The organism is Myxococcus sp. CA056 (assembly GCF_013336715.1).
In the GTDB taxonomy this organism is placed as follows: Bacteria; Myxococcota; Myxococcia; order Myxococcales; family Myxococcaceae; genus Myxococcus; species Myxococcus llanfairpwllgwyngyllgogerychwyrndrobwllllantysiliogogogochensis.
Window position 1 is genome coordinate 114,864 of sequence record NZ_JABUMT010000016.1, and the last position, 57,671, is coordinate 172,534.

General features: G+C 69.0%; 38 protein-coding genes (1 of these 38 only partly in view). 20 read left to right on the forward strand and 18 right to left on the reverse strand.

The window, feature by feature from the left end:
- The 3 genes from HUA76_RS38150 to HUA76_RS38160 all read left to right on the forward strand — a co-directional run.
- Positions 1 to 1,607, forward strand: the end of a protein-coding gene (locus HUA76_RS38150) for a non-ribosomal peptide synthase/polyketide synthase (RefSeq protein WP_174463659.1). The gene continues 16,549 nt to the left of window position 1, outside the view; only the last 1,607 of its 18,156 coding nucleotides appear in the window; the start codon falls outside the window, past its left edge; the stop codon is at positions 1,605 to 1,607.
- A 39-nt stretch (positions 1,608 to 1,646) separates the two neighbouring features.
- Positions 1,647 to 2,435, forward strand: coding sequence for a DUF4336 domain-containing protein (locus HUA76_RS38155; RefSeq protein ID WP_174456587.1), 789 nt, complete (start codon positions 1,647 to 1,649; stop codon positions 2,433 to 2,435).
- Between the two features lie 96 nt (positions 2,436 to 2,531).
- Positions 2,532 to 3,461, forward strand: coding sequence for a hypothetical protein (locus tag HUA76_RS38160; RefSeq protein ID WP_174463660.1), 930 nt, complete (start codon positions 2,532 to 2,534; stop codon positions 3,459 to 3,461).
- Here HUA76_RS38160 and HUA76_RS38165 read toward each other — a convergent pair.
- A complete protein-coding gene (locus tag HUA76_RS38165; protein WP_174463661.1) occupies positions 3,458 to 4,459 on the reverse strand; it encodes an N-acetylmuramoyl-L-alanine amidase in 1,002 nt (333 codons plus the stop codon). The two genes, HUA76_RS38160 and HUA76_RS38165, sit on opposite strands and share 4 nt — an antisense overlap.
- A 149-nt stretch (positions 4,460 to 4,608) precedes the next feature.
- Between HUA76_RS38165 and HUA76_RS38170 the strand changes: the two genes are divergently transcribed.
- On the forward strand, positions 4,609 to 8,178 hold the full coding sequence (locus HUA76_RS38170) for a DEAD/DEAH box helicase (protein WP_174463662.1): 3,570 nt from the start codon (positions 4,609 to 4,611) through the stop codon (positions 8,176 to 8,178).
- A gap of 93 nt (positions 8,179 to 8,271) precedes the next feature.
- On the opposite strand, the gene lon is transcribed toward HUA76_RS38170, so the two are convergent.
- On the reverse strand, positions 8,272 to 10,761 hold the full coding sequence (gene lon / locus HUA76_RS38175; protein ID WP_141647087.1) for an endopeptidase La: 2,490 nt from the start codon (positions 10,759 to 10,761) through the stop codon (positions 8,272 to 8,274).
- A gap of 259 nt (positions 10,762 to 11,020) precedes the next feature.
- Here lon and HUA76_RS38180 point away from each other — a divergent pair, with 259 nt between their 5' ends.
- The 3 genes from HUA76_RS38180 to HUA76_RS38190 all read left to right on the forward strand — a co-directional run bounded on the left by HUA76_RS38180 (position 11,021) and on the right by HUA76_RS38190 (position 14,797).
- Positions 11,021 to 12,235: a vWA domain-containing protein gene (locus HUA76_RS38180; protein ID WP_174463663.1), complete on the forward strand. Its 1,215-nt coding sequence runs from the start codon at positions 11,021 to 11,023 to the stop codon at positions 12,233 to 12,235.
- A gap of 171 nt (positions 12,236 to 12,406) precedes the next feature.
- Positions 12,407 to 13,282, forward strand: a complete 876-nt coding sequence (locus HUA76_RS38185; RefSeq protein WP_174463664.1) for an ImuA family protein — start codon at positions 12,407 to 12,409, stop codon at positions 13,280 to 13,282.
- A 6-nt stretch (positions 13,283 to 13,288) separates the two neighbouring features.
- Positions 13,289 to 14,797 carry a DNA polymerase Y family protein gene (locus tag HUA76_RS38190; RefSeq protein ID WP_174463665.1) on the forward strand — a complete coding sequence of 503 codons (1,509 nt, stop codon included), beginning with the start codon at positions 13,289 to 13,291 and terminating at the stop codon, positions 14,795 to 14,797.
- A gap of 43 nt (positions 14,798 to 14,840) precedes the next feature.
- Here the strand turns inward: HUA76_RS38190 and HUA76_RS38195 are convergent, their stop codons facing one another.
- Positions 14,841 to 15,563 (reverse strand): double-CXXCG motif protein, encoded by a 723-nt coding sequence (locus HUA76_RS38195; RefSeq protein ID WP_174459318.1) that lies wholly within the window; start codon positions 15,561 to 15,563, stop codon positions 14,841 to 14,843.
- Positions 15,564 to 15,578: 15 nt separating this feature from the next.
- Positions 15,579 to 16,244, reverse strand: a complete 666-nt coding sequence (locus tag HUA76_RS38200; RefSeq protein WP_174463713.1) for a TIGR02269 family lipoprotein — start codon at positions 16,242 to 16,244, stop codon at positions 15,579 to 15,581.
- A 99-nt stretch (positions 16,245 to 16,343) separates the two neighbouring features.
- Here HUA76_RS38200 and HUA76_RS38205 point away from each other — a divergent pair, with 99 nt between their 5' ends.
- Positions 16,344 to 16,868: a hypothetical protein gene (locus HUA76_RS38205; protein ID WP_141648776.1), complete on the forward strand. Its 525-nt coding sequence runs from the start codon at positions 16,344 to 16,346 to the stop codon at positions 16,866 to 16,868.
- A gap of 12 nt (positions 16,869 to 16,880) precedes the next feature.
- Here the strand turns inward: HUA76_RS38205 and HUA76_RS38210 are convergent, their stop codons facing one another.
- On the reverse strand, positions 16,881 to 17,414 hold the full coding sequence (locus HUA76_RS38210) for an FHA domain-containing protein (RefSeq protein ID WP_141648775.1): 534 nt from the start codon (positions 17,412 to 17,414) through the stop codon (positions 16,881 to 16,883).
- Between the two features lie 130 nt (positions 17,415 to 17,544).
- Between HUA76_RS38210 and HUA76_RS38215 the strand changes: the two genes are divergently transcribed.
- Complete coding sequence (locus HUA76_RS38215; RefSeq protein ID WP_174463666.1) at positions 17,545 to 18,525, forward strand: NAD-dependent epimerase/dehydratase family protein; 981 nt, start codon at positions 17,545 to 17,547, stop codon at positions 18,523 to 18,525.
- Positions 18,526 to 18,592: 67 nt separating this feature from the next.
- On the opposite strand, the gene HUA76_RS38220 is transcribed toward HUA76_RS38215, so the two are convergent.
- From HUA76_RS38220 to HUA76_RS38235, 4 genes are all read right to left on the reverse strand, one after another.
- Entirely contained in the window at positions 18,593 to 20,095 is a 1,503-nt protein-coding gene (locus HUA76_RS38220) for an ATP-binding cassette domain-containing protein (protein ID WP_174463667.1), read from the reverse strand.
- A 242-nt stretch (positions 20,096 to 20,337) separates the two neighbouring features.
- Positions 20,338 to 21,462, reverse strand: a complete 1,125-nt coding sequence (locus HUA76_RS38225) for an SPFH domain-containing protein (RefSeq protein WP_174463668.1) — start codon at positions 21,460 to 21,462, stop codon at positions 20,338 to 20,340.
- Entirely contained in the window at positions 21,462 to 21,950 is a 489-nt protein-coding gene (locus HUA76_RS38230) for an NfeD family protein (protein WP_141648771.1), read from the reverse strand. The genes HUA76_RS38225 and HUA76_RS38230 overlap by 1 nt, the downstream gene beginning before the upstream one ends.
- 104 nt (positions 21,951 to 22,054) lie before the next feature.
- Positions 22,055 to 22,720 carry a hypothetical protein gene (locus HUA76_RS38235; protein ID WP_174463669.1) on the reverse strand — a complete coding sequence of 222 codons (666 nt, stop codon included), beginning with the start codon at positions 22,718 to 22,720 and terminating at the stop codon, positions 22,055 to 22,057.
- A 412-nt stretch (positions 22,721 to 23,132) separates the two neighbouring features.
- On the opposite strand from HUA76_RS38235, the gene HUA76_RS38240 reads away from it, so the two are divergent.
- From HUA76_RS38240 to HUA76_RS44995, 3 genes are all read left to right on the forward strand, one after another.
- Positions 23,133 to 26,156, forward strand: coding sequence for an error-prone DNA polymerase (locus HUA76_RS38240; protein WP_174463670.1), 3,024 nt, complete (start codon positions 23,133 to 23,135; stop codon positions 26,154 to 26,156).
- Positions 26,157 to 26,285: 129 nt separating this feature from the next.
- Positions 26,286 to 27,431 carry a right-handed parallel beta-helix repeat-containing protein gene (locus HUA76_RS38245; RefSeq protein ID WP_174459313.1) on the forward strand — a complete coding sequence of 382 codons (1,146 nt, stop codon included), beginning with the start codon at positions 26,286 to 26,288 and terminating at the stop codon, positions 27,429 to 27,431.
- Positions 27,432 to 28,089: 658 nt separating this feature from the next.
- Entirely contained in the window at positions 28,090 to 28,905 is an 816-nt protein-coding gene (locus tag HUA76_RS44995; protein WP_371823580.1) for a hypothetical protein, read from the forward strand.
- A gap of 51 nt (positions 28,906 to 28,956) precedes the next feature.
- On the opposite strand, the gene HUA76_RS38255 is transcribed toward HUA76_RS44995, so the two are convergent.
- Together HUA76_RS38255 and HUA76_RS38260 are read right to left on the reverse strand one after the other, a co-directional pair.
- Entirely contained in the window at positions 28,957 to 30,063 is a 1,107-nt protein-coding gene (locus tag HUA76_RS38255) for a class I SAM-dependent methyltransferase (protein ID WP_174463671.1), read from the reverse strand.
- Between the two features lie 246 nt (positions 30,064 to 30,309).
- Positions 30,310 to 31,074 carry a DUF6209 family protein gene (locus HUA76_RS38260; RefSeq protein WP_141649266.1) on the reverse strand — a complete coding sequence of 255 codons (765 nt, stop codon included), beginning with the start codon at positions 31,072 to 31,074 and terminating at the stop codon, positions 30,310 to 30,312.
- 186 nt (positions 31,075 to 31,260) lie between these two features.
- Here HUA76_RS38260 and HUA76_RS38265 point away from each other — a divergent pair, with 186 nt between their 5' ends.
- Positions 31,261 to 33,045 (forward strand): ATPase, encoded by a 1,785-nt coding sequence (locus HUA76_RS38265; protein WP_174463672.1) that lies wholly within the window; start codon positions 31,261 to 31,263, stop codon positions 33,043 to 33,045.
- Positions 33,046 to 33,049: 4 nt separating this feature from the next.
- Here HUA76_RS38265 and HUA76_RS38270 read toward each other — a convergent pair whose 3' ends face one another.
- Positions 33,050 to 33,838, reverse strand: coding sequence for a WbqC family protein (locus HUA76_RS38270; protein ID WP_174463673.1), 789 nt, complete (start codon positions 33,836 to 33,838; stop codon positions 33,050 to 33,052).
- A gap of 137 nt (positions 33,839 to 33,975) precedes the next feature.
- Here HUA76_RS38270 and HUA76_RS38275 point away from each other — a divergent pair, with 137 nt between their 5' ends.
- A complete protein-coding gene (locus HUA76_RS38275) occupies positions 33,976 to 36,039 on the forward strand; it encodes an ATP-binding protein (protein WP_174463674.1) in 2,064 nt (687 codons plus the stop codon).
- A 21-nt stretch (positions 36,040 to 36,060) separates the two neighbouring features.
- On the opposite strand, the gene HUA76_RS38280 is transcribed toward HUA76_RS38275, so the two are convergent.
- Entirely contained in the window at positions 36,061 to 36,852 is a 792-nt protein-coding gene (locus tag HUA76_RS38280) for a phytanoyl-CoA dioxygenase family protein (RefSeq protein WP_141645148.1), read from the reverse strand.
- A gap of 118 nt (positions 36,853 to 36,970) precedes the next feature.
- Between HUA76_RS38280 and HUA76_RS38285 the strand changes: the two genes are divergently transcribed.
- The 3 genes from HUA76_RS38285 to HUA76_RS38295 all read left to right on the forward strand — a co-directional run bounded on the left by HUA76_RS38285 (position 36,971) and on the right by HUA76_RS38295 (position 40,113).
- A complete protein-coding gene (locus HUA76_RS38285; protein WP_174463675.1) occupies positions 36,971 to 37,945 on the forward strand; it encodes an alpha/beta fold hydrolase in 975 nt (324 codons plus the stop codon).
- An 84-nt stretch (positions 37,946 to 38,029) separates the two neighbouring features.
- Positions 38,030 to 38,719: a response regulator transcription factor gene (locus HUA76_RS38290; RefSeq protein ID WP_141645150.1), complete on the forward strand. Its 690-nt coding sequence runs from the start codon at positions 38,030 to 38,032 to the stop codon at positions 38,717 to 38,719.
- Positions 38,716 to 40,113, forward strand: a complete 1,398-nt coding sequence (locus HUA76_RS38295) for a HAMP domain-containing sensor histidine kinase (RefSeq protein WP_174463676.1) — start codon at positions 38,716 to 38,718, stop codon at positions 40,111 to 40,113. The genes HUA76_RS38290 and HUA76_RS38295 overlap by 4 nt, the downstream gene beginning before the upstream one ends.
- Positions 40,114 to 40,179: 66 nt before the next feature.
- Here the strand turns inward: HUA76_RS38295 and HUA76_RS38300 are convergent, their stop codons facing one another.
- From HUA76_RS38300 to HUA76_RS38315, 4 genes are all read right to left on the reverse strand, one after another.
- Positions 40,180 to 41,688: an ABC transporter substrate-binding protein gene (locus HUA76_RS38300; RefSeq protein WP_254614757.1), complete on the reverse strand. Its 1,509-nt coding sequence runs from the start codon at positions 41,686 to 41,688 to the stop codon at positions 40,180 to 40,182.
- Positions 41,689 to 41,893: 205 nt separating this feature from the next.
- Positions 41,894 to 43,012: an SCO family protein gene (locus HUA76_RS38305; RefSeq protein WP_371823581.1), complete on the reverse strand. Its 1,119-nt coding sequence runs from the start codon at positions 43,010 to 43,012 to the stop codon at positions 41,894 to 41,896.
- An 11-nt stretch (positions 43,013 to 43,023) separates the two neighbouring features.
- Positions 43,024 to 45,012 (reverse strand): YncE family protein, encoded by a 1,989-nt coding sequence (locus HUA76_RS38310; protein WP_174463679.1) that lies wholly within the window; start codon positions 45,010 to 45,012, stop codon positions 43,024 to 43,026.
- A 93-nt stretch (positions 45,013 to 45,105) separates the two neighbouring features.
- Positions 45,106 to 50,274 (reverse strand): multicopper oxidase domain-containing protein, encoded by a 5,169-nt coding sequence (locus tag HUA76_RS38315; protein ID WP_174463680.1) that lies wholly within the window; start codon positions 50,272 to 50,274, stop codon positions 45,106 to 45,108.
- Between the two features lie 576 nt (positions 50,275 to 50,850).
- Between HUA76_RS38315 and HUA76_RS45860 the strand changes: the two genes are divergently transcribed.
- From HUA76_RS45860 to HUA76_RS38340, 3 genes are all read left to right on the forward strand, one after another.
- The gene (locus HUA76_RS45860; RefSeq protein WP_254614758.1) at positions 50,851 to 55,134 is read left to right on the forward strand and encodes a lamin tail domain-containing protein; all 4,284 of its coding nucleotides are present in this window, start codon (positions 50,851 to 50,853) and stop codon (positions 55,132 to 55,134) included.
- A gap of 81 nt (positions 55,135 to 55,215) precedes the next feature.
- A complete protein-coding gene (locus HUA76_RS38335; RefSeq protein ID WP_174459300.1) occupies positions 55,216 to 55,998 on the forward strand; it encodes an exodeoxyribonuclease III in 783 nt (260 codons plus the stop codon).
- A gap of 20 nt (positions 55,999 to 56,018) precedes the next feature.
- On the forward strand, positions 56,019 to 56,792 hold the full coding sequence (locus HUA76_RS38340) for a 1-acyl-sn-glycerol-3-phosphate acyltransferase (RefSeq protein WP_174463681.1): 774 nt from the start codon (positions 56,019 to 56,021) through the stop codon (positions 56,790 to 56,792).
- Positions 56,793 to 56,822: 30 nt separating this feature from the next.
- On the opposite strand, the gene HUA76_RS38345 is transcribed toward HUA76_RS38340, so the two are convergent.
- Positions 56,823 to 57,374 carry a hypothetical protein gene (locus tag HUA76_RS38345; RefSeq protein ID WP_174463682.1) on the reverse strand — a complete coding sequence of 184 codons (552 nt, stop codon included), beginning with the start codon at positions 57,372 to 57,374 and terminating at the stop codon, positions 56,823 to 56,825.
- Positions 57,375 to 57,671: the final 297 nt, after the last annotated feature.

Sequence of the window (57,671 nt, forward strand, 5' to 3'; positions counted from 1 at the left end):
TGGGCCTGCCCGGTGAGCTGTTCATCGGCGGGGTGCAGCTCGCGCGCGGCTACCTCGGCCGTCCGGAGCTGACGGCGGAGAGCTTCATCCCGCACCCGTTCAGCACCGAGCCCGGCGCGCGTCTCTACCGCACCGGCGACGTGGTGCGCTGGCGGGCGGATGGGCAGCTCGCCTTCGTCGGCCGCGCCGACGACCAGGTGAAGCTCCGAGGCCTGCGCATTGAGCTGGGCGAGGTGGAGTCCGCGCTGCACCAGAACCCGGAGGTGCGCGAGGCCGTGGCCCTGGTGCGCGAGGATGTCCCCGGCGACAAGCGACTGGTGGCCTACGTCGTGCCACGCCAGGGGGCGGGGCCCGAGCCCCTCGCCCTGCGTGGTTTCCTCCAGGAGCGCATCCCCAAGTACATGGTCCCTTCCGCGTTCGTGGTGATGGCAGCCCTGCCGCTCACCGCCAACGGCAAGGTGGATCGCCGTGCGCTGCCCGTGCCGGATACCACCCGAGCCGTGCAGGACCGGTACGAGGCGCCGCGCAATGACACGGAGCAGCAGCTCGCCGCCCTCTGGAGCGAGGTCCTCGGCGTCGAGAAGGTCGGCATCCACGACGACTTCTTCGAACTGGGCGGGCACTCACTGCTGGCGACGCAGGTGGTCGCGAGGGTGCGCGCGCGGACCGGTGTGGACGTCCCATTGCGCGCGCTCTTCGAGGCACCCACGGTGGAACAGCTCGCGTCCTGGGTGGAAGGGACTCGCGCGGGTGGCTCGGTCAGAGACTGCGTGACGTTGCAGGCGGATGGCTCGGGCACGCCGGTGTTCTTCGTTCACGCGGTGGGGGGCGCGGTGGGCCCCTACCGGCTGTTCGCGCGCACGCTGGGAACGGAGCGGCCCTTCTACGGGCTCCAGGCGCCTGGGCTGGACGGAGACGAGGCGCCGTTGGAGCAGGTGGAAGCGTTGGCTCGTCGCTACATCGCATCCATGCGCGCTGTGCAGCCGGAGGGTCCCTACATCCTGGGCGGCTGGTCCATGGGTGGCGTCGTCGCTTTCGAGATGGCGCGTGAACTGGAGCGACAGGGGCAGCGGGTGGAACAACTCGTGCTCCTCGACAGCTTCGCTCCAGGGGACGAATCCCTCATGACCGTGCCCGAGGACGCGCTGTTGCTCACGGGCATGGCGATGGATCTGGCGCGTGCGGCGGGGTCGGAATCGACGCTGCGTCCGGAGTTGCTCATGGGCCTTACGGAAGACGGGCAGCTCGCCCGATTCGCCGAACATGCACGTGTCGCCGTCTGGCTGCCTCCCGAGGTCCGGGACACCGACCTTCGAGCCTGGCGAGACGTGACGCGAGCAAACCTCCGAGCACTGTCCACGTATCGTCCAGGACCCTACGCCGGGCCCATGCTGCTTCTCCGCGCGAAGGACGCGAGGCGCGAGCGGGCCGTGGACGCGAGCCATGGGTGGTCGCGCTGGGTCCCACCGGGACAGCTCAAGCTGGAGGACGTCGCCGGTGACCATTACAGCATGCTGCGAGCGCCGTACGTCCATGCACTGGCCTCGCGACTGGCGCGCATCCTCGGGGACGAAGAGGCTGACGAGGACCGGGACGCGGGCACATAGTCGAAGTGCACGTCGTCCCGGAGTTGTTATGACAGGGCCATGACGACTGGAAACCGCGAGAGCGCCCACGAACTCAGCGAGTGGACCGATGGGATACGTCCCTATGGTCCACTCTCGACGCTCAAGCCGCTCGCCGAGGGCCTCTGGTGGGTGGACGGGCCCGTCGCGAAGATGAGTGTTGGCCCGGTGACGCTGCCATTCCCCACGCGCATGGTCATCATCCGGCTGCGCTCGGGGGGCTTGTGGCTCTGGTCTCCCACGGCGCCCACGCCCGAGCTGTTCGCGGAGGTCGATGCGCTCGGCCGTGTCGAGCACCTCGTGTCGCCGAACCGGTTCCACTACGCGGCCATCCCAGCCTGGAAGGCGCGCTACCCGCACGCGACGGTCTGGGCCTCGCCGGGAGTTCGTGAGCGTGCACGCTCGCAGAAGCTCGATGTTCCGTTCGACGCCGACCTCCAGGATGGCGCCCCCGAGGTCTGGGCGAATGACTTCGAACAGCTCATCTTCCGAGGGAGTCGCTTCGTCGAAGAGGTCGTGTTCTTCCACAAGGACTCAGCGACGTTGATCCTCGCGGACATGGTCATGGCGCTCGAACCCGAGCGCGTCCAGGCGCGTTTCCGGTGGGTGCTGAGCCTCGGAGGCACGATGTGGCCGGGACAGACGCCTCGCGAGGTGCAGGCGACCTCCTTCGGCCGAAAGCCTCAAGCACGAGCCTGCTATCAGCGGATGCTTGGATGGCAGCCGCAGCGGGTGCTCTTCGCGCACGGTCTCTGCTACCTCGACGACGCGGTGGCCCAGCTCGAGCGTGCCTTCGCCTGGCTGCGCTGACCCCCCATCGTGACCGGCGAGTGAACCATGCGACCTGAATCAGGAGATACGAGAGCCTGCGCCATCTGCGGGAGCACGGACCCGGATCGTCTTTCAGTGAAGATCGATGGCTCCGTCTGCCCATTCCCTGAAGACGATGAACTCTCGCGCTTCAGTGACGCGCGGCTGCACCTCGACTGCCTTGCCCGCTGGGAACATCGGATTCGCTTCTCTCGGGGCTACTACGACCTCGCCAGAGATGAAGCACCAACGGGGAGGACTCTGCAAAGACTGCTTCTGGCGGAGGGCGACAACTGGGTCTTCATGACCTCCACTATCGGCCGACGTGAAGTGAGGCGAGAGCCCACCTCGCTGACCATTCAGCTCGCTGACTGGCCGGTCCAACTCTACTTCTTGGCCTCGATGTGGCCAGCCCCGCTCACCCGGAGGCTGCGAAGCAAGCGCGTGGGTGACGTGTGGGAAGTGGCCAATGAGGCCATGAACCAAATCATCCAGCTCGCGCCCGACATGGCCGCGCTGCGGGAGATGTACCGACAAGCCATCGAGCGTCGGGCTGTATCTCCGTTCAGCCCGCCCACGCGAGCGGGCATTGTGCGGAGATATCGCAAGACGAGAAGTTATCTCCCCCCCTTCACCCCCGAAGAACAGGCTGTCCTGGATGACCTGACGGCCAGGCATCACGCCAGGGGGAAGCGCCTTTCGTTCGAAATCCTCCTGGCGAGCTGGTTGCGATTCGCGGAGGACGTGGACGACACCAAGAGCCTGGCGGAGGAGTTCGCGGAGTATCTGTATCGGCGCGATGCCGTGGAGCAACTGCTGGGCGAATGCTCTGCTCCTCTCGTGGAGAAGCTCAGGTCCCTGGTCGCCGCTGCCGATGAGAAGTACCGGGCAGCGACGGTCGATGATGCGGGGCGCGCTCTCTCCAGGTGGTGGTCGGTCGAAGCGGGAAGTGACTGGTGGTGGCAGCGTCGTCCCACCACCGGGCCACTCAGTGACCTCCTCGACAGTCGAAGGGACAGAACCTAGCGGCTGTTCGCCTGGGGCGCGGCGACGAGAGATGGCGTGAAGGCGTCCACGAGCCCTTGCGTCACCGCGGAGCCAAAGGCCTCCAGCGTGCGCTCCTCACGCCACCGCGCGGCTTCCTCGAAGTCGAGCGCATGGTGCGTCTCGATGATGACGGAAGGGATGGTCGGCTTGCGCAGCACGAAGATTCGTCGGTGCGTGGGCTCTCTCGCCACGAAGACCCCGGCCTGCGCGGAGTCAGCGGCATAAAGCCCCGTGTAGTCCACGCCGTCGTAGTGCAGGAATCCCACCTGGGACAGGTTCCGGGCGAGTGCCCGCGCCAGCGTGGCCCGTCGTGCCTGGAGGGGAGGCTCGGCCTCCTCGGACCAGAGCACGCTGAACCCTGGCGTCTCATCTTGCCGGTTGCACTCCTGGCCCGCCGTGGGTGACCACGGGTGCGCCGTCCCCCGGGAGTCCGAGTGCAGACTTACCAGCACGTGCGCGCCCCAACGCTCGGCCTCCGCGAGCCGGTCCGCGTAGGCGACTCGCTGCCCCGACTTGCGGCTGATGCGCACGTCGAAGCGCCCCGTGGCCTCCAGGCGTCGAGCCAGGTCCTCCGCCACGCGCAACGTGAAGACCTCTTCGTCCTCACAGGTGACGGACCGCGTGCCGGTGTTCCCCTCCGCCCCATGTCCCGCGTCCAGGTACACGCGCTGCTTGCCGAAGCCCTGGGGAAAGCGTGCCGACACCAGCGTCAGGGGCGCCCCGGAGGCAGGCCATTTCGGTGACGAGCGAAGGGCCTCGGGCTCTCCGGACGGTGGCTTCGTGGGAGGTTCGACGACCACGCCCTTGGGTTCGGCCGGCGCGGTGGGAAGGGAGGTGCGGTTGCCCTCCACCGACTCCTTCACCGCGGCCGGGTCGACGGGCAGGGGGGCCGGTTTTGCCTCCGTCGAGGCTCGCAGGCACGCGGGCCCGGCGAGCAGGATGAAGCCCAGTCCCCACACTCCAGCGGATTTGGTCATGGCAGGTGCGACGCCTGGCAAGGGAGCGTCGTTCCGCAGTGTGCCGTGGAAGGGCAGGAAAGCGGAAGTCGTGGAAGGAGGGTTGCCTGCCCGTCCGCCTCGCCGTGGCGCTTGCGTTTCCCCGCCGCTTCGCGAAGAAGCGAAGGGCCATGTCCGTGGAGCGCCCGCAGCCTGTTCCCTCGTCTGTCCCACACTTCGCCACGGAGGGCGCACTGCGGTCCTGGTTGCGGGAGCAGGGCATCGAGCATCTGTCCCGCTTGAGCCTCACGGTGTTGACGCCCCTGGTGGACGCCGCGCTGTTGCCCCAGGCCCGTCCAGCGACCGCGCGCCGCCGCCTGGTGGAGATGCTCAGCGAGGAGGCGCGGACCCGCTGGAGCCAGGAGTCCCTCCCATCTCCGAAGATGAAGGAGCTGCTCCCGCTGCTCGCATGGCGCTTCGTGGAAGAGGAGCGGCGGAACGCGGAGCAGACCCGGGCCTCGCTCCCCGAGCGCCTCGCGCCGCCCCAGGATGTTCGCACGCACCGGGTCCACGGCCTGCTGCTGGACCTCCGCTCCCGCGCGCCCGGCACCGTCGCTCCGCGGCCCACGAGCGCGCTGAGTCGCGACGCGCTCCAGCTCGACCCCGAGCTCCCGGGCTTCCGCTTCCGTGAGACGCGCTGCTCGGAGCTGCCCTACGGCGCGCAGATGGGGTTCATCCTCCCCGAGGCGAGCCTGACCTTCACGCCCACCTCCGTGCAGGCCGACTGCACCTGTGGCGCGCCGCCCTGTGTCCATCTGCTCGCGGCCATCGACACGGTGCTGCTGTGGCTGCGCCAACCCTGGACGGAGAGTTTCGGCGAGACGCTCGATGAGCTGGTGCGGCCGGGGTGGGACCGCACGCTCCGGGCGCTGGAGCGCGCGCTCGATGAGGGGCTCGGAAGCGGCTCGGGCGTGGAGGTCTCCTGGCGCGTCGACGTCATCGAGGGCTACGGCGTGGAGGTGCATCCGTACGTGCACCGGCGAACCAAGAAGGGCCAGCGCTCGACGGGGGCGAAGGTGAGCCGGCGCAAGCTGCTACAAGAGCACGGCGCGCAGTTGTCCTCCCTCGACGCGCGCCTTGCGTCCTTGCTCCCGGACAACGACGGGCCCGCCTCGCGCGCGCTGCTCGTCGAGTTGGTGGAGCATCCCCGGCTCTACCAGGAGGGGACGCAGGACCTGCTGGTCCAGGTCGAGCGCGCCAAGGTGGGCATCGTCGCGGTGGAGCGGGGTGGGGCGGTCGTCGTCACCGCGGGCGTGGAGGGCGCGACGTTGTCCGCGTCGATGGTGGACCGCGTGCGCAAGTCGAAGCCCGAGGAGGCCCTCTTCCTCTGGGACGAGGGCGCGCGTCGGCTCACGCTCCTGGACGTGGGCCCGGAGGTCCGCGCGCTCGTCACGGTGCTCCAGCGCCACGGCAACGTCTTCCCGCCGGAGAGCCATGGCGTGCTGCTGGAGAAGCTGGCGAAGCTGGCCGTGCGCCTGCCCGTGGCCCTGCCTCGCGGAGTCATGGGTGAGCGCGTTCCCGTGCTCCAGCTCCCGGTGCTGCGGCTCGAAATCGAGCCGGGCGGCGCGGTGCGCGTGGACCTGCGCGTGCGTGCCCTCCCGGACAGCGCCTCCTTCATCCCTGGCGAGGGACCCCGGGATGTCTACGTGCGCCGTGGCAACGACGCGGTCCACACGGTGCGCGACTTCGTGAAGGAACTCGCGCTGGCCGAGTCGCTCCAGACGCGCCTGCCCTTCGGCCTCGCGGAGCCGCAGGTGATGCCCTTCTCCTATTCGTTCTCGGGAGTGCAGGGCGCGCTCGCACTGCTCGCCGCGTGTCAGGAGATGGAGCCTGCTCCGGAGCTGGAGTGGTTGGGCTCGCCGCTGCGAATCGCGGCCCACCGTGGAGCCAGCGCGCTCCAGATTTCCGTCGAGCGCAAGCGGGACTGGTTCGGAATGCTCGGCGGGCTCGCTGTGCAGGGGGAGCGCGTGGAGCTGGCGCGGCTGCTCGATGCCGCGCGCCGCAAGGAGCGCTTCGTCCTGGTGAAGGACCAGACCTATGTGGAGGTCGAAGAGGCGCTGCGCCAGCACCTGGAGCGACTGGCGGACCATGCCCACCAGTCGCGGCACGGACTGGAAGTGGGCCCGGCCGCCGCGGAGTCCCTGTCCGCCCTGAGTGGCGCGGGGGCCGAGCTGGAGGCGGACAAGACCTGGCAGGGCCTTGTCCAGCGCATCTTCGCCGCGAAGGAGTTGAAGCCGAAGGTGCCCGCGACGCTGAAGACGGAGCTGCGCGACTATCAGGCGGAGGGGTTCCGTTGGCTCACGCGGCTGGCGTCATGGGGCGCGGGCGCGGTGCTGGCGGATGACATGGGCCTGGGCAAGACGGTGCAGGCCCTGGCCGTCCTGCTGGAGCGCGGCAAGCTGGGGCCCGCGCTGGTGCTGGCGCCCACCTCCGTGGCCTTCAACTGGATGGACGAGGCGAAGCGCTTCGCGCCCTCGCTGCGGATGCGGCTCTTCTCCGAGGCGGCGGACCGGGGCGGTCTGCTCGAACGGCTGGGGCCTCGGGACGTGCTCGTCATCAGCTATGGCCTGCTGACGCGCGACATCGGCCGGCTGTCCGAGCTGCGCTTCGCCACCATCGTCTTCGACGAGGCCCAGGCACTGAAGAACGCCGGCACGCATCGCTTCCGCGCCGCCAGGGCGCTCCAGGGAGACTTCAAGTTCGCCCTCTCCGGCACCCCGCTGGAGAACCACCTGGGAGAGCTGTGGAGCGTGTTCTCGCTCGTCTTCCCGGGGCTGCTCGGCAGTCACGAGGCGTTCCGCACCCGGTTCGCGATTCCCATCGAGCGACGGGTGGACCCGACGGCGGCCCCCGCGCTGGCTCGCGTGCTGCAACCCTTCCTGCTTCGCCGCACCAAGGCCCAGGTGGAGGCGCAGCTTCCCCCGCGCACCGACGTGCGTGTGCCCGTCGTGTTGTCCTCGGCGGAGTGGACGCTGTACGAGGACGCGCGACTGGCGGCCATCTCCTCGCTGGAGTCTCGTCCGGAGGTCATGCGCGAGCGGCGTGAGCGCGAGCACGAGCAGCGCTTCGAGGTGCTCGCGGCCCTCACCCGGCTGCGGCTGTTGGCCTCGCACCCGCGCCTCTATGACGCCGCGTCACGCGTGGAGTCCTCCAAGCTGGAGCGCTTCCTGGAGCTCGTCGAGGAGCTGCGCTCCGAGGGCCACCGCGCGCTGGTCTTCAGCCAGTTCACCTCGCACCTGGCGCTGGTGAGAGAGGTGCTGGACGCGCGGGGCATCACCTACGAATACCTGGATGGGCAGACGGCCCCCAGGGCCCGCGCGGAGGCGGTGAAGGCCTTCCAGGAGGGCACCGCGCCGCTGTTCCTCATCTCCCTCAAGGCTGGTGGCTTCGGCCTCAACCTCACCGCCGCGAACAGCGTCATCCACCTGGACCCCTGGTGGAACCCGGCCGTGGAGGACCAGGCCTCGGACCGCGCGCACCGCATCGGTCAGGAGCGTCCCGTCACCGTCTACCGACTGGTGGCGCGCGGCACGATTGAAGAGCAGATGCTCTCCCTGCACGAGCACAAGCGCGCGCTCGTCGCGGACGTGCTCGAGGGCAAGGATGGCGCGGGCCGGCTCTCCACCCAGGAGCTGCTCGGCCTGCTCGCCCAGCGGCTCTCCGGGCCCGACGCGCAGGACACGCCTCCGACGCGGCACTGACGTCGCCGAGCGTCACGTCGGTCCCCGCAAAGACAACGGGCAGGTCCCTCGGAAGAGGAACCTGCCCGTGTCACATCTCAGCGGCCTGCGCGCTTAAGCGCGGACCTCGGGAGAGCTGGCATCCGCGGCCTGGGGAGGCAGCGGCTCCTTGCCCGGCTCGCCACCCGGCGTTCCCGCCGACGACTTGAACGGCGACGTCTCCAGCGCGGCCTTGAGCACTTCGTCCATCTGCGTGACGAAGATGAACTCCAGCTCGTTCTTGGCCTGATCCGGCACGTCCACCAGGTCCTTGCGGCATCGCTCGGGCAGGATGACCCGCTTGATGCCCGCCCGGTGCGCCGCCAGCACCTTCTCCTTGATGCCACCCACCGGCAGGACCAGACCACGCAGCGTGGCCTCGCCCGTCATCGCCGTGTCGTGCCGCACCCGGATGCCCGTCAGGAGGCTGGTGAGCGCGGTGAGGATGGTGACGCCCGCGGAAGGACCATCCTTGGGGATGGAGCCCGCCGGGAAGTGCAGGTGCAGGTCCGTCTTCTCGAGGAAGTTGGAGCTGATGCCCAACTGCTCGGACTTGCTGCGCAGGTAGCTCAGCGCCGCCGTCGCGCTCTCCTTCATCACGTCGCCCAACTGGCCGGTGAGCGTCATGCCGCCCTTGCCCGCCATCTTGGTCGCCTCGATGAAGAGCAGGTCGCCACCCGCCGCCGTCCAGGCCAGGCCCGTGGCCACGCCCGGAACCTCCGTGCGCTCCGCGACCTCCGAGTAGAACATCTCGGGCCCGAGGACCTCCTTCACGCGCTCGGAGTCGATGGTCTGCTTGTCCATCTTCCCGCCAGCGACCTCCACCGCCACCGCGCGGCAGATGTCCGCGATGCGCCGCTCGAGGTTACGCACGCCCGCCTCGCGGGTGTACGAGGTGGTCAGCGTCAGCAACGCCTCGTCGGTGATCTCGATGTGATCCGCGCTGAGGCCGTGCTCCCTGAGCTGCTTGGGCACCAGGTGGATGCGCGCGATGCTCTGCTTCTCCTCGAACGTGTAGCCGGACAGCTCGATGATCTCCATGCGGTCGCGGAGCGGACCGGGGATGGGGTCGAGCTGGTTCGCCGTGGCGACGAACATCACCTTCGACAGGTCGAACGGCACGTCGAGGTAGTGGTCGCTGAACGTGTTGTTCTGCTCCGGATCCAGCACCTCGAGCAGCGCCGCGCTCGGGTCGCCGCGGAAGTCCGCGCCGAGCTTGTCGATTTCGTCGAGCATCATGACCGGGTTCTTGGTGCCGGCCTTCTTCATGCTCTGGATGAAGCGGCCGGGCAGCGCGCCGACGTAGGTGCGCCGGTGGCCGCGGATCTCCGCCTCGTCACGCACGCCGCCCAGGGACAGGCGCACGAACTTGCGGCCCGTGGCCTTGGCCACGCTCTGACCCAGCGACGTCTTGCCGACGCCCGGAGGACCGACGAGGCACAGGATGGGCCCGCGCATGTCGTTCTTCAGCTTGCGCACCGCCAGGTACTCCAGGATGCGCTTCTTGACCTTCTTGATGCCGAAGTGGTCCTTGTCCAGCTGCTGCCGGGCGTTCTCGATGTCGAGGTTGTCCTCGGACATCTTCGACCACGGCAGGTCGGCGATCCAATCCAGGTAGGTGCGCGCGACGGTGTACTCGCTGGAGGCCGCCGGAATGGTCTTCAGGCGGTTGAGCTCCTTGTTCGCCACCTTCTCCACGTCGGGAGGCAGGGCCGCCTTCTTCAGGCGCTCCTGGAGCTCGTCGAGCTCCTCTTCCTCCTCACCCATCTCCCCGAGCTCTTCCTTGATCGCCTTGAGCTGCTGGCGCAGGTAGTACTCGCGCTGGGTCTTCGACATCTCGCCCTTCACGGCGGAGTCGATCTTGTTGGAGAGCTTGAGGATCTCCCGCTTGCGGTTGAGCAGCTCGAGCACGAGCTTCATCCGCGCCTTGAGATCAACCGTCTCGAGGACGGCCTGCTTCTCCTCGATAGGCACGTCCACGTTGGCGGCGATCAGGTCCGCCAGGTGGCCGGGGTGGGTGATGCTCTCCACCAGTTCGGTGGCGGCGGCCGGCAGCTCGGGCATCAGCTCGATGACCTCGCGCGCCAGCTTCTTGAGGTTGATGCCCAGGGCCTCCACCTCGACGTTTTCAGCGGAGGTCTTGTCCTCCACCGCGTCGACGCGGGCCTTGAGGTAGGGGGCTTCCTGGACCAGCTCCACCACCCGGAAACGGGCGAGTCCCTGCACCACGAGCGAGTAGTTGTCCTCGCCCATCTTGAGCAGCTTCACGATGCGGGCGACGGTGCCCATGGTGTAGAGGTCGGCGGCGCCCGGATCCTCTTCTTCGGCGCGGCGCTGCGTGACGACACCGATGACCTGGTCGTCGCGTACCGCGTCCTTGATCAGGGCAATGGTCTTCTGACGGCCGACGGCCAGCGGGAGCACGCCGCCGGGGAAGAAGACGCTGTTGCGCAGGGGCAGGATGGGGAGCACCTGCGGGATGTCTTCCTTGTTGATGAGCCCGGGAGGGGCCATCGCGGTGGGCATGGCGCTCGCGGCGGTGCCCTTCTTCTTCTCATCGGACATGAAGTTCGGCCTCTTCCTTCGTCTTCAAGCCCGGCCGTGCGAGCGGCCGAGCCGGTGAACATCTGTCGGTTTCTTGCGGCAGATGAACCAACGTAACAACCAAAACGCCCATGGCAAACGCCGTGTGCGATTTTCCACGTCCAAGTCGGATGCCAGACGCTGCACCTTGTCTCGCGTCCGGGCCTGGGGTGGGGCATGCTCGCCCCCCCAGCCCTGATGCGTCGCGCCGCCTGGGCGCGCCGCCTCCTAGGAGGCCGCCATGAAGTTGAAGCCCTGTGCCCCCCTGCTCCTCTTGCCGGCCCTCTGGGTGGCGTCCTGTACGTCGCCTGTCGACGAGGCGGGATCCACCCTTCCGGGCAAGTGTCAGAGCGAGTCCCCGGTGGTGGCTCCGCAGAAGACGGACATCCTCTTCGTCATCGACAACTCGGCCTCCATGGCCGAGGAGCAGGCCGGCATCGCCACCGAGCTGCCCGCGTTCATCAAGGCCCTCCAGGAGGGCGGCGGCGTGACGCAGGACTTCCGCGTGGGGGTGATCACCACGTCCGTCTACCGGCGGATCCTCTTCCAGGGTGTGGAGCAATACCGCGAATACCCCGCCGAGTCGGGACATCTCCAGGCTGTTCCGGAGGCGGATGGACAGCCCTCGGACGCGCGCTACATCGAGAGCACGGACGAGCACCTGCTGGAGCGCTTCCGTCGGCTGGTGCAGCAGGGCACGGCGGGCAGCGGGCAGGAGTCCCCCTTCGAGGCCGTGCGCCTGGCGGTCTCCGAGCCCCTGGCCAACACCTCCATCGGCGAGGGAGGCAACGGCGGCTTCCTTCGGGACGGGGCTCGGCTGCTGGTGGTCGTGGTGACGGACGAGGAGGACTGCAGCTCCAAGTTGCGTCCGCCTCCGGTCACCGTCCCGGATGACACGTCGGTGGACAAGTGCAGCGAGAACGCGGCGCTGCTGACGTCGGTGGACGAGTACTTCGAGTTCTTCAGCTCCCTGCGGGACTCGAAGGGAGGGCGCCGCGAGGTGCTCTGGGCCACGGTGGGACCGGTGGCGTTGAGCGACAAGCGGGCGGAGCTGGTGCTCGACGTCACGCCGCAGGGCACGTACGTGCGCAACGTGGACTGCCCCACGTCGTACGGGCCCGGGCATCGGCACCGGGCGATGTCGGAGAAGTTCGACACGAAGTTCGACAACCTGGATTCCATCTGCCGGGCGAGCTACCGGGACACGCTGCTGGGCATCGCCGAGCTGGCCGCGGTGGCGCAGAGCCTGGACGTGGTGAACCTGCCGGATCCGCGGCTGGCGCAGGTGGAGCTGACGCGCGCCGGGGGCACGGTGGAGCGGTGCTCGGTGGCCGCGGGCGACCTGACGTACGAGCCGTCCGGCGAGGAGCGCCCCGCGCGCATCTACTTCGGCGGCAGCTGCCTGCGCCGGGCGGATGACGAGAAGGTGGAAGTGAAGGTCATCTGCGCCGGCTAGGACGTGCAGGGGCTTGAGATCCCTGGCCTCGGGCCAGTGGATCCGAGCCGGTGCGTCGTGTCGCCTCACCCATCGCCGTGCGTCCTGGGCGGGCGCACGTCAGACCCGTGAGCATACTGAACTGCCGTCCAGTCGGACGTTCGGTGTGCCGGGTTCCGGCGAGGAGGCGAGATGGGCGCGGCTTTGGAGCAGCGGGTGGGCCCGGCGGGCTCGGCGGGCTCGGTCGTGGACCAGCTCCGGGAGCGGATCCGCCAGTTGCAGGCGGCGCCCCGGCGTTACCTGTCCGTCCTTCGCACGGGGATGGAGGCGGTGGACGCGCTGCTGCCCTCGGGCGGCTTCCCGCTGGGACAGGCGGTGGAGCTGTGCGGAGAGGCGGCCTCCGGGCGGACCAGTCTGGCGCTGAGCGCGGTGGCGGCGGCGCACCGGGAGGAGCGGCTGTGCGCGTGGGTGGATGGGCCGCGTGAGCTCTATCCCCCGGCGGCCGCGGCGCAGGGCGTGGACCTGGAGCGGCTGCTCATCGTTCGTCCCAAGGCGCCCGAGCAGCGGGTATGGGCGGCGGTGCAGCTCGCCCGGAGTGGGGCCTTCGCCTGCGTGGTGCTGGACCTGACGCGAGGGGTGGGGATGGTGGGGCGGTCTCCTCGGGTGGGGCTCGCGGAGGCGCGCAAGCTGGCGGACGCGGCGGAGCGGGGGGGCGGGCTGTTGTTGCTGCTCACCTCGCCGGACGCGCCGGCGGATGGAATGACTCGGCTGCGGACGGAGTCGGGGGATGGGGAGGGGTGGTCGGTGGAGGTGGTGCGCAGCCGGCGCGGTGGGACGGGGGCGCGGGCGGTGGTGCCGTGGAGCGCGCTGTATCCGGAGCTGGGGCTGGAGGGGGGCGGACGGTTGCTGGAGGTGGGGCCCTTGGATGCGGATGCCACGCCGGACTTCCTGAAGGAGGGGGCGTGGGTGGCGCGCAACGGCCTGGGGATCCAGGGCCAGCGGCCCGGGCGGGATGGCGCCATGCCGTCGCTGCGAGCCGGGCTGAGCGCGGCCTCGTCGACGCACTGAGGCCCCATGCGCAGGGCGTATCTTCACTTCACGCGCTTCCCGGTGCAGCGCAAGGTCATCGAGTGCCCGGAGCTGACGGGGCGGCCCTTCGTGCTGGTGGAGGAGTCGCGCGGCCAGCGGCGGGTGGCGGCGGCGTCGACGTCCGCGCTGAAGGCGGGGGTTCGGCCCGGGACGACGCTCACGGCGGCGACGGCGCTGGATCCGGAACTGCGGCACTTTCCCTATCGGCCGGAGGAGGAGGCGCGGGCGCTGGTGGCGTTGGGGGAGGCGCTCTTGTGCCTGGGGCCGGGCTTCCAGCTCTCCGCGCCGGATGGACTGTGGTTGGACGCGGGGGCGGCGCACCTGTCCGGAGGCGAGGAGGGGCTGTGCTCGCGGGCGTTGGCGCTGTGCTCGGAGCTGGGGTACCGGGCGCACGTGGCGGTGGCCTCGGAGGCGTTCACCTCGCGAGCGCTGGCGCGGTACGGGGCGCGGCGGGTGGAGGTGATTCCGCTGGGTGATTCGGCTCGGGCGCTGGCGCCGTTGCCGTTGGCCGCGCTGGAGGGGCGGGAGGGGGCGTCCTTCTCCGCGCTGGGGCTCACCACGCTGGGGGAGGTGGCGGCGTTGCCGGCGGGAGCGGTGGCCGCGCGCGGCGGGGCGAACGGGGCGCGGGTGCATGCGCGGTGCGGGGGCGCGGACGACACGCCCTTCGTGGCGGAGGTGCTGGAGGAGGTGCTGGAGGAGCGGCGGGTGCTGGAGTGGCCCGCGGAGTCGTTCGAGCCGCTGCGCTTCGCGCTGAAGACGTTGTTGGACAGGCTGGGGGCGCGGCTGGCGGGGCGGCGGCGGGCGGCGGTGCGCATCACCTTCACGCTGAAGTTGGATCCGTCGGGGCTGCAGCAGGTGACGCTGGCGCTGGCGAGGCCCACGGCGGAGGCGAAGCTGCTGCTGGATCTGGCGCGGCACCGGCTGGAGGAGTTGCGACTGGAGAACCCGGTGGCGGAGGTGTCCGCGCGGGTGGACGAGTGCTCGGAGGACCGGGAGCAGCAGCTCTCGCTGGGGGATGAACCGGAGGGGGATGCGGCGCTGGAGGTGGTGTTGTCGCGACTGGTGACGACGCTGGGGGAGGAGTCGCTCTGCGCGGCGGGACTGGCGGAGGTGCACCGACCGGAGGGAGCGCATGGGGCGAAGGGCTTCCATCCTCCGGAGGCGCGGAAGGGGTGGGCGGGGGAGCTGGGCGGGGCTCGCGTGGAGCGCGCGGAGGGAGGAGGGCTCCGGGAGCGGCCCTCGCGGTTGTTGGTGGAGCCCGCGTGGCTGGACGCGGAGGTGGCGGAGACGGGCAGGTTGCTGGCCGCGAGGGTAGGCGGGCGGCGGCACCGGGTGACGGCGGTGACAGGGCCGGAGCGGCTGGGAGGGGAGTGGTGGTCCGAGTCTCCCTTCCAGCGCGACTACTACCGGGTGCACTTCGAGGGACTGGGCCCGGCGTGGGTGTTCCGGGACATGCGAGATGGCCGCTTCTATCTGCAGGGCTTGTTTGACTGACGTGCCACGCGCGGCGTGTGCTTTCGTGCAATCAATTGCAGAATCAGCGGGTCGGAAGCTCGCGGGAACTGATGCCTGTGAGCCCCAGGCGTCGCACTGCCTCTATGAACCGCTCTGTTCCAATGATCATCGTGGCGAAGTTACCCACCCGAAACAGGTCCAGGTCGACGGGGAGAGAACGCGCGTCGAGGATCGGGTGGTCAGGCCTTTGGAACGCGAGCCGGCCACATGTCTTACAGGCTGGCGCCAGATCTGAAGGGAGGCAGTCTGGATGCAAACGCCCCTTCAGTTCGATTTGAAGCTCCAGCATCTCTGGTGGGCTCTTTTGCCTCCAGCGCAGCTCCGTCTCACAGCCGACGAGACCCTGGACATGCAGTGACCGGAGTTGCTCCAGCGTGTCCCGGCGCAACATCAACAAGTAGTCCCCTTGCCAGGTGAGTGGACCCAAATCGCCACGGGCCGTCCCCACCATGGGGCCGAACGCCGTTCCTGGTGGAAGCTCCGCTCCTGGGGGGGCCAGGGGGCTCGCGAGCGTACGCAGGCGTTGGTACTCGGGCACGGACGTAGGCCATGGCCTCACGAAACGGGCCTGTTCCGGCAGCGATGAGAGGTCCACGCAAGGGTAGTTATGTCCCGAGCCACCCCAGGTCGCGCCACAGTCGGAGCACTCGACTCCAGGCAGCGACCACTTGTGCGCGGCGTTGAAGTCGCCTCGGTATCGAGAGGTCTCTGCACTGTCCTCACCCAGTTCGAAGAATCGAGTCATCTGTCCAGGACGTGGTTATTCCAGATGGGTGTAGTAGGGCTTGACGGGACCGCCCAGGAGTTGGAAGCGGTAGATGAGTTCCCCTGCATGTTTGAAAATTTCTTCCTTGGAGGGGAAGGGATTCTGTCTCTGATACTCACGCCATGCCTTGTTCCAGGCGCCTCCACGGTCTCCGCCTCGGTGAATCCGTTGGTGGACGTCCCGTGGAAGAGGGAGCGTGTAGTCGTGGATGTTGAGTCCTCTGCTGCGGAACCATAACGCCAGGTCTTCGGCCTGCGGGAAGATGTGGTGCTTCTCGAAGCGGCCCGGAGGGAGCTGAAATCTCGGCGGTGTGGGACGAGGACTCCCATGCCAGGGGATGACGAAGACGGGCTCATGGCCTCCAGGTGTTTTCAGCCCGCTTCCCCAGTTTCTGCGAGGACCTCCTCCGGGCGCAGCGGATGCCGCGGGAGGACGCGCGGGTGGAAAGCGCGCCAACGTCAGTTCGTCGAGCATGTGCTCGCAGCGGAAGAAGGCGCACGTGTCCTCTTCGCAGAGGGGAGCGAGGCAGACATCCTCATGCGGCTCGGAGCACTCTCCCTGCGCGTCTTCCCAGAAGGGGACCGCTGACGCAGCCGATGTCGCGCAGCCCTGCCATCCGGTGGCGAGCAGGACGACGCAGAAAACATGCAATGCGCGCATAGTCTGTGGATAGCACGCCGCCGCCCCCAGCTTCACCGGTTTGCCCACCGCCGCCTCGGGTGGTTATGCAGAGCGACCACCTTTTCCCCCAGGGCCCCCATGCGCGTCTCCGCTCTCCTCCTGCTGTCCCTGCTTGTCACCGCATGCGCCGCGCCGCAGGTCCGTCCCGCGGGGGCCATCCGCAAGGTCGTCGTGGTCGTCGGCTCGCGGGTGGACTCACTGCCCTCGGCGTCCTACCGCGAGGACCTGATGGGTGAGGGCAACCCTCGCACCGTCCTCTCCGGTTCGACGGAAGCCGTCCTCCGAGAGCGGGGCTTCGAGGTCGCCGGGACGCGCATCTCCGCGGCGCCTTCGCCCTCCACGGACGAAGTCGTGTCCGTCATCCGTGAGAACGACGCGGAGGCCGCCGTCGTCGTCGTGCTGTCCTGGGTCGACGTCTCCGCCGTCCAGACCATGGGCCGCGCCGACGTGGTGCTGGAGGCCGGCGTCGTCTCTCCCGACGGCCAGTTGATCTGGCGCAAGGAGAGCCGCACCGTCGCGATGATTGGCCTGTACCAGTCGCAGACGGACTACAGCTCCTATCTGCGCAAGGCCGTCATCCAGGCCGTCAAGGAAGTGCCCTGAGCCTCCACGCCCTCAGGGCTTCGGCCGAGGGCTCGCCAGTCGCAGGTGCTCGTGCACCGTCTCCGCGCGCAGGTAGAGGAACTGCGCGTCGCCGAACGCCAGCGTGTCGCCGTCGTTGAGCGTCACCTGCGCCCGAAACCCCAGGGGCGCGCCGTTGATCCACGTGCCATTCATCGACTGCGCATCGCGCACGAGGAAGCCGCCCGTCGCCGCATTCCACCGCAGCGTGGCGTGGTGCTGGGAGACAGACGGGTCCGGCACCACCAGGTCACACTCCGAGCGGCCGACGGTGAGCTCCTCGCCATCCACCTTGGGGTTGAGGAAGTGCACCTCCAGGTTGTCGAAGTCGCGAAGCATGGCGAGCAGCCGCTCCGTCATGCGCGAGCGATGCGCCATGCCCACCGTGCGCGCCCCCGTCAGCTGCTGGGCGACGCTTCGGAACACCGGGTCCACGGGCTGCTGGATGAGCGCCACCGGGCCTGACGCGGCCCGGAAGGCTTCGAGCGAGGCTTCGGCGAAGGGTCGGAGCTGGTTCACGGACACCATGTCGCCCACCCTACGTCCAAGCAGGGGCCACGGGAAGCAGGCTGTCGAGCCCTCCTGGACGCTCGGCGAGGGAGTCCGTCACACCGTGAACGTGGCATCCCCCAAGAGGGCATGGGAGCGTGCGCCCTGCATGCGGGTACTCGTCACGGGAGCGGCGGGCTTCATCGGTCACCACGTCAGCGCGCGACTGCTGGCGCGAGGGGACACCGTCCTCGGCGTGGACAACCTGGACCCCTCCGGAGATGTGCCACTCAAGCAGGCCCGCCTGGCCCGACTTCGCACCACTCCCGGCGCCGAGCACTTCACCTGTCATCCGGTCGACATCACCGATGCCGCCGCGCTCGCGAGAATCTTTCAGCAAGAGCGCCCCGAGCGGGTCGTGCATCTGGCGGCGAGGGTCGGCGTCCGGACGGCGAGCGCCTCCGCGCGGTCCTATCTGGACGCGAACGTGACGGGGTTCCTCCACGTCCTCGAGCAGTCACATGCCGCGCAGGTGGAGCACCTCGTCTACGCCTCCTCCAGCTCCGTGTACGGCGCTGACACGCCGCCCCCTTTCGCGGAGAGCGCCTCGGCCGACCACCCGCTGAATGTCTACTCCGCGACCAAACGCGCCGGAGAGCTGCTGGCCCACACGTACGGCCACCTGCACGCGCTGCCCACCAGCGGGCTGCGCTTCTTCACCGTGTACGGTCCCTGGGGGCGTCCGGACATGGCGCCGTTGCGCTTCCTTCGCGCCCTGCGCGAGGGGCGTCCCATCGACCTCTACGGCGAGGGCCGCATGCGGCGCGACTTCACCCACGTGGACGACGTGGCGGAGGCGGTGCTGCGCGTGCTGGACCGCCCGCCCTCCAGTACACCGCCGTATCGACTGCTCAACGTGGGCCGCGGCGAGCCCGTCTCGCTCCGCGACTTCGTGGCCGTCCTGGAGCGACACGTGGGGACGCGGGCCGTGCTGCGCCCACTGCCAGCCCAGCCAGGGGAGATGGACGGCACGTGGGCGGACCCCTCCGCGCTGGAGCGCGAGACGGGCTTCCGTCCTCGCGTCTCCGTGGAAGAGGGGCTCGCGCAACTGGAGGCGTGGGAGCGGGAGCACCCCCAGTTCAGGACGTGAGCCAGTCCCGCGACAGTCCAGGGGGACGGGTCGCATCATCGCGCTGGAGTCGCGCTCCCGCCCGGCCTCACCCGGCCGTCACCTCCACCCGGCCATGCTCCACGCGCCAGGCCTCGGAGGTGCACGCGCGAGCGAACGCGGTGTCGTGCGTCACCAGCAGCAGCGCGCCGGGATACTCACGCAGGGCCGCCTCCAGTCGCTCGATGGAGGGCAGGTCCAGGTGATTGGTGGGCTCGTCGAGCACCAGCGCCCAGGCGTGCTGTCCCAGTCCCCGAGCGATGAGCAGCTTGCGCACCTCTCCCGGTGAAGGTTGCTCCGAGCCCAGCAGCCGCTCGGGGTCCACGCCGAGCGCGGCCACCAGGGACAGCACGCGCCCCTTCTCCTCGGGAGGCAGGGCGCGCACCTCGTCGAGCGTGGTCCGCGCATCCTCCGCGCCCACGTCCTGCGGCAGATACAGCACGCGCTCCATGGGCACGCGAGCGCGCTCCAGCAGCGCGCGCACCAGGGTGCTCTTGCCCGCGCCGTTGGGACCCTCGATGCGCACGCGCGCCTCGCGGCCGACGGACAGATTCACGGGCCCCAGCAGCGGCACGTCCCCGGCGCGCAGCTCCGGCACGTCGAGGGTGAAGAGCCACGGGTTGGGCGAGCGCACGTAGTCGACGAAGACGGAGCGACCCACGGTCTTGTCCGCGGTGAACTCACCCACGGCCTCGGTGGCGCGCTCCAGCTCGCGACGCTGGATGCCCACGCGGCGGCCCGCGTGATTCTCCGCCCAGCCCGCCACGACGGACGCGCCCATGGAGCGCGCGTCGTTGTCGTTCTTGTCCTTCAGCCGCTTGCGTGTGCTCCGGGCCGCGTCGGCGGACTGTTGCTCGCGTCGGGCCTGGTCGAGCAGTCGCGCCGCGCGCCGCTGCTCCGCGCGGGCCTGTTGATAGACGCCCACCTCCGCCTCGCGCTCGGCCTCCCAGTGCTGCTTCGCCGCGGAGTAGGCCCCGGGCCACAGCCGCGCATCGCCGCCATGGACGCGCAGCGTGGCGGTGGTGAGCGTCTCCAGCAGCGGCCGGTCATGTGACACGACGACGCCCACGCCCTTGAAGCGCTTCAGCGCCGAGACGAGCCACGTCCGCGCCTCCGCGTCCAGGTGGTTGGTGGGCTCGTCGAGCAGCAGCACGTGCGGCTCGGCGGCCAGCGCCGCGCCCACCTGCCACCGCTTGCGCTCGCCCGGGGACAGCGTGGACCAGCGCTCCAGCGCGGAGACGTCCAGCCCCAGTTGCCCGTGCAGCCTGCGCGCGAGCGAGTCCCATGACTCGGCGAAGGCGGTGATGTCCGGCGTCAGCGCCTCCACTTCCTGGCGGCACAGCCGCAGGGTGGGCGAGGGGGGCTCGGACTGGATGTGCCCCTCGGTGGGCGCAAGCTCCCCCGAGAGGAGCCGGAGCAGGGTGGACTTGCCGGCGCCATTGGCGCCCACGAGCCCCGTCCAGCCGGACGCCAGGTGGAAGTCGACTTCAGAGAGGACGGCGACAGCGTCGGAATAGGCGAACGACACGCGATGCGCGCGAAGGGAAGACATGAAGCGAACTCCTGAATCCAGGCGCGAGCCAGCCCAAAGGGCGGCCCTGCGCGGTGAGGCCAAAAGACCTGGGACTCAGCGGCTCAGCTTCAAGGGTACGTCGACCTCGCGTAGGGAGGGGGTGTCAGGCCCTCCGGTGGATGCGTGCGCCAAAATCTATGACGCGCGCCGGGGCGGAATGCAACCCCGTCTCGCTCGCCGGCCAGCCTGGACGGCGAGCAAGACGGATTCCGGACAGCGGTCTACTCGTCCTGCTCGGAGGGAGGACGGGGACGACGCGCCTGCGGAGCGCTGGCGCCGGTGAGGGTGGCGGGCTCCGCGATGACGTTGCTCCGGGCGATGCTCTGGGCGCTCAGGGAGGCGGCGGTGGGCGCGGGACGCGTCCCCGGGGCCTGGGGCGCGGGGCGTCTGGCCGCGTCGTCCTTGGCGAAGAAGACGTCCTTGATGACGGAGATGGCACCCAGGGTGGCTGTGGCCTCGTAGGGGATGAACATCTTGTTGTCACCCTTGCCAATCTCCTGGAGGGTCTCCATGTAGCGCAGCGCGAGCACCTCCGGGGTGGCGTGGCCGCTGTGGATGGCCTCGAAGGTGAGGCGCGTGGCCTCGGCCTTGCCTTCGGCCTCCAGCATGGTGGCGCGCTTGTGGCCCTCGGCGCGGGCGACCTCCGCGTCACGCTCGCCCTCGGCCTGGAGGATGCGGGAGATCTTCTGGCCTTCGGCCTGAAGGATGGCGGCGGCCTTGTCGCCCTCGGCCTTCGTCACTTCGGCGCGGCGCTCACGCTCGGCGGTCATCTGCTTGGCCATGGCGGACTTGATGGCCTGGGGCGGCTCGATTTCGCGCAGCTCCACGCGCGTCACCTTCACGCCCCACTTCTCCGTGGCCTCGTCCAGCACCATGCGCAGCCGGGTGTTCACCGTCTCGCGGCTGGTGAGCGTCTGGTCCAACGTCAGGCTGCCCATGACGTTGCGCAGGTTCGTCATCGTGAGCTGTTCAATCGCCAGCGCCAGGTTCTCCACCTGGTACAGCGCCTTCGCGGCGTCGACGATCTGGTAGTAGATGACCGAGCCGACCTCCATGTTGACGTTGTCGTGGGTGATGACCTGCACCGTCTCGAAGCCCATGACCTGCTCGCGCAGGTCCACCATGGTGCTGCGCATGTAGCGGTTGCCCGTGCGCATCTCGATGGGGCGGGGGCTGTCGAGGAAAGGGATGAGGAGGTTGAGGCCGCTGGTGGCGACGCCATGGAACTTGCCCAGCCGCTCCACCACCATGACCTTGGCCTGGGGAACGATGCGGACGCAGGTGTACAGCACGAAGCCCGCGAGCCCCACGAGAGCGGCAAGGATTACAAAGGTCAGCGCGTCCATCAGACTTTCTCCTGTTTCTGTTCCGCCTCGGGAACCGACAACGTCGCCGAAGGGCGGCGCACCCAAAGCTTGAGTCCCTCGACCTGCTCCACGGTGACGAGTTCCCCCTGGGGGATGGCGCCGGACAGCGAGCGGGCCGTCCACAGCTCGCCGTTGATGCGCACCGTGCCCCCGTGGGGGCCTTCAATGGACTCCATCACCACCGCCTCCTGCCCCACCATGGCCTCGACGCCCGTCTTCAAGTGCGAAGCGTTCCGCATGAAAACGTTTTTGAACAGGGTGCGCGAGGCGGCGAACAGGCCGATGGAGACGGTGGCGAAGAGCGCCAGTTGGAGGAAGAAGGTCAGCCCGAGGCCCGCGGCGAGCGAGGAGACGAGCGCCCCCACCGCGAACCACACGAGCCCGAAGCCGGACAGCTTGATTTCCAGCCCACCGCAGGCGAGGGCGGCGACGATCCAGAGCTGCCAGGCGGCGGGGGTCAGGTCCATGAAGATCTCTTTGTCAGTCGGTTCCCCGTCCTGTCAAACGCGGGCGGGCGGGGACGAAAGGACTGAACGCCTTCATGGGGCCCCGTGAGGGGGCTTGGGCGCGCCTACTTCGTACGGAACAGCTCCCGCGTCTCGACGATGGGCTGCTGGCCGCCGATGGTCCGGGTGAAGAGCAGGCGCTGGGGGACGCCGCCGCTGTCGCAGTCCAGGGCGTCCAGGGCGAGGGTCTCCTTGAAGACGAGGGTGTGGGAGGTGGGCTTGGGCCGCGAGGTGGTCTTCTCGATGCCTCCGGTGCGGGGTGGCTCCTGGGGGCGGGTGGCGTAGGTCTTCGCGGGGCGCCGCGTCACGACGAACTCCACCTTGGCGGGCTCCCGGTCCAGGTTGAGCAGGTAGCTGCTGGTGTCCTTGTGGCTGGGGCCGACGGTGTCGGGGGTGAGGCTGTCGAACTGCACCAGCGTCTCCGCCTGATAGGTGCCCCGCGCGTCGCGCTGGAAGCGGACCGTCAGCGTGTAGTTGTTCTTGAGCAGGGCGTCATTGGCCATGCGGGTCAACGGGTCCTTGAGCTGCTCATCGGTGAGCGGTGTCTGCCATTCCTTGAACACGCGGCCCTTGTAGGTGCCCAGATACAGCTCGCGATTCACCCCACAGGGGGCGCTCTTGCGAGAAGCGGCCTGCGTCTCGCCGACGAGCCCGAGTGCCGGGAAGAGCAGGGCGGACGCGAGGACCAGGGTGAAGGGAAGGGCGAAGCGGTTGAGGCCGTGCAGGGACATGAGTCCTCCTCGTCGAGAGGTGTCGTGGCGACATGGGCCGATGCCGTCCGTGGCAACGGGCGCCTTTCCGGGAGAGGGCGGCGCCGGGCGGACAGCGACGGTAGGCACCGGGGACTCGCGTGACAGTGATTCTCAGGAGTTGAGCGTTGCTGCGCGGACAGGGGGGCGAGGCTCGGAGATGACATGTCTGGGTTTGGACGAGGGGCTCGGCCCAAGGGCTGTCTGGAAACGTCGTGGCGCGGCGGCGGGTGGCGGACGGGAGGCGCCGGAGTCGCGGAACGAGGCCCTGGAGGCCCGAAGAGGACGTGGTGCGTCGGGGCGCGTGCGGCGTGCCTCAACCCGGCGAGTCTCTCGGTCGCTGAACGAAGATCCGACCTAGCGCCTGAACGGCTGGTCAGTGTCTTGATCGGGTGTGGACTACGCCGAGCTCGTCTGTCGCTCCAACTTCTCGTTTCTGCGCGGTGCCTCGCATCCGGAGGAGCTGGTGCTCACCGCCTCGCGGCTGGGGCTGAGTGCGCTGGCGCTGACGGACGCGGATGGGTTGTACGGGGCGGTGAAGGCCCACCTCGCGGCGAAGGAGCACGGCCTGCGGCTCATCCTCGGGGCCGAGCTGACGCTCGAGGACGGGCCTCCGGTGGTGGTGTACGCGGCGGACTCGGGGGGCTACTCGAACCTGTGCGCGCTGGTGTCGCGCAGTCGGATGACGCACCCCAAGGGGGAGGCGGGGCTGCCGTGGCGGGCGCTGGCGGAGCGCTCCAGCGGGCTGCTCGCGTTGTTGCCGGAGCCGGCGGCGCTGGAGCGGGTGGCGCCGTTGGCGGAGGCGTTCCCGGAGCGCTTCCATGTCGGGCTGTGCCGGACGTTGTCGGCGGGGGACTCGGCCCGGGAGGCGCGAGCGGAGGTGCTGGCGCGGGAGCTGGGGGTGCCGCTGGTGGTGCACAACGACGTGCACACGCACCACCGGAGACGTCAGCCGCTCCAGGACGTGCTGAGCGCGGTGCGGCACGGGACGACGGTGGACCAGGCGGGGACGCGGCTGTGGCCCAACGGGGAGCGGACGCTGAAGGGGCCCGGGGAGATGGCGCGGCTGTTCGCGGACCGGCCGGAGGCGCTGGCGCGGACGGTGGAGCTGGCGTCGCGGTGTCGGGCGTCGCTGGATGACCTGCGCTACCGCTTCCCGGAGGAGGACCTGCCAGGAGGGCGGACGGCGGACGAGCACCTGAGGGTGTTGACGTACGAGGGGCTCGGGGTGCGCTACCCGGCGGGTGTGCCGCCGGAGGTGGTGAAGCAGATAGAGCACGAGCTGCGGTTGATCGCCGCGCTGGACTTCGCGGGGTACTTCCTCTCGCTGTGGGACATCGTCGGCTTCGCGCGGCGGCAGGGGATTCTGTGTCAGGGGCGAGGGAGCGCGGCGAACTCGGCGGTCTGCTACGCGCTGCAGATCACCGCCATCGACCCGGTGCGGATGGGCTTGTTGTTCGAGCGTTTCCTGAGCATGGCGCGCAAGGAGCCGCCGGACATCGACGTGGACTTCGAGCACGAGCGGCGCGAGGAGGTGCTCCAGTACGTGTATGAGAAGCACGGGCGCCACCGGGCGGGGATGGTGTGCGAGGTCATCTGCTATCGCGGGCGGCTGGCGCTGCGGGAGGCGGGGAAGGCGATGGGGTTGTCATTGGACCAGGTGGACCGGCTGTCGAAGGTCTCCGCGGCGCACGGGTTCGAGGTGACGCCGGAGGTCCTGCTGGAGGCGGGGCTGTCCGCGTTCGACCGGCGGGTGCAGCGGACGTTGTCCCTGGCGGCGGAGCTGGAGGGCTTTCCCAGACATCTGTCCATCCACGTGGGCGGGTTCGTGATGACGCGAGAGCCGCTGACGGAGCTGGTGCCGGTGGAGAACGCGGCCATGGCGGGGCGGACGGTCATCCAGTGGGAGAAGGATGACATCAACTCGATTGGACTGTTGAAGGTGGACCTGCTGGCGCTGGGGATGTTGACGGCGCTGTCGAAGTGCTTCGCGCTGATTCGAGAGCACCACGGGCGGGAGCTGTCGCTGGCGACGATTCCGGCGGAGGACCCGAAGGTCTACGACATGTTGTGCGAAGCGGACACGGTGGGGGTGTTCCAGATCGAGAGCCGGGCGCAGATGAACATGCTGCCGAGGCTGAAGCCGAGGACGTTCTACGACCTGGTTGTGGAGATTGCCCTCATCCGCCCGGGGCCGATTGTCGGGAAGATGGTGCACCCGTTCCTGCGCAGGAGGAACGGCGAGGAGACGGTGGTGTACCCGAGCGAGGCGGTGCGGGAGATATTGGGCAAGACGCTGGGGGTGCCGCTCTTCCAGGAGCAGGCGATGAAGCTGGCGATGGTGGCGGCGGGCTTCTCCGCGGAGGAGGCGGATGGGCTGCGGCGGGTGCTGAGCCACAAGCGCGCGGAGTCGATGCTGTTGCAGTACCGGGGACGCTTCGTGGAGGGGTGTCTGTCGCGAGGGTACTCGCGGGTGCAGGCGGAGGAGTGGTTCGACAACTTCCGGGGCTTCGCGCACTACGGCTTTCCGGAGAGTCACTCGGCGAGCTTCGCGTTGATTGCGTATGCGTCCAGCTGGCTGAAGTGTCATTACCCGGCGGCCTTCACGACGGCGTTGCTGAACTCGCAGCCCATGGGCTTCTACGCGCCGCACACGCTGGTGGCGGACGTGCAGCGGCACGGCGTGGAGGTGCGGCCGGTGGACGTGCGGTGCTCTCGGTGGGACTGCACGCTGGAGGACGGGGGGAAGGCGCTGCGGCTGGGGTTGCGGATGGTGAAGGGGCTGGGGGAGTCCGCGGGGCGGCGGGTGGAGGCGGGGCGAGGGGAGGGCTACACGGACGTGGGGAGCCTGGCGCGCCGGGCTCGGATTCCCCGGCACGAGCTGACGCGCCTGGCGCTGGCGGGGGCCCTGGGGTCGCTCTGTGGCTCACGCCGCAAGGCGCTGTGGGATATCCAGGCGCTGGGGCCGCTGGACTCGGATGACCTGTTCTTCGGGATGTCGATGGACGGCACGGAGGTGGAGCTGCCGTCGATGGATGTGTTTGCCCGCGTCTGCGCGGACTACGACACGGTGGGGCTGTCGTTGGAGAAGCACCCGCTGGAGCTGCTGCGGCCCACGCTGAGGAAGCTGGGGGCGGTGACGGCGGAGGGGCTGAAGCAGGTGTCCTCCGGGCGGACGGTGTCCGTGGGCGGGATGATGATCTGCCGACAGCGGCCTCCGACGGCGAGGGGGATGTGCTTCATCTCGCTGGAGGACGAGACAGGGATTGCGAACCTGGTGGTGCCTCCGGATGTGTATGAGCGGTGCCGCAAGGAGATCCACGGCGCCCTGTTCATCGTGGGGCAGGGCGTGTTGGAGCGCTCGGGAAAGGTGACGAACGTGAAGACGAAGTTCGTCCAATCCCTGTCCCGCACCTGAGAGGACCTGTCGGGGAGCCGACTCCGAGCCCAGGGCCTCACTGCACAAAGGTCCCAGGCGACTCCATCATCCTTCGCGCCATTCAATGGCGCTTGTTGGCCCATGGCGGGAAGTGGGCAGGAGGTTGGCATGTTCAGGCAGATGCTCGGAATGGTCACCGTGGTGGGGACCCTGTGGTTGCCTTCGCCATCCATGGCGGAGCCGACGAGGACGCTCCACGTCGCCAACAACGCGTTGGACAGCGCGACGTGTGGCGCGAAGGCGAACCCCTGTCGCTCCATCAGTCGGGCCATCGCCCATGCTCGCGATGGAGATCGCATCCTCGTCCACCCCGGCCGCTACGGGGACTTGAACGCCGACGGAGACTTCAGCGACCCCGGTGACGAAGCGGCCGAAGTGCAGACGGGGTGTCGCTGCATGATCCTGATCAACAAGCGGCTCAAGGTCGAGTCGACGGGGGGCGCGCAAGTCACGGTGCTCGCCGCCGCCGGGGCCGTGCTGGATGTCGTCAACATCACCGCGAGCAACGTCTCCTTCGGCGACTATGGGAAGGGGTTTACCCTCACGGGGGCCGGGAAGGTCACGGATGATGATGGGATTGGGCTGGATGTCCTGGGCGGGCGCGACGTTCGGGTGATTGGGAACATCGCGCAGGGCAACCGGGACGCGGGATTCGCCATCCGGGGGGACAACCACACGGTCAGGGACAATGTCTCCACGGGCAATGGGATGGGGTTCTCTCTTGGCTCGGACACGGAGGGGCACACCGTGAAGGAGAACCTCGCCACGAACAACGGCAATGACGAGGTGTTCGGCCACGGCTTCGCGGTGGGCGGGCAGAAGGGCACGTACGAGGGGAACAAGGCCATTGGCAACAGGGGTATCGGCTTCTACCTCGTCCTCTTCTCGGGGACCTCGGACTTCGAGTTCGAGGACAACGAGGCCATTGGAAACCGGGGCGCCGGAATGTGGGTGCGGTTTGGCGCGCAGCTCAAGGTGCGTAGCAGCAATTTCTTTGGAAACCTGGGTGAGAGCGTGGGGGGCTCCTTCCCGGCGGCGCCCAATTGCGGCCTCGTGAATGACATGGGCGGCCCCATCGACGCGGCACGCAACTACTGGGGCGCGGCGACCGGGCCCGGTCCGGACCCCGCGGATGATGCGGGCCCCGGGTCCATCTGTGATGTGAATGGCACCACCGTGGTCGTGCCCTTCGACTCCACGCCCAACTCGTTGCTCGAGTCCCTGGAGGAACGGCAGACCCCCGTGGCTGAGTGAAGTCAGGCCTCGCCGCACCCCGTGAGAGTGGGTGGGCATCCCGGACATGAGGGCCGGGATGCCCACTTCCTGGCGGATGGGGCCTCAGCAGCCGCAGATGCGCGTGTTGGTGTTGGTGTTGGTGTTGGTGCACTCACCCAGACACAGGTGCAAGGTGGGCTGTCTTTCCCACGACGCTCAACAGGACGTGCACTCCATGAGGAAGAACGGCGTGACGTCCTCGGTCTCGGAACACGACGACTCACCGCACGCTCACCGAGCAGTAACTTTTTCATGATCCCTTCCAGTCCTTGGGCTTCGGGCAAGCAGGTCAGCTGACCGCCCCATTGAGCCGGAGCATGATCCACCAGCCGAGCACCTCGCGCTCAGCCCTCGCCGGCTCTCACACCCTCACTGGAAGTATGAGACATCGTGGGATTTCTCCTTCCCATCCGCGTGGATCTCTGCGATGGGTCAGGGCTGTTCGGGCTGGGGCCGCTTGAACCCAGCTCACGTGGTATCCGCGAATATTGCAGCCGGGTTGCGATATTTCGGGGGCGCTGGATATAGTTGCCTGGAATTGGATATGAAAATCAGCACACCTGGTGCGTCCCGGACCCACTCCATGGAACGAGCATCCCGAACGGTGACCCAGGTTGTACGCCCCGTCCTTCGCTCCGTGCTTCACGAAGCGTTGGAGAGCGAGACGGGCGGTGAGGTGGTGGTGAAGTCGTCCACCGTCTCCGGCCGCATCTTCATCGTGGAGCAGAAGGTGGCCTGGGCGGTCCTGAACGGGCCCGGGGTCCAGAACTTCTCGTCGGTGCTGATCCAGCGGCAGCTGGTCAGCCGAGACGACGTCGAGCAGGTCATGACGGAGTGCCGCAAGAACGGGGGCAACTTCTGTGAGGTGCTGGTGGCGTGGGGGCTGGTTCCCCGCGACATGCTCCGGGACGTGCTTCGTGGCCACATGGCGAACCACCTGCAGGTCTTGCTGTCACTCCAGGACGCCCAGGCGCTCTTCGTTCCCCAGCCGCGCACCTACTCCAGTCAGCTGACGTTCAGCCTGGAGGAGCTGACCCTTCCCGTCGAACAACTCTCCACCCACCCCCCAGCCGAAAGAGAAGTCATGCCGAACGTGAAGCAGTCCCTGGAAGAGACGCTGAAGATCGAAGGGGCCTTCGCGGCCTGTCTGGTGGATGCGAAGAGCGGAATGTGTCTGGGCAGCCAGGGTGGCACCGCGACGTTCAACATCGAGACGGCCGCCGCGGCCAACACCGAGGTCGTCCGCGCCAAGCTCAAGGCGATGACCGTGCTGGGTATCAAGGACCGCATCGAGGACATCCTCATCACCCTGGGCGAGCAGTACCACGTCATCCGCCCGCTGGCGGCGCGCGAGGGACTGTTCTTCTACGTGGCCCTGAGCCGCGCCACCTCGAACCTGGCCATGGCGCGCTTCCGCCTGGCGGAGATCGAGAAGGGTCTGCAGCTGACCTGAGCCGTGCGACTCGGCGCCCGCCGCTTCAGGCGGGCGCCGGATTCGACAGTCCTAGGCGCGCCGGACCAGCACGACGCCGTCCTGATAGGTGCCGTGGGCGTGCTGGAGGAACTCGCGAACCTCGAAGAACCGCCCCCATTTCTCCCGGATGTACTCGGTCGTATAGAACGTGTGCATGTTGTGGAAGGGCGAGGGCATGTAGCGCAGCACCAGGCGCTCGGCGGGCATCGGCTGATCGAACCACGCGGAGGGCACGGGGTTCGTCTCTGACTCCAAGCACCGGTACGGATGGTTCGTGAGGTGCTTGCGGATGGGATGCTCGGGGTTCCTCATGCCCTCCCAGGTCCGCTCCGTGTGCAGGGAGATGAACGCGATGCCTCCCGGCCTGAGGACGCGGCGGAACTCCAGCAGCCAGGACTCCTCGAACTCATCCATGTGGGTGAAGACCGAGCCACAGAAGACCAGGTCGATGGATGCGTCGGGGATGGGCAGCGTCGGGACGACGCTGTTCTGGAAGTAGAAGCCGCGCGGGGGCAGGAACTTGTTCATCCACCGGACGGCGTTGGAATAGATGTCCGTGCCGAAGACCTCCGCCTTGGGCGAATGGGCGATGAAGTGACGCAGCACCCGGCCCGACGAGCAGGCGAAGTCGAGGAAGCGGAAGTGCGACTCCGGGTCGATGCCCGAGGACTTCAGCAGCCCCTTCAGGAAGAGGTAGTCGCTCAGGCCGTTGAGCCAGTAGCTGACATGCTGCTCGCCGAAATACTCGGCGCGGTCCTCGGTGCGCGGCACGGGAGCGGTGTCCGACGCGACATAGGCGCGGAGCTGCTCCTCCGAGAGCGCTTGGAGCAGCCGGGTCTGGAGCGTCCCGTCGTCCGCGCCGAAGAGGCCCCGGATGACGTCATGGAGGGGCTGCCCGGCGTGGTGCGTGCGCAAGAGCTCGGCCACGGGAGGGAGCGCGTTTCGCAAGGGGCGATCCGGCAGGGTCCACACGGCACTGGTGAGGTCCGGCGCGGCCTGGGGCGCGGGAGGAGGAGGGGCACTGGAGGTCTCCGGGGTCTCCATCCAGGGCGCCAGCCGGTGGACGACCTTGCGTGCCACGGACTTCACCAGCGGCTTGAGATGCTCGGACAGCGCCTTCTCGGTCTGATTGGACATGGGAGTCTGGGTGTTTTTCGCTGATTGAAAGGGCGCGCAGTAAAGGGGGTCTCCCTCTGGAAAGCAACGACTCTCACGGCGGATACCGCCCCCCGCGTACGGGCCGAATCCTCGTGACTCACAGTGTTGATACAAAATAAGACATCCGCGGGACGGCCTGTCTCCACGGATGCCAATGATTGTCATGGGCGGAGGCCCGCCCCGCCGGGGAGGTGGTGCTTGCCGGCGAGGCGGGAGCGCGCCGGATTAGGGCTGCACGACGAAGCGGTAGTTCTGGCCGTAGTTCGAGTCCCAGCGGCGGCAGTAGCCCCGGTCCCAGTTCTCGAACCAGAGCGCGACGGAGCGAGCCCCGGCGGGCGCGGTGAGGGTGACGGGGACGCCGTAACGCGAGTAGCCCGAGACCTGCGTGACGCTCAGGTCGCCGGTGACGCCGTTGTCGAAGCGGTAGTGGACCCAGACCTCCCAGGTGGGCGCGCCGTTGTAGAGCAGGCGGCACTCGGGCAGCCGGTCGATGTCGTAATCCACCACGAACGTCTGCCCCGCCTTCACGGTTCCCACGGGGTACTCCACCCAGCCCTCCTGGAAGACCAGGGTCGGGACGTGGGCGGTGCCGGCGGGGCGCACGGTGAAGCGGAAGTTCGAGCCGTAATTGGAGTCGTACTGCTCGCAGCCCGCGCTGGAGACGCGGAACCACAGCTCCAGCGTGCCCGCGGCGGGCAGGGAGAGCACCGGCGGCGCGCCCGCGGTGGGCTGGCCCGCGACGTCGAAGCTGCTCTCCGCCCCGCCGTCGAGGCGGTAGTGGCCGGTGAGGCTCCAGCCCGGGCTGCCGTCGGGCAGGGTGGCGCGGCACTGCGGCAGGCGGCTGGCGTCATACGCCACCTGGACCTGTCCACCGGCGAGCAGCGTCTGCGACTGGGCAAGCGACCAGTTGGCGCCGAAGGTGATGACGGGCGGGGTCTGCGCCGCCGCGCCGCCGCCGAGCAGCAGCAGGGGGACCACGAGGAGGGACATGAGTCGGTTCAAGGGTGTGGCTCCAGGGTGAGAGTCAGGCCCGCTGGTGTCGACCGCAAGGGGGTTCGGGCCGCCTCCTGGACGGAGGCGGGCGCATCATGGCCGACGCCACCGACGCCCAGCTGCCTCGTTGATACCGGGTATTTAGAGTAGGCTCCGCGCTGAACACCCTGGAGCGAGCACCGAATGACCCTGTTCAGGAGGCCGTCCCCGGCCGGCGGGCCGAGCGACGATTCGAGCCGCAGCGCTACTCCCACCGAGACGCCTTCCGTCCCAGATACACCCAACCCGGTGCTCAGCTCCCCCCCGCGTCCCCGCCCCGGGATGACGGGCTCCGCCCCCTCGCTCCCCGAGCGCCGGCCCGCGGCCCCCCAACGTCCCTCCGCCCCGCAGTCCGAGGAGCCGGAGTACCCCACCGAACGCCGACCCGGGCCTCCCGCGGCGCCCCGCTCGCCCCTGCAGTCCGGCCCGCTGCCGTCCGTCATCGTCTCCAACCAGGAGCGCCGCCCTCCCGCCGCGCCCGGCGCCGAGCGTCGCCCCCAGGCCGCAGCCCCCGCGGCGCCGCCCCCCAGCGGACAGGAACGGCGGACCATTCCGCCTCCAGCGTCCTATGCGGGCCCCGAGCGGCGCACCCCTGGCACCAGCTCCCGGCGAGCGTTGGACCCGAACGCGGGGTCCCAGGAGCGCTTCTGGCCCAGCCAGCCTCGCACCCTGGAGGAGACCGGCCTCACGGCGACCTTCGTGGAGGAGCTCATCCTCAAGGCGCTCTTCTTCGCCGGTGAGATGCGCGGCATGGACCTGGCCAGCCGTATCCAGCTCCCCTCGTCCGTCATCGACGACATCATCGAGGGCCTGCGCCGCCAGAAGTACGTGGACATCCGAGGCGGCGGTGCGTCCGGTGTCGGCAAGTCCACGATGATCTACCAGCTGACGACCTTCGTGACGGACATGCTGCGGCAGATCACCGACCGCAACCGTTACAACGGCCCCGCGCCCGTCTCCTTCCAGGAGTACGTCGCGGCGGTGAAGAAGCAGACGGTGCGCGGCAATCGCATCACCCGCGCGCGGATGCAGGACAAGTTCGGCGACCTGGTCATCCGCGACTACATCTACGACGGCATCGGCCCGGCGATGAACTCCGGCCGCGCCATCTTCTTCTACGGCCCCCCCGGCAATGGCAAGACAGCCATCTGCCAGGGCATGGTGAACTGCTTCGAGGGGGACATCTTCATCCCCCACGCCATCCTCATCGACGACTTCGTCGTGAAGGTCTTCGACGCCAACATCCACAAGCCCGTGGAGGATGAAGGGGGCGCCTCGTATGACCGGCGCTGGGTGCGCTGCCGTCGGCCGCTCGTCGTCGTGGGCGGTGAGCTGACGCTGGACATGCTCGACCTCGTCTACTCGCCGGAGGTGAAGTACTACGAGGCCCCGTTCCAGATGAAGGCCAGCAACGGGATGCTCCTCATCGACGACTTCGGCCGGCAGAAGGTGTCGCCGAAAGATCTGCTCAACCGGTGGATCGTCCCGCTGGAGAGCGACATCGACATGCTCACCCTGCACACGGGCAAGAAGCTGCAGGTGCCCTTCGACGTGTTCGCCGCCTTCTCCACCAACCTGGACCCCAGCGCCCTCGTGGACGACGCCTTCCTGCGCCGCGTCCGCTACAAGCTGGAGGTGCAACGGCCGGACGAAGAGCAGTTCCACCAGATCTTCGAAATCATGTGCCGCAAGCGGGGCGTGGCCTACAACGCCAACGCCATCGACTACCTCATCGACTCGCACTACCGGCCGACGGAACGCCCCTTCGCGGCCTGCCAGCCTCGAGACCTCCTGGACCAGGTCATCGACATGTCCCACTACCTGGGACAGGAGCCGAAGCTGGACCCCGCCTTGCTGGACGCCGCCGTGCGCAGCTACTTCGTGCGCTTCGACAAGCCCTCGGGGACCACCGCGGCCTCCGCGACCTGAGCCGTCAGCTTCCGGTCGGCGCCGGTGCGAAGGGGCCCCACGGCGAGGGCTCCAACCACCGGCGCACCTCCTCCACCGGGACGTTGGACAGCACGTCGACAATCGACAGGCCCTGCACGAATCTCCCCTCGCGTCCCTGCGCGTAGGGCGGGTGCCGGAAGCGCTGCCACAACACGCGCACGTCCGCGTCCCGGAACAGGCTCACCTGGAGGTACAGCGAGGAGCCCAGCCCGGAGTAGTACGTGTGGGCCTTCAGTTGCCGGCAGTACTCCACCAGTCGCGCGGACTTCTCGTCGCCCTGGCGCTCCAGCGTGGACGCCAGGAGGATGTCTGGCTTCAGCCCCAGCGCTTCGTGGAAGAGCGCGGTGCTCCCCAGGAGCACCCGCAGCAGCGAGCCCGGCCCGGCTTCACGTGCCACACTGTCGTAGAAGGGCTCCAGCAACGGAAGTACCTGGGTGGCGAAATGGGGCCTTTGCCCATACAGCGTCACCAGCCTGCTCAGGTGCTTGCGTGCCCAGGGCTGTCGGGTGTCCACGGCCAGCTCGCCGATGAGCGTGTCGCGGTGTGGGTCCTCCAGCGGAATGGACAGCCATTGGAAGCCCGGCTCGGTGGGCGGAGGTGTGGGCACATTCGCTGGCAAGGCCACACGCGTCCTGCGTTGCCAACCACGCCGCAGCCATTGCACATTGTCGAGCACCAACATCGTGCCCGCGCGCGCCACCTGCTCGTAGAAATCCACCCAGGGCAGGTAGTGGGGTTGCTCGGCGACGACGACTCCTGGACTGCCCGACACTCACGGCCTCTCTTCTGCTGAGACGTCCTGGGTTGGGTCGGCCCCTCACTCTGGACCGGCGCGGTGGATTCAGCCTGCTGCTAGACTGTAACATTCCAAAGACGGCCAGGGACCTTCGCCGCGGCGGGAAGGAACGGATGAAGTACCTGTGCATCAGCGCTGACCCGAGGCACCCCGTGGCGGAGGAGCTTCAGCGCCAGGGGCAGGAGGTGCTCGTTCGCGCGGACGCCTCGGAGGCCGGCGCGGAGCTGGTGCACGGCCGGGTGGACGTGCTCATCGTCGAGGCCGAGTCGCTCGCGGAGGACGCGCGCTGGCTGGACGCGCTGCGAGCGCGGGCGCGGCCCGAGGAGCCCCTGGTGCTGGGCGTGTCCCGCTCCGCGACGGAGGAGGTCCTGGCGCCCCTGCTGGCGGCGGGCGTGGACGAGCTGCTCGTCGTGCCCGTCTCTTCGGTGGAGGTGCGCGCGCGCAGGCACCTGCTGGAGCGTCGCGCGGCGAAGCGCCGACACCACCAGAGCACGGAGGCGGCGGCGCGCGGTGAGATGGAGCGGCTGGCCTCCATCATCCAGACGCAGGCGGACGTGGCGCTGGCGGGGCTGGACCTGTCCGGGGTGATGCGCCTCTTGTGCGAGCGCGCGCGTGAGCTCTGCGGTGCGGACGGCGCGGCGGTGGCCCTGCTGGAGGATGGGTACGCGCAGTACCGCGTGGCCACGGGCAGTCTGTTGGCGCATATGGGCTTCCGCCTCCCGGTGGAGGGGAGCCTCACCGGCACCAGCCTGCTGCGTGGCGAGGTGATGCGCACCGACGACACCGAGGACGACGTGCGCGTCAACGTGCGCGCCACGCGACAGGTGGGCGCTCGCTCCATGGTGTGTGTCCCGCTGTGGCGCGAGGCACGGCCGGTGGGCGCGTTGAACCTCATCTCCCGTCATCCGAACGCCTTCGATGACCGGGACGTGCGCACGCTGGAGTTGATGGCGGGTCTGTTGGGCGCGGCCATGGGCAACGCGGCCGAGGCCGAGGCGCGTCATGCCTTGATGGAGGAGCGCGCCGCGGCGCTCGCGGCCCTGCAGGAGTCGCAGGCGCTGTTCGCGGCCTTCATGAATCACAGTCCGGCGGTGGCCTACATGAAGGACGAGCAGGGCCGCCGCATCTGGGTGAACGAGCCGTACCGTCGCTTCTTCGGCCTGTCGGAGACCGCGAGCCTGGATCGCCTGGATGACATGAACCTGATGCCGCCCGCGTCGGCGGAGCATGTGCGCCGCGAGGACCAGGCGGTGCTCGAGTCGGGGCAGCCCAGCGCGACGGAAGGCATGGTGCCCTCGCCGGACGGGTCCGAGCGGTTCTGGCTCACGTATCGCTTCATCGTGAAGGAGCACTCGGGGCGCAGGCTCCTGGGTGGCGTGGCGCTGGACGTGACGGACCGCAAGGCGATGCAGGCGCAGCTCGTGGTGTCGGACCGGCTGGCGGCGGTGGGCACGCTGGCGGCGGGGGTGGCGCACGAAATCAACAACCCGCTCGCCTTCGTGCTCTCCAACCTGTCCTTCCTGTCCGTGGAGCTCCAGTCCGTGGCGCGCGAGCTGCCGCTGGGGCGCACGTCCGAGATGGAGGAGGTGCTGCGCGAGGCGGTGGATGGCGCGCACCGGGTGCGGCAGATCGTCCGCGACTTGAGGACCTTCTCGCGCGGGGACGACGAGGTGGCCACCGCCGTCAACCTCCAGGCGGTGCTGGAGTCCGCCATCACCATGGCGCGCGGCGAGCTGAAGATGCGCGCGCAGATCATCCGCGACTACCGCGACGTGCCTTCGGTGGAGGGCAACGAGGGGCGCTTCGGGCAGGTGTTCCTCAACCTGCTCATCAACGCCGCGCAATCCATTCCCGAAGGCAAGCCGGAGCACAACGAGGTGCGCGTCATCCTGCGTCCGTTGGGAGATCGGGTCATCGTCGAGGTGCACGACACCGGCGTGGGCATGACGCCGGAGGTGTGCGCGCGCATCTTCGACCCGTTCTTCACCACCAAGCCCGTGGGTGAGGGCACCGGCCTGGGCCTGTCCATCTGCCACGGCATCGTCACCGGCTTCGGCGGGGACATCTCGGTGGAGAGCGAGGTGGGCCGGGGCAGCATCTTCCGGGTATCGCTGCCCGTGGGCCAGCGGGCGCGGGAGCTCACGTCACCGACGCCCCGCCTGCACCTGGTGGGCTGAGCCGTCGCGCGGCCCGCGCCGTCACGGGGCCTGGTGACGGAACATGGGCGGGAAGACGCGCGGGGCCTTCTTCTTGCGCAAACAACGGGTGTCCGCGCTCATGTAGCAGGCGGAGAAGGCGCGGCGGCGCAGGCCGGGGCGGCCTCTGCCGGAGCGGTGCCACAGGTGGTTGTGGATGAGGATGACCTCGCCCGCGAGCGCGGGGAGGGGCAGGGCGCGGCGCTCCGCGTCCCGGGCGGCCACGGCGTCCGGAGGAATGACTCCGCCGAGCTCCGTCACCAGTCCGGTCTGGTGGCTGCCGGGCACCACTTCCAGACAGCCGCCGTCCTCGGGGGCGTCATCCAGGGCCGTCCAGAGCTGGAGCTCCGGCTCTCGGGTGAGGCCCCACAGCCGACCGCCATCCTGGTGCCAGGGCAGGTTGCTGCCGCCGGCCTGACCCTTGTGAAAGAGGATGGCGCGATAGAGGACGATATCGCCGGGGATGCGCGCGCGGACGACGCGCTCGAACAGCGGGTTCTCCATCCACGCGAGGAAGCGCGGGTCCTTCTCCAGCTTCTCCAGCTTGCGGTAGTCCAGCGAGGGGCCCTGCCAGCCCAGGCCCAGGGGGGCATCCTCGTATCGACCGGTGGACGCATCTGGCTGGAAGAACATGCCGGGGTAGGTCACCCGGCCGAGCATGAGGTCGTCCGCACGCTCGCGCAGGGCCTCCAGTCCCGACTCGTCCAGGACTCGACCCAGCCGGGCATAGCCGTGCTCGGCGTAGTGCGCGAGCGCCCTCTCGATATCGACGTCCTCCGCATCCTCACGAAGCATGGCGCCCTCATACCCCGGACGCTCCATGGGTGGGAGTGTCACGGGACGGTGTTCCGCACCGCGGACGCGGGGACGGACCGCTTGCGCGCCCGCCGTCCCCGCACCATGGTGAAGGGGCATGCCCTATCGTCGCACCACGCGTTACGTCGTCGCTCCGGATGGGACCCGGGTGGCCTGGCACACCCATTTCGGTGACCTGCACGAGCAGGCCTCGGAAGGCGTCCTGAGGTCGCGTGCCACGGTGTTGCTGAGCAACGGCATTGGCACGTCGGAGAACTTCTGGCGGCACATCGTCACCAGCCTGGAGCAGGACCACCGGGTGGTGCACTGGAACTACCGGGGGCACGGTGGCAGCGAGGAGTCGCGCGGCGGCGACTACGACGTCTCCGTGCACGTGGGAGACCTGGAGCGAATCACAGAGGAGGTGATGGCTCGCGGAGACGGCCGGCCTCCGCACCAGGTGGCCTTCTCCATGGGCGTGCGCGTCCTGCTGGAGCTGTATCGGCGACGGCCGGACCTGGTGCCCGCGATGACGCTCATCGCCGGCACACCTGGGGCTCCGGGCTCGGGAGACCCGCGACTGGCCGCGCGTGCCGCCCTGTCCACCGTCCGCGAGGTCTTCCGGATGGCGACCCCCGCGGTTCCGCTGGCCACCCCGGTGGTGCGCGCGGTGCTGGGCAGCCGCTTCGCCTATCCCCTGGCGCGCGCGGTGGGGGCCTTGCGGCCTCGCGCGCCTCGGGACGACATCAGTGAATTCCTGCGGGCGCTGCGAACGATGAGTCCGCGAGCCTACTGGTACACCCTGCGCGGGCTGGCGGAAGGCCACGCGTGGGACGTGCTGCCCTCCGTGAAGATACCCACGCTCATCATCGCCGCGCGCGACGATACCCTGGTGCCCCTGCGGGAGATGATCCGCATGCGCGATGCACTGCCGCATGCCCACTGGATGCAGGTGGATGACGCGGGCCACGCGGGGCTGCTGGAAGCGGGGACGGAGATCTCCGACGCCGTGCGCTCCTTCCTCGTCGAACATGGGATGCGGCCCGACGCGTCCCCGTCGTCTCGCGAGTCACGGCCCTCCTCTCCGTCGTGAGCCCCAGGGCGCGACCGTCACCTGGATGGCACTGGCAACGCGCCCACGGGGCGTGAAAAGCTGGGCACGCAGGGGGGCGTGTACTTGAGACTTTTGCTCGTCGAGGACGAAGAGAAGATGGTGGCCCTGCTCCAGCGGGGATTGACGGAGGAGGGCCACACTGTCGAGGTCTGCACCCGAGGACGCGAGGCGTTGGAGCTCGGCACCCGGGATGGATACGAAGTCATCGTCCTGGACTGGGCGCTCCCGGAGGTCGATGGCGTCACCCTGCTCAAGCACTGGAGGAGCGTGGGGGTTCGCACGCCGGTGCTGATGCTCACCGCGCGTGGCACCACGCCGGAGAAGGTGATGGGGCTGCGCTCGGGCGCGGACGATTACCTGGTGAAGCCCTTCGACTTCGAGGAGCTGCTGGCGCGGTTGGAGGCGTTGGCTCGGCGGGGTGAATCAGAAGATGGCCCCGTGCGACTGGGCGGCGTGGTGATGGACCCTCGCCGCCGGGTGCTGTGCCGGGGTGGACGCGAGGAGCCGCTGACGGCCCGGGAGTTCGCGCTCTTCTCCGCGCTGGCGAAACACCCGGGTGAAGCGCAGGTGCGCGCCCGGTTGATGACCCAGGCCTGGGGTCCGGACTTCGAGGGGCATGGCAATGTGCTGGATGTGTACGTGGGCTATCTGCGCGCGAAGCTGGAGCGCTTGCAGGCCTCCGACGTCACCATCCGCTCCGTGCGCGGCGTAGGCTACAAGCTGACGGTGTCCACGACGGACGAAGCCTCGTGACACTCACGCGGCGCCTCTGGTTGCTGGGGGCCCTGGTCCCCGCGCTGGCGATGCTCGTCGCGCTGGGGCTGGCGGGACAGCTCTTCCGCTATGACCTGGAGCGCTCGTTGGACCGTGCGCTGCTGGCGCAGGCGGCGGTGGAGAGCGTAAGCCTCTTCGATGGTCCCGGGCAGAAGGTCCACCTGCACATGGCGGTGTCTCCGTTGCTCGACCAGGTGCGGCCCTTCGCGCCCCATGGCTATCTCTACGGGCCGGATGGAACGCTCGTGGTGAGGTATCCGCAAGGTCCAGCGGGTGTGACGGGGCTGGAGGAGCGACTCGTTCCAGGGGCGCCCGGGGGCGAGCCCCAGCTGGTGACGCAAGTCGCCCCGGATGGAGAGCGGTGGCGTGAGGTGCGCGTGAATGTGCGCTCTCCGCACGGTGAGCGCTATGCGCTGCGGTTGTCGGCGTCGCTGGGGCAGGTGGATGGCTCGGTGGTGACGTACTACCGGATGGCCTTCTCGCTGTCGGCGATGCTGGGGCTGGCGTTGTTGGTACTGCAGACGACACAGGCGAGGACGTTGGCGCGAAGGCTGGCGGCCATCACCCGGCACCTGGGCCAGTTGCGTGAAGGCGACTTCTCTCGTGCTCCCGTGGAGGACCAGGAGCGGGACGAGATTGGCCAGTTGCGAGCGGTGCTGGCGGAAGCGACGGAGCGGCTGCGCGGCGCGCGCGAGACGCAGGAGCGACTCATCGCGGGCGCGGCGCATGAGCTTCGCACTCCGCTCACGCTGATGCGCACCAGCATGGACCTGGCGCTGCGGAGAGAGAGGACGCCGGAGGAGCTGCGCGCCAGCATGCTCGACTCGCGGCGAGAGGTGGACCGGTTGGCGGTGCTCGCGGGCAACCTCCTGGACCTCGCGGTGGCGGGGCGGGGGGCGTGGGACCGGAAGCGGGGAGACCTGTCTCAGCTCGTCATGCAGGCGGTGGAGGGCGCCCGTGCGGAAGCCGAGCGGCGGGGGATGCTGATTCGATTGGATGCGCCCGGTCCCGCCGAAGCGAGCTTCGATGCGGGGGGCCTGCGGCAGGCCGTGGACAACCTGCTCTCCAATGCCCTGAAGTTCTCGCCGGAGGGAGGAGAGATTCACGTGCGGCTGATGCGGGAGGGGGGGCGCTATCAGGTGCGCGTGGCGGACCTGGGACCGGGCATCCCTAGGGCCGAGCGCGAGGCCGTGTTCGAGCCCTTCCATCGCGTGCTGGATGACGTGCACACGTCAGGCACGGGCCTGGGGCTGGCCATCGTCCGCGAAGTGGCGGAGCAACACGGTGGCCGCGCCTACGTCGCTCCGGAGCCGAGGGACTCCGGGACGGAGATGGTCATCGAGGTGCCGGTAGCGCTGCATGCGGCGGCGTGAGGGGCCGCGGGTGCTCCTCGATGTGCACCAGGCGGGGACATGGGCCGGATGCCCGCACACCCGTCGCTAGGGTGTCAGCGGTATCCAGTCGGACGCGGCGACGAGCTGGTTCGTGGTGGGGTCCAACGCAGCGAGCTGTCCTCCCTGGATGCCCACGCGGCGATTGACGCCGAAGGTGACGGGAGGGGAGACGCCGGTGTCGAAGTCGCGCAGGGCTTCCAACTGTTGCGTCAGGCTGGCGCGAGTGACCTCCGCGCCCGTACGGGTGAGGGCTTCCACCAGCACACGTGCGGCGGCGTAGGCGCCGAATTGAAACGAGGAGTTCCCTGGAGCCAGGCCGTGGCGCTTCATGAACGCGACGAAGTCCTTCAGCTCGGGGGCGCGTTCTCCGAGTCCCGCGGGGTAGAGGAAGTGGATTCGCGCTGTCGATGCGCCTACCACCTCGGGGATGGCGAGACTCGCGGGCGCGAGGACTCGCACCGTGGGGGCACTGGCCTCCAGAGCGCGCAGCAAGGTGGCCAGCCCCTCGGGGGTTCCCGCGTACAACACGGCGGGCGGAGGCGCGGAGGCCCAGCGCTCCACTGGGAGAGTCCCATCCGGGAGTGTCAGCTCCACAGGGGAGAGGAACTCCCGACGTGTCGTCTCGGCGCGCACGGCCTGTGCCCAGGCCTGTCCCGCTTCTCCTCCGGTGTGGACGATGACGAGGGGCTTTCGTCGCAGCTCGGACTCGCGTGTGCTCGCGAGGGACTGCACCGCCAGCCGCGCGAGTGAGGGCTCATCCGGGTACAGGAAGAACACCGGGCTGTCCTCCTCGGAGGTTCCTCCGGTCAAGGCCAGTGGCAGCACGAGGGGCGCACCTTCCGCGGCGAGCCTCGTGTCGGAAGGAAGTGGACCCCGGCGCATGCTGGCCACGAGCGCGAGTACGCCTCGGTCCAGTAGCCGCGTGGTGGCGTCCGGGGTGACACGCTGGGGACCTTCTGTCTCCACCCGGGTCGGGTTCTCACGTGCCAGCAACCCCGTGGTGGTCTCAGCGTTCGAACGCGTCACGCTGCGTGGTTCATGGAGCGCGGCGTCGTCTTCGACGACCAGCTCCAGCTTCCTTCGGAAGATGCCACCACTGGCGTTCACGTCCGCGAACACCGCGCGCACCACGGCTGCCGCCTCCTGTCCCAGCGGCCCCAGCCTTCCCGTGAGGGGCAGCGCCGCGCCCACCGTGAGCGTAGTGGGGGAGACTCCCGGGTCTGGATGCTCACCAAGCTGAACCAGGTACGCGAGCAGCTCTTCTCGCTCCGCATCATCCAGCACGTAGCGAGGCATGGTCATCCCCAGCTCGCGTCCACTCGCGGAGCGGCCCTCGGTGATGGCACGCAGCAACGTGGCACGCGAGTACGCGGGGCGGGCACGGTCCTCGACCTCGCCCACCGCCCGCGTGCGCGAATGTCCGAGGGCGCCGGGTGTGATGTCGGGCACCTCCACGCCGCCTTCGCGACTGCCACGACCCGAAGGTCCATGACAACGGGCGCATGCGGCCACCTCACCACTCAGCTCCACGCGCTCGGGCGCGAGGAAGCCCATGAGAGGCGCTCCGCGGACGCTCTGTCCGCGCTGGAAGAGGCTTCGCCCTCGCTTCGCTGCCAGCGGGTCCACGGGTGCCGGAGCCGGGACCGGCTGTTTGCATCCCAGCCATACCGATGCCAGGACCGCGAGGACCCACCTTGCGTCACGCGCCCCTCGCGAGACTCCGAGTGCGCGGGGGCCGTCATACGTCGTCGGCATGCCGCTACCTCGGGTCGTTCAAGTGCTCGACGGCGTAGACGATGTTCTCCACGCGGGCCATCGCCGGAGACTTCACCCACATCCCCGTGGCCGAATCGCCGATGAGCAGCGTGGTGTTGTGCGCGTCCGGGTCATCGACGTAGCCCCCCAGCTTCTTGAGCACGAGGGTGATGTTCTCCCTCGCGCCCGTGAGGAAGTACCAGCCGGGTTGGACGCCGAGCTTCTTCGTGAAGGTGCCCAGGCTCTTCGGCGTGTCGTTGGCGGGATCCACCGAGAGGGTGATCATCGTGATGTCCTTGCCCACGCGCCCGCCGAGCTTCTCCTGCACCTGCGTCAGGTGCTTCGTGATGGGCGAGCACGCGCCCTTGCACGCGGTGAAGGCGAAGTTGATGAGCACCTTCCGGCCACGCACCAGGTCCTCGTAGAAGCGGTGCGTCTTGCCGTGCTGGTCCACCAGCTCCGTGTTGGTGAAGTACTTCGCGGCTGCGGCGTCCTGGGCTGCGGCGTCACGGGCCTGGGGCCCCAACTCCGTGGGGCCGGCGGAGGCGGCCTGGACTTCACGGATGGCGGAGAGGATGGCGCTCGGGCTGCCGAGCCCGTCCACACGCGTCCACGTGTTCGACACCGCGTTGCCCACCAGGACGGTGGGACGGTGCGCCTCCTTGTCCGGCACATAGCCGCCGAGCGCCACCAGCGCCTCCTTCACCTTCGCCGGTTCGCCCGTGAGGAAGGACCAGCCGGGACCTGGCTTGAAGGGCTCGGCGAACCTGGCCATGCGCTCGGGCGTGTCGTTGGCCACGTCCAGCGTGATGGAGATGAAGCGCACGTTGCTCCGCGGGCCCAGCTCCTTCTGCACCCGTGCCACCGTCGCCGTCATCGGCGAGCAGATGGTCTTGCATCGCGTGAAGATGAAGTTGATGGCCACCGTGTGGCCGCGGACCAGGTCCGTCCACAGCTTCACCTCGCGGCCCGTCTGGTCCACCAGCGCCACGTCGGGTACCTCCACGTCCAGCGACGAGGCCGAGGAAGCGGCCTTGTGCGTCGGCACCGCGACCTCCTGCGCGAGCACGAGAGGGGCCCACACCAGGGCCAGCGCGAGGCTGCTGATTTTCAGGGGAGACACCAGGCGCGGTATCATCGGTGGACCTCGGAAGCGGACGCGGTCGTCGCGGCGGGAGCCTCGACAACGCCAAAGGTGAAGTGAGGCAGCCGGCCCAGGTCGATGCTCCGACTCTCGACGCCCACCACGAGCTTGTACTGGCCCGGTGTCGGCGGGGTGAAGTCCACCTCGAAGCCGCCGTCGGCGGTGCGCCGGGGCTCCGTGCGCCACTGCCAGGTGCCGGGCGTCTTGAACAGGAGGACGCGAATCTCCTCGGGCTGTACCGGGGGCATGCCCGTCATGCCCGGGGTGGGCTCCAGCTTGAAGCGCAGCGGCGTGGTGGTGCCGGCGGTGAGCAGTGTCTCGGGGTCGAACGCGGGAGTGAGGGTCAGCGGGAGCTTCTTCGCGAGCGCCGCGTCCTCGGGAATGCCGCCCACCTGCCACTGCATGCAGACGATGGCGCGGGGGTTGTCCAGGAGCAGCTGCACGTCGTAGGTGCCGTTCTCCCGCACCGTGGCCGTGGCGGAGTAGACGCCTGCCTCCACCTCGCGCAGTGAGCGGTCCAGGACTCGCACGGCGCGAGGCTCACGGCCGTAGTTCAGGTGGGTGCCTCGCGGCGCCATCATTCCCTCCTGGTAGAGGAAGAGGGCCCGGTCCGCGGTGCCGGCGACGATGACGCCGTTGCCTTCGGGCAGCGCGGCGATGGGGTCCGAGCGGCCCAACCCACGAGACTCCTCGGGCGCGCGCTGTCCCATGGTGACGTTCACCACGGAGGGCGTGCCGGTGCCCTCCAACGTGTTCAGGTCCACCAGGGACACGCGCCCGCTGGTGGTGTTGCGCACGTACCCGAAGGACTCGGTGAACACGACGGAGTCCGGCGCGGAGAAGCCGGTGAGCGCGTGGGCCACCTGGCTGCGCGCGGCGTCGAGGACGTCCACCGCGCCCGCTTCCGGGTACAGCAGGAAGGCCCAGCGGGCGGAGCGGTCGAACCGCAGCGCGCCCGGCCCGGCCTTCACGGCGATGCGCCGCGACACCTCGCGCTTCTCGGGGTCCACCACCAGCACCTCGCTGGAGCGGGGCTGGACCACGAAGAGGGCTCGAGCCACGGGGCTCCAGGCCACGTCACCCGCGCCCACGCCCACCTTCACGGTGCCCAGCACCTCGCGCGAGGCCACGTCCACGGCGGTCAGCACGTCCGCCTCGGTGCTGGTGACCCAGGCGGTGCGGCCCTCGTCGGAGAAGGCGAACTCGTGGCGGCCCGCGCCCACGCGCAGGGTCTCCACCTCCGCGTGGGCCGCGGTGTCGAGGACGCTCACGGTGCCGTCCCCATCGTTGCTCACCCACGCGGTGCGGCCATCCGGCGCCACCGCGATGCGGCCCGGCTGCTGTCCCACGCGCACCGTCCGCGTCGCGAGGAAGCGCTCCATGTCCACCACGGACACGCTGTTGCCGGAGGCCACCGTCACGTAGAGCGCGGAGCGGTCGTTCAACATCGCCCAGTCGGCCGCCTCTCCGCCCACGGACACGAGGCTGTGCAGCTTGGTGCGTTCGAAGGCGATCTGCGGGTTGATGACCGACACCGTGTGGTCATGGTTGAGGGTGAGGAACCAGTAGGCGTTCAGGTCCACGTCCGCGCGCGCGGAGAGCAGCCCGCCCAGATAGGTCTTCACGCGCGCCGTGCAGGCCGCGTCGTCCAGGGGCGCGGCGCCCTTCTCCCGCAGCGACATCCAGCCGAGCACACGCCGGCCCTGGAGCGGTGCGTGGGACTTCGCGTCCTGGAGGACGAAGCGCGCGGTGCCCTGGAGCGGCGCGCCGGCCGCGGCCTCCCGGGGACGAGGGGTCAGCGATAAATCGAACCGCACCGAGACACCCTCGCGCTCGGCCAAGACGGGTTCCGGGGCGGGGAGGGGCGGCGCGGCCGCGGGGACGTCCGGCTGTGCTCGAACGCGGAGATTCCATCCGGCGGCGCTGAGTGCGCCCACGGACAGCAGGCCGAGGGTGGTGAAGACAAGGCTCTTGCGCATGGTGCGGGGACTTCCAGGGACACCGAAGAGAGAGAAGGGGGGCGACGCGGTCAGCGGTGGACCGCGTCGCCCGGAACCAACAGCGAGCAACCGCTACTTCACCCGGTACACGCCCCACAGGCCGCCAGCGCTCCACAGGAAGCTGGCGTGGTCCCGGTAGAGGTAGTCGCCCTTGACGCTGGAGGCACCGCCCGCGCCGTACTCGGGGATCATCGTGTACGACTGCATCACCGACGCTCCGCCCTGGGTGGAGATGATGGGTGACGTGGCGTTGGGGCCCATGACGCGCGACTGGCTGCCCGCGAGCCATGGATTGCGGCGCCACTCCGCGCCATGCATGGAGATGGCGTGCTGCCGTGAGTGACCGGAGGGATGGCCGAAGCGCCAGCGCACCGGGTCGTTCACCTTGACCTCGAACACGGGCGTGGCCGGGTCGCCATGCGCGGTGAAGCTCAAGATGTCGCGCAGGTCGTAATCGTTGAGCGTCTCCATGTCCGTCTGGGGCGGCACGCCCAGGCGGGCCCACAGGGGCTCGGTGCGATAGTTGAAGCCCTTCTGTCCGGTGTCCTGCGAGTCGTCGATTCCCGCCGTGTTGCGCAGCGCCGTGCCGCTCTCCAGGCCATCCGTGTCCCAGAAGGTGGAGTCATCACTGTGCAGGCCCAGGTCGTCCTGGAAGAGGGCGACGAACTCGCGGAACGTCTCCGGCTTGCCGTCGGCCCGGGTGTACGAGACGTAGGCCTGGGCCTCGGTGCCGGGGTCGGCCGTCCATGCTGCGTCAGCGGGCTCGATGACGAGCGCACCGATGGCGCCGTGCATGCCGTGGTTCACCACGTCCGCCATGTTGCGCAGGTTGACGATGCCGAACTCCATGGGCGTCCTGCGGCCCCAGGGGAACGGGGTGCCGAACGGCGAGCTCTTGAACTCACCGGCGAACCACCGGTACGCGCGCGTGCCGCCGGGCGGAACCGTCTGCACCGCGTTGAGGCCCACGTTGGCGCCGTCGTCCACGTTGACGTCGTAGTTGACGAGCTGCGGATGCAGCGACACGTGGTTCGACATCCGCACCTGGTTGACGTTGAAGCGCGGAGTGATGGCCGAGTGGTGCGCCCAGACGTACGACTTCGGCAGGGTGGTGGATGGCAGCCGATTGGTCAGGATGACCTGGATGCACTCACCCGCGCGGGCCCTGAGGATGAGCGGCTCCGGCTTGCGCGTGCCGGCCTTCAGCCCGGCCAGGTGCGCGTCCTGCGCGAAGATGATGGCGTCCGGGTCGTAGATCTTGTGCGCGTCGTTGTAGACGAGCCGCTTGCCGGCGATGTGGTTCTTCGCGTCGATGGCGGAGACCCGGTACAGCCGCACCGGCGAGCCCTTCGGACACGAGTCCGTCTTGATGGGCTTGATGCCGAACCACTGGAGCGCCTCGTACTGGAGCACCAGGTCCTTGTCGATTCGCATCATCCCCTCGCGGTCCGCCATGAGGTGCTCGACGGTGCGCTGCTTCACCGGCTTGCCCGTCTCGTCCACCTCGTAGGAGTCCTCCACGGAGTCGCGCTCCTTCTCCGGATCCAACACCTCCAGGCCCGCCTCGTCGGGCAGGTCCAGCAGGGTGAACGGCGGGTAGGGCTGCACCTCCCCGTTCGCCGCGCCCCGGGTGGCGACAGACTGGAGCTTCGGGTTCTCGTCCGCGGCCAGCAGGGCCACGTCCGCCAGGGTGCGGGTGTTGCGCAGCCGGTTCTTCGTCGTTCGGAGGATGCCCCACATGCCGTTCCACAGGTCGCCCGTGGAAGCGCTCATGTACATGTAGTCCGCCGTCTCGTACGGGCCGATGATCTGCGGCAGGCCGCCGGTCAGGTTGAACTCGAACTTCTCCGAGATGCCGATGGGCTGCGCGTTGTAGAAGCCGCTGTCCGGGTCGTACAGCTCCTTGAGCCACTTGTTGCCGTGGAGGGTGAAGGAGTGCTGCTCCTCCTGTGAGCCCTGGATGAGGCGGATGCGGATGTTGTCGCCCGGGTTGCCGTACATCACCGGCGTGTACGGGTCGCCGTGGATGTCCGAGCGGAAGACGTTGGCCATGTCTCCGCGCGTCCCGCTGCGCTGCACCCGATCGCTGCAACTGAGGCGCGTGGAGATGCGGTGGGGGATGGGCTCGTTGTGGTAGTTGATGGTCATCCCGCCCGGGTCGGCGGCGCTGATGGCCTCCGGCATGGGTGTGGACTCGAAGCCGACCGCCCACGGCAGCTTCTCCTCCTTGTAGTTGGGCGGGTTCACCGGCTTGCCGCACTCGTCGTAGAGGGGCACGTAGTCCGCGAAGGCGATGGCGAACTCGCGGAAGCTGTTGGCCGGGTTCGCGGTGATGATGTCCGCGCTCCAGCTCGTCGGGCCACCGTCCGCCACGCGCGAGCCGTAGAAGATGCCCGTGCGAGGGTCTCTCCACTTGGAGCCCTTCGGTTCGACGATCAACGCGCCGTAGAAGCCGTGCTGCTGATGGGACGACGGGCCGAAGTGGTCGTGGGTGAACACGGTCTCCAGTGGGTGCTCCTTGCCCGAGTCGCTGAGCAGCGGGTCCGCCCACCAGCGCTGCACGCTGGTCTGCGCGGTGCCCGGCGCGCGGGGGATGCGCGGGTGCGACGCGGGCGCGGTGAGGTACACGCGCGCGCCCGTCTCTCCCACGTTGCCATCCGCCACGAAGGCGCCGCCCGCCGCGTTGGCCAGGTGGATGCGGTGCGCCACCGTGTCCGAGGACAGCGTGCCGTCCTCGTAGTTCCAGCCGTTGCCGGCGCCGTCCGCCGCCGTCACGTCGAACTTCACCAGGTGGATGTGCTGACCGATGATGTCCGTGGGCGTGTAGATCTGGAAGTCATCCGGTGCCAGGTGCGCGGGGATGAGGTTGGTGGCGTAGAAGTTGATGCACTCGCCCGACTCGGCGCGGAAGAAGAAGGGCTCTGGAGGCCGCTTGCCGTCCTGGGTCGCCGGCACGTCCTCGTTGAGCACCATCAGTCGCGCCTGCGGGTCATGCCAGCCGGCCCGGTTCACCCGCTGCATGGCGATTTGGAGATAGGTCGCGCGGTAGTTGCGCTTCGTCGTGCGCGCCGGACACGGGTCCGCGAAGGGCGCGCCTGCGACGGGGGGCCGGCCGTTGACGAGGAACTTCCCGGTGCCGCCCAGCGCGGTGTAGCCGGGGTAGTACCTCACCGTCTCCGCGAAGACGGGGTCGTTGTGGAGCGGCACGATGGAGGGCGCGGTGGCGCCGATGGAGCTGGGGAAGTCGCCGGAGTGGAAGGCCATGGCGGCCTTCTCCGTCGGGGTGCCGGCCTGGGGCAGCAGCTTGATGTTGAGCGCCGTCGGGTCCACGTCGAAGCGCCCCGAGTTGCCATAGGCCACCGGGCCCACCGCGTTGGTGACGATGTGGCGCGGCAGACCGCCGTCGAACTCCAGGTCCAGGGGCGCCTGGGGCGTCCGGCGGCCGGGCATGCCCGGGATGTAGAAGGGGTAGCCGGGGAACGCGGGCCGCGTCATCGGGCCCGACGGTGTGCTCACCGTGGTGGCGACATACGTGGGCATGGGCGGCATGGCCCGGCTGGGGATGGGGATGACGGCCGGGTTGGGGGTGCCGTTCTTGATCTCCGCGTCGGGCAGCACGCGGTCCTTGGTGCCGGCCTCGAACACGTCATGCACGCGCCACAGCGCCCACATGCCCTGGGCGAAGTGCGGATACAGGTGGCAGTGGTGGATGGAGTCGCCCACGGTGAGGTTGCGGTTGCCGGAGCCTCCGAAGTTGATGTCGTAGGTGAAGGCCGAGCCGGGACTGACCGTCTGCGAGTCCAGGTAGTTGGAGTCCTGGGCGCCGGGGGAGTACTTCCACTGGTGGGCGTGGAGGTGGAAGACGTGGGTCTCCGCGGGGCCCGCGTGGATGTTGCGGATGCGCACCGGGTCGCCCAGGTAGCTGTGGTGCACGTTGGTCGGGTCGTCCGGATAGAGCGCCGCCACGGCCTTGCCGGAGGCGTCCTTCTCCACGTTCATCGCCGGGTCGCCATTGGCCCAGGACTCGAGGAAGAACTCCTCGTACTCGCAGGTGACGCAGTCCTTGGTGGGGCCAATCTTCGCGCGGTTGGCGATGAGCTCCGCGCCCAGGCCCGCCACGCCGTAGTTCACCCCGAAGCCGTCGCGGACGCTGTGGAACGTCGGGTTCCACTCCAGCTCGTCGAAGGCCTGAACCGCCTTGATTTCATCGTGGTAGATGGCCGTGAGTTCGCGGAAGTGGCCCTGGTCGATGGACGTCCGGGTGCCCACCGACGTGTCCTTGTAGCCGGTGATGATGGCCTCCAGGTCGCCGTGACGGATCTGCCGATTGGCATCCAGGATGGCCAGGTACGGACGGTTGGCGTCATCCAGCTTCTCGTACTGGATGAGCGGCGTGCCGTCCGGGTTGGTGCCCGTGGTGACGGACTTGAGCACGGTCGCGCTCACCTTGGAGCGGTACCAGCTGCTGCCCGCGGGCTCCACGTTGACGGCGCCGAAGAGGCCCTGCGCGGTGGAGCCTCCGTCGCCCTCGCCGCCGAACGAGGCTCCCATGCTGTGGAAGAAGAAGACGCCCTCGTGGTCGGCGTACCACTCGTAGTCGAGCGAGCCTCCGGAGGGCACGAGGCTGCTGGGGTTGTAGCCGACGTTGGCGCCGTCGGAGAGGATGTTCCGGTACTGCAGGCCCTGCACGTGGATGGAGGCGTGGCGCGTGGCGGGGGAGTTGTCGCGGTGGTCGCTGTCCGCCTCCTTGTCCTCGCCGAGCCAGAACCACCGGCCGCCCACCGCCTCGCCCTTGATGAGCGAGAGGACTGCGTCATACGAGGGCGTCCACACCCAGAGCGGCAAGAGCTTGCGCAGGAAGCTCTGCGTGGTGGAGCCGCCCGCCTTGCTCGGGCCGGGCTGGGACTCCTCCGCGCTGGGAATCGCCGAGCGGGTGGGGGCCAGCCAGTTGGTGAACTTCACGTGGAGGCAGTCCCCCACGTTGGCGCGCAGGGTGAGCGGGCGGGGGCGCTTGTTCGTCTTCAGCCGCGCGTTGCCGGGCCCCGCGGGCTTGCTCGGGCTGATGGCCTCCACGTCCTCACGGAGGGCGTAGATCATGCCCGTGGGGTTGAAGGAGCCCAGCCGGTTGTAGGTGTAGACCTGGTCCAGCGCCACCACGTCCGCGAAGATCGTCCGCGCGCACGTGGGCTCCGCGACCGCCTGTGGCGAGGAGCCCACCAGCTTCTCCTGCGTGGGCGCCATGGGCTGGTGGCCTGGAGCGGCCCGCGGGGACGCGTCGGTTCCGTCCGGTTGGCAGGCGAGGCTGGAGACCAGCGCGGCCGCCAGGAAGGATCGCCCGAGCGTGGGCGCGACCCGGCCTCCGGGTAGGGGTCTCCCCCTCGGGTGTTGTCGATTCTTGGTTGAAGACACACATCCCCCTGAACCGCCCTCGCTGAGAGCGATTTCATGATTAAGCCGTGAAGCGCGACCTTTGTGTTTCTGAGAGACTTCTCAAGAAACACAGACATCCAGTCCGTGTTTCCGATGTCTCACTATGGGCGTCGCTGACGGGAAGTAAACACTCCGCGTAAGCGTCCGGACTCGCGACACTTCGTGCCCGCAGTGGGAGGTTGTCTGAGAGGTTTCAAAGGAACAGGGATGTGATGGTCAACCCTTAGAGTCTCGAAAACACGGGAATTGCCCGGGTTTTGCTGGGGTGGAAAGCACCCCGGGAGTTGCATTTTGCTACGGTGTTGTTGAAATTTTGCTGATTGAAAGATGCATGACGGTTGTAGGATTCAGCCCCCCGCAGGTCTGCCACTCCGGAGCGTCCCCTACATGTCCTGGTCTTTCCGCCAACTGCTGGCGCCTCTCACGGCGCTGCTCCTGGTCGTCTCAGCTTGTGATGGTGACGACCCTCCTTCCAACCCTGTCTGTGGAAATGGTGTCGTCGAAAGTGGCGAGCGCTGTGACGACGGCAACACCACCAATGGGGATGGCTGTGAAAGAAGCTGTCAGCCGACGCCTGACGCGGGCACGGATGCCGGTCCCACGGTACCTGACGCGGGTGAGCCGGATGCCGGTGAGCCGGATGCGGGTCCCGTAGAGACGGACGCGGGCACGGATTCGGGTACGGACGCTGGCCCGGTGGAGACGGATTCGGGTACGGACGCTGGCCCGGTGGAGACGGACGCGGGCACGGATGCGGGCCAGGTGGAGACGGACGCCGGTCCTGTCGAGACGGACGCCGGCATCGACGCAGGCCCCGGGGAGACGGATGCGGGTCCGGTGGAGACGGACGCGGGCACGGACGCCGGTCCTGTCGAGACGGACGCGGGCACGGATGCCGGCCCAGTGGAGACGGACGCGGGCACGGATGCCGGCCCGGTGGAGACGGACGCGGGCACGGATGCCGGCCCGGTGGAGACGGATGCGGGGACGGACGCCGGTACTGGCGAGCCGGATGCGGGTTCGGGGAGCGATGCCGGCACGGACGCTGGCTCGGGTGAGACGGTGGTGATGTGCCCGGCGGCGAACCTGCCGCCTCCTCCGACGGGGTCCTGCTCGGTGGAGTCGGGCGGCGCCGCGCGACTGTTCACGGGCATCATCCTGGCGCCGGACAAGGTCTACCAGGGTGGGCAGATGCTCGTGGACTCCGCGGGCATCATCCAGTGTGTGAGCTGTGATTGCTCGCAGACCCCAGGCGCGTCCACGGCCACTCGCGTGACGTGCCCGCAGGCGGTGGTGTCGCCGGGTCTCATCAACTCGCATGACCACATCACGTTCCAGGCGGCGCCCTACGTGGCGACCGGCTCGACGGTGGAAGAGCGCTACGAGCACCGCCACGACTGGCGTGAAGGCAACAACGGCCACACGCGCATCTCCGCGGGCGGCACGACGAACGCGGATGGGATTCGCTGGGGCGAGCTGCGCCAGGTCATCGCGGGCACCACGTCCATCGCCGGCTCGGGTGGCGCCAAGGGGTTGCTGCGCAACCTGGACGCGCCGAACCTCTCCGAGACGGGCAGCAACCAGGAAGGCCTGGGGGCGGGCTCGGGCGCGAACTACCAGACGTTCCCGTTGAGCGACAGCGACGGTCGCGAAGTGGCGAGCGGCTGTGGCTACGCGGGCATCGACACGCCGTCGGACATTCCGGCCGCCTCGGCCTATCTGCCGCACATCGCCGAGGGCATCGAAGGCACCGCGCGCAACGAGTTCCTCTGCCTCTCCGGTCAGCAGTCTGGTGGCCAGGACATCCTCAGCCAGCGCACGGCCATCGTCCATGGCATCGGGTTGCGCGCCGCCGACATCTCCATGATTTCCGGCAAGGGCAGCAGCCTGGTCTGGTCGCCGCGCTCCAACATCGGCCTGTATGGCGATACGGCCGCGGTTCCGCTCTACAAGTCCCTGGGTGTGAACATCGCGCTGGGCACCGACTGGCTGCGCTCCGGCTCCATGAACATCCTGCGTGAGCTGCGCTGCGCGGACTCGTTGGACAGTGATTACTTCAACAACTCGCTGACCGACGCGGAGACGTGGGCGATGGTGACTGGCAACGCGGCCCACGCGTTCCAGGCCACGAACACGGGCGCGCTGGCGCCGGGCAAGCTGGCGGACGTGGCCATCTTCCGGCTCAACGGCCATGTGGACTCGCCGTACCGCGCCGTCATCATGGCGGAGCCCGCGGACGTGGTGCTGACGATGCGCGGCGGTACGCCGCTCTACGGTGAGGCGGCGGTGGTCACCGCCCTGGGTGGCGCGAGCTGCGACACGCTGGTCGTGTGCGGCGCGCAGCGCTCGGTGTGCCTCCAGTCGGAGATCAGCACGTCGCTGGCCTCTCTGACCTCGAGCAACAACGGCGCCTACCCGCTGTTCTCCTGCACCGTGCCGGCGAGCGAGCCGGTGTGCGAGCCGCGCCGCGCCTCCACGGACTCCCGCTACCCGGCCTCCGTGACGGGCTCCACCGTCTACTCCGGTGACCCCACCGGCACGGACGTGGACGGCGATGGCATCCCCGATGCGCAGGACAACTGCCCGGCGGTCTTCAACCCGGTGCGCCCGATGGACCAGGGGCTCCAGCGGGACGAGGACGGCGACAGCGTCGGTGACGCGTGCGACGTGTGCCCGCTGAACGCGAACACCACGCTGTGCGCGCGGCCCAACCCGAACGACTCGGATGCCGACGGCGTCATCAACGCCGTGGACAACTGCCCCGGCGTGCCCAACGCCGACCAGGCCGACGCGGATGGCGACGGACGCGGCGACGTGTGTGACATCTGCGCGTCTCCCAACCCGGGCGACACGGCGTGCCCGCTGTCCATCTACCAGGTGAAGGAGCCGGCTCCGGGTGGAGGCTCGGCGTGGGTGGGCCAGCGCGTGGGCCTGTCCAACGTCACCGTCACCGGCGTGGGCAGCACGGGCTACTTCGTCCAGGTCAACCCGTTGGATCAGGGCTACCAGGGCGCGGACTACTCCGGCGTCTTCGTCTTCACCCGCACCGCGCCCCCGAGCAACGTGGTGGCGGGCGTGCGAGTGAACGTCAACGGCACGGTGGCCAACTACTTCGGTCAGCTGCAGATCGCCACGCCCACGGCGACCATCGTCAGCCAGGGCAGCACGCTGCCGGCTCCGCAGGTGGTGACGCCCGCGGAGATCGCCACGGGCGGCCTGCGCGCCGCTCCGCTGGAAGGCGTGCTGGTGCGGGTGTCGCAGGTGGACGTGACGAACATCGCGCCCGCGCCGGCTGGCGGAGAAAGCGCGCCCACCGGTGAGTTCGAGGTGAACGGCTCGCTGCGCATCAACGACTACCTGTACGCGTTCTCGCTGCCCGCGCTGGGAGACCGGTTCTTCTCCATCACCGGCGTGCTGGAGCTGCGCAATGACCACTCGAAGATCGAGCCGCGCTCCGCCGCGGACCTGGTACCCGCGGGGACAGGTGAGGCGACGCTGGCCTCGCTGGCCCCCACGGGCGTGTTCGTGCGCTCGGGCTCCAGCGGCCCGACGTTCCCGGAGCCGCTGACGGTGACGCTCAGCGGCCCGGCGCTCCAGGACACGGTGGTGACGGTGGCGTCGTCCAGCCCCGCTGTCACCGTGGAGGGTGGGCAGGTGATGATCCCCGCGGGCCAGCGTTCCGCGGTCGTCATCCTGAGCGCTGACGCGTCGCAGGATCCGGACGTGCAGAAGGCCACGCTGACGGCCAGCCTGGGCGGCGTGACTCGCGATGCCCTGGTGCAGGTGCTGGCCGCGGCTCAGCCGGCGGCGCTGGCGCAGCTCTCGCCCGAGGTCGCCGTGGTGACCGGAGGCTCCGCGTTCGCCTTCACGGTGACGCTGGATGTGCCTCCGGCGGTGGACACGACGGTGTACCTGGAGGTGCAGCCGGCCAGCCTGGGCGCCGTGCCGGCCGAGGTGATTGTGCGGGCCGACACGTTGTCCGCCAAGTTCGACCTGGTCGCGGCCAACGCCAGCGGTGAGGGCCTGGTCGTGGCCACGCTGGACACCCAGTCGGTGTCGGCGCAGCTTCGCGTGACGGACGCGCCCACGGGCGCGGACCACGTCGTCATCAGCGAGGCGGCTCCGGCGGGCGCGGGCAACGCGAACGACGAGTTCATCGAGCTGTTCAACCCCACCGCCACCGCGGTGGACCTGTCCGGCTGGAAGGTCCAGTACAAGAGCGTGGCGGGTGACAGGTACCTGTCGGCCACGCTGCCGGCCGGTGCCACCATCCAGCCCCGAGGCTTCTACCTCGTGGTGCATCCGCAGTACTCGGGCGCAGTTAGCGGCGACGCGAGCTGGGGCACGGCCTTCTCCATGTCGGCCAGCGCCAATGGCGGCGGCAGCCTGCGCATCGGTACGTCGGCGCTGGGCCTCGAGGTGAATGACCCGGCCACCGTGGATGCGTTCGCCTACCGCGCTGGCAATGCCCCGGAAGGCACGGCCTTCCCGACCATCCCAGCGGCGGCGGGGAGCTTCGAGCGCAAGGCGTCCATCTCCTCCACGGCGGCGACCATGGAGAACGGCTCGGATGCGACGGCTGGCAACGGGTATGACTCGCAGGACAATGCGTCCGACTTCATTCTCCGGACGACGCGTCAGCCCCAGAACTCCTCCAGCGCCACGGAGTAGTTGACGGGCATCCCCGGCCCCTACCGGTCTCTGAACCGGTAGGGGCTGGAAAACCCGGCCCGGCCGGGCCATAAGCGTTCCGTGCGAGTCGTCTCATGGAACGTGAATGGACTGCGTTCGGCCCACGGCAAGGGCTTCTTGCCGTGGTTGTCGGGCGCGAGGGCGCAGGTGGTGGCGCTGCAGGAGGTGCGTGCGCGCGCCGACCAGCTGCCCAACGAGGTCCGCACCCCGCCCCGATGGAAGACGCACTTCTCGTCCGCGGAGCGCCCTGGTTACAGCGGCGTGGGCCTGTTCTCCCGAGATGAACCCGACGTGGTGGAGACCCGTCTGGGCATCCCGGAGATGGACGTGGAGGGCCGGCTCCAGCTCGCCCGCTTCGGCAAGCTCACGGTGGCCAACGTGTACTTCCCCAACGGCAACGGGAAGGACCGGGACCTGAGCCGCATCCCCTTCAAGCTGGCCTTCTACCGACGCCTCTTCGCGGAGCTGGAGAAGCCGCTGCGCGATGGCGGGCGGGTGCTGGTGGTGGGCGACTTCAACACGGCGCATCAAGACATCGACCTGGCGCGTCCCCGGGAGAACCGCGAGACGAGCGGCTTCCGTCCGGAGGAGCGCGAGGAGCTGGACCGGTGGCTCCGGGCGGGCTGGGTCGACAGCTTCCGACACTTCCACAAGGGCGGCGGCCACTACTCGTGGTGGAGCCAGCGCTTCGGGGTGCGGGAGAAGAACATCGGCTGGCGTATCGACTACGTCCTGGCGTCTCCCGGAGCCATGGCCTACGTCAAGCGCGCCGCCATCCACCCCGACGTGTCGGGTTCGGACCACTGCCCGGTGAGCGTGGACCTGGACTCCGCTGTCCGCTGACGATTGCTCGAGGCTCTCTCATGAACGCACTGCTCTCCATCTGGACCTGGGTCGAGATTGGAATCGTCGCGCTGGTCGGTTTCTTCGTTCAGCTCGTCATCGCCATCTTCACGTTGCCGTTCGACAAGACGCGCTATGCCACGGGCCGGTGCTTCCGGATGGTGGGCGTCACCGCGGCGAAGCTGACGCCGTACTGGCGCTTCCGGGTGCACGGCGCGGTGCCGGAACGGGTGGCCCCCAACACGGTGGTGGTGAGCAACCACGAGTCCAACGCGGACCCGTTCCTCATCTCCCATCTGCCCTGGGAGATGAAGTGGCTGGGCAAGGCCAACCTCTTCAAGATTCCCGTGGTGGGGTGGATGATGAGCCTCGCTGGCGACATCCCCGTGCACCGAGGAGACCGCGAGTCCGCCACGGGCGCGATGGCGCGCTGCAAGGAGTGGATGGAGAAGGGGATGCCGGTGATGATCTTCCCGGAGGGCACGCGCTCGAAGACGGACGAGCTGTTGCCCTTCAAGGACGGCGCGTTCCGGCTGGCCATCGAGCGTCAGGCGGACGTGCTGCCGCTGGCGGTGAGCGGGACGCGCAAGGCGCTGCCGAAGCACTCGTGGCGCTTCTCCACCTCGCGCGGCATGGTGACGGTGGGCACGCCCATCTCCACCAAGGGCATGACGATGGATGACCTGGAGAAGCTCAAGACGCTGGCGCGCGATCAGATCCTCTCGCTGCGCGCCTCGCTCCAGCCGTTGACCCGGGACGCGGACTCCGCCCCGGATACCGTCAGCGCCGCGTAGCACCCCACGCGGGCTGGGAGGGGACGTCGTTCAGACGTCCTTGTCTTCGCCCTTGTCGTCGTCCTCATCGTCCTCGTCGATGATGTGACAGCCCGTCTCTTCCTCGAGCGCTTCCTCGATGAAGCCGCGCAGCAGGTCCTTGCCGCCAATCTCGAAGGACAGGCTGATCCTGTCGCCGCCGATGACGCCGTCCTTGTCCACGGTGAGCTTGCCGCCCAGGGCGATGGCGCTGCCGTCCACGCGCGCGCCGTTCTGGATGCGGACCTCCCCACCCATGGAGACGGCGTCGCCCGTCACGCGGGCGCCGGCCTCGACGATGACGCGGCCCCGGATGGCGACGGCGTCGTCGACCCTTGCGCCCTTGCGGATGATGACGTTGCCGTCCACGGCGACCGCGTCCGTCACCTTGTCCCCGGCCTCGATGACCAGGTCCGTGCCCTGCACGGCGCGGCTGCCATCCTTGGACGTGGTGGCGCAGACGACCTTGATGTCGTTGGGCTTCTTCGCCGCGTCATCCGCCGCGAAGGCCGGGAAGGTGAGGGTGGCGGCGAGGGCCAGGGTCGGCAGCAGCGATGAGCGCATGGGCGGGCTCCTGAGACATCCGAGTTGAGAGGCCTACGGACGAGGGCTCGCACTGATTGCATGGGGCGGTTGTTCCAGCCGGTGCGGGCCAGGGCACGCGCCTTGCTGTACGGTGTCCATCTGGCCCTGTCCCGAGGTCCGCACTGGCCGCTCCTTCGACGCAGCACGACGACTCCACCGACCTCACCATCTGGGTCTATGCCTTCGGGTACTTCGCGGCCTATGCCCCCTACAGCGCGCTGACGAAGGCTTTGTCGAGCGGCTCCCTGCCGGGCATGGAGGAGGGCATCGTCGGCT

What these genes read in the sequence shown, in the direction of transcription:
- HUA76_RS38225 (WP_174463668.1), bottom strand. Translation starts at nt 21,462, where the DNA reads ATGGACGCGCTGACCTTTGTAATCCTTGCCGCTCTCGTGGGGCTCGCG.
- HUA76_RS38185 (WP_174463664.1), top strand. Translation starts at nt 12,407, where the DNA reads ATGGGCGCGGCTTTGGAGCAGCGGGTGGGCCCGGCGGGCTCGGCGGGC.
- HUA76_RS38210 (WP_141648775.1), bottom strand. Translation starts at nt 17,414, where the DNA reads ATGGTGTCCGTGAACCAGCTCCGACCCTTCGCCGAAGCCTCGCTCGAA.
- HUA76_RS38200 (WP_174463713.1), bottom strand. Translation starts at nt 16,244, where the DNA reads ATGCGCGCATTGCATGTTTTCTGCGTCGTCCTGCTCGCCACCGGATGG.
- HUA76_RS38265 (WP_174463672.1), top strand. Translation starts at nt 31,261, where the DNA reads ATGACCCTGTTCAGGAGGCCGTCCCCGGCCGGCGGGCCGAGCGACGAT.
- HUA76_RS38285 (WP_174463675.1), top strand. Translation starts at nt 36,971, where the DNA reads ATGCCCTATCGTCGCACCACGCGTTACGTCGTCGCTCCGGATGGGACC.
- HUA76_RS38180 (WP_174463663.1), top strand. Translation starts at nt 11,021, where the DNA reads ATGAAGTTGAAGCCCTGTGCCCCCCTGCTCCTCTTGCCGGCCCTCTGG.
- HUA76_RS38195 (WP_174459318.1), bottom strand. Translation starts at nt 15,563, where the DNA reads ATGACTCGATTCTTCGAACTGGGTGAGGACAGTGCAGAGACCTCTCGA.
- HUA76_RS38255 (WP_174463671.1), bottom strand. Translation starts at nt 30,063, where the DNA reads ATGTCCAATCAGACCGAGAAGGCGCTGTCCGAGCATCTCAAGCCGCTG.
- HUA76_RS38300 (WP_254614757.1), bottom strand. Translation starts at nt 41,688, where the DNA reads ATGGGCTTCCTCGCGCCCGAGCGCGTGGAGCTGAGTGGTGAGGTGGCC.
- lon (WP_141647087.1), bottom strand. Translation starts at nt 10,761, where the DNA reads ATGTCCGATGAGAAGAAGAAGGGCACCGCCGCGAGCGCCATGCCCACC.
- HUA76_RS38230 (WP_141648771.1), bottom strand. Translation starts at nt 21,950, where the DNA reads ATGGACCTGACCCCCGCCGCCTGGCAGCTCTGGATCGTCGCCGCCCTC.
- HUA76_RS38190 (WP_174463665.1), top strand. Translation starts at nt 13,289, where the DNA reads ATGCGCAGGGCGTATCTTCACTTCACGCGCTTCCCGGTGCAGCGCAAG.
- HUA76_RS38275 (WP_174463674.1), top strand. Translation starts at nt 33,976, where the DNA reads ATGAAGTACCTGTGCATCAGCGCTGACCCGAGGCACCCCGTGGCGGAG.
- HUA76_RS38280 (WP_141645148.1), bottom strand. Translation starts at nt 36,852, where the DNA reads ATGCTTCGTGAGGATGCGGAGGACGTCGATATCGAGAGGGCGCTCGCG.
- HUA76_RS38220 (WP_174463667.1), bottom strand. Translation starts at nt 20,095, where the DNA reads ATGTCTTCCCTTCGCGCGCATCGCGTGTCGTTCGCCTATTCCGACGCT.
- HUA76_RS38340 (WP_174463681.1), top strand. Translation starts at nt 56,019, where the DNA reads ATGAACGCACTGCTCTCCATCTGGACCTGGGTCGAGATTGGAATCGTC.
- HUA76_RS38170 (WP_174463662.1), top strand. Translation starts at nt 4,609, where the DNA reads ATGTCCGTGGAGCGCCCGCAGCCTGTTCCCTCGTCTGTCCCACACTTC.
- HUA76_RS38260 (WP_141649266.1), bottom strand. Translation starts at nt 31,074, where the DNA reads ATGTCCCTCCTCGTGGTCCCCCTGCTGCTGCTCGGCGGCGGCGCGGCG.
- HUA76_RS38245 (WP_174459313.1), top strand. Translation starts at nt 26,286, where the DNA reads ATGTTCAGGCAGATGCTCGGAATGGTCACCGTGGTGGGGACCCTGTGG.
- HUA76_RS38345 (WP_174463682.1), bottom strand. Translation starts at nt 57,374, where the DNA reads ATGCGCTCATCGCTGCTGCCGACCCTGGCCCTCGCCGCCACCCTCACC.
- HUA76_RS38155 (WP_174456587.1), top strand. Translation starts at nt 1,647, where the DNA reads ATGACGACTGGAAACCGCGAGAGCGCCCACGAACTCAGCGAGTGGACC.
- HUA76_RS38165 (WP_174463661.1), bottom strand. Translation starts at nt 4,459, where the DNA reads ATGACCAAATCCGCTGGAGTGTGGGGACTGGGCTTCATCCTGCTCGCC.
- HUA76_RS38205 (WP_141648776.1), top strand. Translation starts at nt 16,344, where the DNA reads ATGCGCGTCTCCGCTCTCCTCCTGCTGTCCCTGCTTGTCACCGCATGC.
- HUA76_RS38310 (WP_174463679.1), bottom strand. Translation starts at nt 45,012, where the DNA reads ATGCGCAAGAGCCTTGTCTTCACCACCCTCGGCCTGCTGTCCGTGGGC.
- HUA76_RS38235 (WP_174463669.1), bottom strand. Translation starts at nt 22,720, where the DNA reads ATGTCCCTGCACGGCCTCAACCGCTTCGCCCTTCCCTTCACCCTGGTC.
- HUA76_RS38215 (WP_174463666.1), top strand. Translation starts at nt 17,545, where the DNA reads ATGCGGGTACTCGTCACGGGAGCGGCGGGCTTCATCGGTCACCACGTC.
- HUA76_RS38315 (WP_174463680.1), bottom strand. Translation starts at nt 50,274, where the DNA reads ATGGCGCCCACGCAGGAGAAGCTGGTGGGCTCCTCGCCACAGGCGGTC.
- HUA76_RS45860 (WP_254614758.1), top strand. Translation starts at nt 50,851, where the DNA reads ATGTCCTGGTCTTTCCGCCAACTGCTGGCGCCTCTCACGGCGCTGCTC.